This is a genomic window from Pseudomonas sp. URIL14HWK12:I5, assembly GCF_900176445.1.
GTDB classification, from domain to species: Bacteria; Pseudomonadota; Gammaproteobacteria; order Pseudomonadales; family Pseudomonadaceae; genus Aquipseudomonas; species Aquipseudomonas monteilii.
In genome coordinates, this window is record NZ_FWXQ01000004.1 from 57672 (window position 1) to 113764 (window position 56093).

The following is a 56093-nucleotide window of genomic DNA, read 5'->3' on the forward strand; positions in this document are numbered from 1 at the left end:
CCGGCTGACGTGCTGAGCGAGGGCTACCAGACCGAGTACGGCGAGGCCTTCCTGGAAGTGCATGCCGACAGCCTGTGCGAAGGGGATTCGGTCTTGATCTTCGATGACTTGATCGCCACGGGCGGTACCTTGCTGGCGGCGGCCAACCTGGTACGCCGTACCGGGGCGCAGGTGTTCGAGGCGGCGGCGATCATCGATCTGCCGGAGCTGGACGGGTCGCGCCGCCTGCAGGCGGCCGGGGTACCGACTTTCTGCCTGACCGAGTTTTCTCTTAGCGAGTACTGAGTTGGGTTTTGGGGCTGCTTTGCAGCCCCAACCATTCTCAATCAGAGCGAAATCGGCCGACGCCCCGCAAACGCATGGGCCAAGGTCCCGCCATCCACCAGCTCCAGCTCTCCGCCCAGCGGCACTCCATGGGCAATCCGCGAAGCCACCAACCCCTTCTCGCTCAGCAACTGCGCAATGTAATGCGCTGTCGCCTCCCCCTCCACCGTCGGGTTGGTCGCCAGGATCACCTCGGTAAAGGTGCCCTGCTCCTCGATACGCGCCATCAGTTGCGGAATGCCAATCGCCTCCGGCCCCAGGCCGTCCAGCGGTGACAGGTGGCCCTTGAGCACGAAGTAACGACCACGGTAGCCGGTCTGCTCCACTGCATACACATCGGTCGGCCCCTCGACCACGCACAGCTGGGTGTCATCACGGCGTGTGTCGGCGCATTGCGGGCACAGCTCCTGCTCGGTCAGGGTACGGCACTGACGGCAATGGCCTACACCTTCCATGGCCTGGGTCAACGCTTGGGCCAGGCGCAGCCCGCCACTGCGGTCGCGCTCGAGCAGTTGCAGGGCCATGCGCTGGGCGGTTTTCTGGCCGACACCGGGCAGAATACGCAGGCCGTCGATCAGTTGGCGGATGAGGGGGCTGAAGCTCATGAGAAAGGCCTGACAATTCAATAAGAGGCGGTTTATACCCAGCGAGGGCAGTGGCGTCAAATCAGTAGACCGCGCCTTGGGTGAAATCTTTGCAAAAAAAACCGCCGCTGGATTCAGCGGCGGTTTTCGGTATGGCAATGCCCTTAGAACGGCATCTTGAAGCCCGGCGGCAGTTGCATGCCAGCCGTCATGCCGCCCATCTTTTCCTGGCTGCTCTGCTCAACCTTGCGCACCGCATCGTTCAGCGCGGCGGCGATCAGGTCTTCCAGCACTTCCTTGTCGTCCTCGTCGGTCGACATCAGGCTCTGGTCGATGCTGACACGCTTGACGTCGTGACGACCGGTCATCACCACGCTCACCAGACCACCGCCGGACTGGCCGGTGACTTCAGCGTTGGCCAGCTCTTCCTGCATCTTCTGCATCTTTTCCTGCATCTGCTGGGCCTGCTTCATCAGGCCGGCCATGCCACCTTTCATCATGGGGGTATACCTCGATTGGGTCATGTGATGCGGCCCGGCGCAGGGCCGGCCGCATGGTTATCCGTTACTGGCCCTGATTGGCCAGGGCCTCTACAGGCTCAATAGTATCCTGCCGCACCTTGGCACCGAACAACTTGATCATCTGCTGGATCAACGGATCCTGCTCGATCGAGGTGACCGCGTCCTGCTGGCGCTCGGCGCGCTTGCGCGCGGCGGCCTGGGCCGGGGTTTCCTGCTCGGGCAGGATCAACTCGATGCGCAGGTTCAGCGTGCGCCCCAGGTGCTGGTTGAGCGCTTCGTTCAGGCGTCGCTGCTGGGTGGCGTTGAACAACGCACCTTGGCCAGGGTCCAGGTGCAACAGCCAGTCGTCGCCATCGGCGGCAATCAGCGTACAGTTTGCCGCGATGTTGCCTGTCATCCCGGACACAGGCAACTGCGGGAATAATTCCAGCCATTGCAGGGCAAGGCCGGTGGCCGGTTTGGCCGCAGGCAGCGGTTCGGCCAATGGCTTGGGTGTCTCTTCCTGGATGTGCTCGGCCAGCTCGTCCAGGTAGCTGAAGCCGACCGGGTCGCTTTCGCCACCGTAATAATCTTCGTCCAGCGGCGGCTCATCATCGCGGTCCATGCCTACTGAAGCGTAGGCGGACGGATCGAAAGGCGGCTCAAGGTCATGGGCCGGCGCGGCCTGTTGGGGCGCCACCGGGGTAACAGGTGCTGCAGCAGGCTCAGCCACGACCGGCGCGACGGCCGTTGCAGGCGCCTCCCACGGCAGGTCGAGCACCTCCTCTGCCTCAGCTTCGGTTTGAGGCTCAGGTTCGGGCTCGGGCTCTGCGACCGGAACAGGTTCGGCTACCACAACGGGCTCGACCACAGGCTGGGGCGCAGGCTCGACCGTCGCAGGTTCCTGGGCCTGCGGCGCCACAGCCGGCAGAACAGGGTCTGCCGCAACCGTGACAGGCGGCGCCACGGCTACCGCTGGCGCTGCCACCGGCGTTGCAGGATCAGCTGTGGCCTGGCTGATCCCCGCTGGCTTTAGCACCGGTTTCGGCGCGTCGTCGGTATCGGCCGGGCGGAACGCCAGCATGCGCAGCAGCACCATTTCAAAGCCGCCGCGCGGGTCCGGGGCCAACGGCAGGTCTCGGCGGCCAATCAGGCCCATCTGGTAATAGAACTGCACGTCTTCGGCCGGCAGCGCCGAGGCCAGCGCCAGTACCCGCTCGCGATCGCCCTGGCCGTTGTCCACGGCTTCGGGCAGCGCCTGGGCAATGGCCACGCGGTGCAGCACATTGAGCATCTCGGCCAACACGCCAGCCCAGTCCGGCCCTTGCTCGGCCAGGTTGCGCACGGCCTCCAGCAACGCCCGGGCATCGCCTTCCAGCAAGGCCTGCAGCACGCCATAAACCTGACCATGATCCAGGCTGCCAAGCATCGCCCGCACATCAGCGGCCAGCACTTTGCCTTCGCCAAAGGCGATGGCCTGGTCGGTCAGGCTCATGGCGTCACGCATCGAACCATCGGCCGCGCGGCCCAGCAGCCACAGGGCATCCGGTTCGAACGGCACGTTTTCGGCAGCCAGTACGTGGCTGAGGTGCTCCACCACCCGCTCCGGGCTCATGTTTTTCAGCGAGAACTGCAGGCAGCGCGACAGGATGGTGGCCGGCAGTTTCTGCGGGTCGGTGGTGGCGAGGATGAACTTGACGTAGGGCGGCGGCTCTTCCAGCGTCTTGAGCAAGGCGTTGAACGAGTGCGTCGAGAGCATGTGCACTTCGTCGATCAGGTAGACCTTGAAGCGCCCACGGCTCGGGGCGTACTGCACGTTGTCGAGCAGTTCGCGGGTGTCCTCGACCTTGGTACGGCTGGCGGCGTCGATTTCGATCAGGTCGACGAAACGGCCTTCGTCGATCTCCCGGCACACCGAACAGGTGCCGCACGGCGTGGAGGTGATGCCGGTTTCGCAGTTAAGGCACTTGGCGATGATACGGGCGATGGTCGTCTTGCCCACGCCGCGGGTACCGGTGAACAGGTAGGCGTGGTGCAGGCGCTGGTTGTCCAAGGCATTGATCAAGGCCTTGAGCACATGGGCCTGGCCGACCATTTCGCGGAACGAGCGCGGACGCCATTTACGTGCAAGAACCTGATAACTCATCGAAAAACCATCGTAGCCTGATAGAGCGGAAGAGCGCTAATGCTAGCGGAGCGGGGGCAAAATTGCACCCTGCGCGAGTCGTCTAAGCTTTGAGGCAGGCGCGTTGTTCAGGGAGGATACGCCTTTGCGAAGTTTGCTGGCCCTGCTACTGCTCTGGCCCATGCACAGCCTGGCTGAACAGCCCGTGCTGCGCTTCTCCGTTGCAGAGAGCTGGAGCATGCCGCTAGTACGCATAGAAGGCGACCAGCCGGTGGAAGGCCTGGTGTATGACCTGATACAAGCGCTGGCCAAGGAAGTGGGCGTACGCCCCCAGTATCACGTCATGGCCCGCCTTCGCCTGCAGGAGGCCATGAACAACGGCGATATCGATGTGCGCTGCTATGTCAGCACCCAGTGGTTCAATGACCGCCCCGGGGATTTTGTCTGGAGTATCCCGCTGATACACCAGCGTGACGTGTTGGTGGGTCGTGTCGGCGACAGCACCCCAATGCCCCCGGAGCAACTGCCACCCCAGGCTATCGGCACGGTACTGGGCTACACCTACTCGACCCTGCAACCGCTGCTGGATCAGGGCCAGTTGCGTCGTGAAGACAGCCGCAGCCAGTTGCTGGTGCTGCAGAAACTGCATGCGGGGCGGTACCGGCATGCAGTGAGCAATCAACTGTCTTTGCAGTGGTTCAACCAGGGCTTGCCGTCGGAACAGCAACTGCAGGGCTTGGCAGTGCTGGAGGAACAGGACCTGGCGTGCATGGTGCGCAATGACCCGGCGATACCGACCCAGGGAGTGCTGCGGGCGCTGGTGCGACTGAAGCAATCGGGGGAGGGCGAGCGGATAATGCAGCGTTATGGGGGAGCAGGATACCAGGCGCCCATTTCTGTAGTTCGCCCCTGACCACTGCACACCTGACATGCCATTTTGGGAAAACTGTCTTCTTGTGGAAACTAGGGTTGAGGTGGAAATGGACTACACCATCCGTTGGAAGACGGCGATTCCAACCTTGGCCCTGATTGCACCATAGTCAGGCCCCGACCAAGGCACCTTCGCCGCCACTTGAAAAGACAATCCGATGCTTCAAGATGATTGTGCACACCTCGAACTTGAGAAGTTACAAAATGAGGGCCGCAAGTTAAGGGCCGAGACACAGGAATTTGTAGCAGAAGCGCGTAAGCTCAGGCAGGAGGCGTTCTGGTACCCAATCGCAACAGGCTCAGCCGTTATCACCACCATCGTTGGCATCATGGCACTGGCCAGCAAGCTCTGAGTTTTGATTAATCCAGCCACAAGGAGCAGCCAATGCGCCGCGCCACCCAGGATCACACTGGAAACGCACTGAGTGAAGCGGAAGCGTTTGCCGAAGAAATGCGCAACCTCAGAGCGGCTTCGCCCTGGACAGGTGTACTCCTGTTTTACCTCGGCGCAATCTCTACAGGGGTACTGCTGGTAGCAGGCATGCTGATCGTGCGCTCGCTCTGACCGAGCACCTTGTCCTCATACCAACGCCAGCAAACCCGCACTCAAGAACATCCCCACGCCAAACACAAGGTGCGTGGCCAGGCTCTTAAGACAGTTTTGCGCAGGCTTCGGCGTCCTGGACGCAAAGAATCCCGCGCCCATCGCCGGCTGCATGAAGCACAACGGTGCCACGACCGTACCCACGCCAACAACTGCTGCAGGCAACAAAGTAGGCGAGAGCAACCAGCCCTCCCCTACGATCACAACCAGCAGCATTGCGAACAGCACACCGATGGCGTAATGAATCACCCATCCCCACGCCAACTCATTTCGCACGGGTTCGGCTTTGGCAATCGCCTGATGCAGTACACGACCGTTAAGCAAATGCCCCGCCCAACGCCCGACCATGGCGAAATCAAGCGTGGCAACACCCAAGCGCCGCAGCAGCAGCCCCCACACGTCCATCACCACCGTGGCACCCATGCCAATCGGCAATGCAGCTGAAAACATCGCAGTAATCGTCATAGAACAAGCCCTCGAAGATTGACGGTCATCACCATGACGCGCAGCATAGAAGTTGAAGTCAACTTCAAGTCAAGGGCCCTAAATGGACATTGCCGACGTCGCCAAACGCACAGGCGTACCCGCCTCGACACTGCGTTACTACGAGAAGAAAGGTTTGCTCAAGTCACTCGCCGGGCACGGCCAACGGCGGCAGTTTTCAGCCGATGTGGCGGACCGGCTGGCGCTGATCGCCCTGGGGCAGGCTGCGGGGTTTTCGCTGGATGAAGTGGGGGCGATGCTGGTGGACTTGCAAGTCGACCGGCAGGTGCTGATGGCCAAGGCGGACGAGCTGGATGCGCGGATCAAGCGGTTACAGGCGATGAGCAAGGGCTTGCGGCACGCAGCGCAATGTCCGGAAGAAGATCATTTGGCATGCCCGAAATTCCAAAGGCTGATGAAGCTCTCTGCGGCAGGGGCACTGGACGACAAGCAGGAAAGTAAGAAGGCGTTCGCCGCAGTTTGAGGTTTTCCGACCCCGGAAATGGAGGCGGCCCCACCAGCCACACCCCGGCACTCGATGTTCCCGCTATGGCTGCTCCCTTCCGGGCCTGACCAGGTTAACGGGTAATCAATGCGGGGGGACCGATGGGGCCACCACTACATGCCTCGCTGAACAGCGAGTGGCGCCATTGTACCGTTCTTGGGGGCAGATACAACCTCTAGCGGGAGAAAAAGTCATCATTTCTCAATGACTTGTCAGGGCTGACGTGGCAGCCCTGGCCTCTTCGCGGGTAAACCCGCCCCCACAAGAAACGTGCGCCGGCCTTTAAACCGTGACCCCCTGCCCGGCCAGGAAGGTGACAAAGGCATCTTCGTCCAGCACCTTCACCCCCAGCTCGGCAGCCTTGGCCAGCTTGGACCCCGCCCCTGGCCCGGCCACCACGCAGTGGGTCTTGCCAGACACCGAACCCGCCACCTTGGCCCCCAGGCTTTCCAGCTTGTCCTTGGCGATGTCGCGGCTCATGCGCTCCAGGGTGCCGGTGAGCACCCAGGTCTGGCCTGCCAGCGGCAAACCTTCGGCCACCTTCTTCTCACTGGTCCAGTGCATGCCGAACGCCAGCAACTGCGCTTCGATGTCCCGCGCCAGCTTCTGGTTCGCTTCATTCTTGAAGAACTCACGCACGGCATCCGCCTGCTTGGCCGCAAGGGCCTGGCGCAGGTCGATGCCGTCGGCGGCGATGATCTTTTCCAGGGTGTCGAGCTTGGCCACCAGCTTCTCGGCCCCGGTCGGGCCGACCGAGGCAATGTCGAGCTTGGCAATCATGCCGGCGAGGGTGGTGCTGGCGGCGAATTCGGCAGCCAGTTCGCCCTCGTCCTGCAGTTGCATGCCGCTATCGAGCAGTTGCTTGATGACCTTGCGGTTGTGCTCGTCTTCAAAGAAGTTGTGGATCTCGTAGGCAACCTCCAGGCCGATGTCCGGCAGGTAGGTGAGCACCTGCGGCAATGCCTGCTGCACGCGCGCCAGGCTGCCCAGCGAGCGGGCCAGCACCTTTGCAGTCTCTTCGCCTACATCCGGAATGCCCAAAGCGTAGATGAAACGCGACAAGGCCGGGCGCTTGCTGGCCTCGATGGCATCCAGCAGCTTCTTGCTGGACACTTCGGCGAAACCTTCCAGGCCAACGATCTGGTCGAACTCCAGCTTGTACAGGTCTGCCGGCGAGCCGATCAGGCCTTCGTCCACCAGTTGCTCGACGCTCTTTTCGCCCAGGCCATCGATATCCATGGCACGGCGCGACACGTAGTGAATGATCGCCTGCTTGAGCTGCGCGCCACAGGCCAGGCGGCCAACGCAGCGGTACACCGCGCCTTCGCTGGTGGTTTCCTTGCCCTTGCTGCGTTTGACCAATTGAGTACGCTCGACCTGCGAGCCACACACCGGGCACGCGCTCGGCACCTCGACCGGGCGGGCATCTTCCGGGCGACGCTCCAGCACCACCTGCATCACCTGCGGGATCACGTCACCGGCACGGCGAATGATTACCGTGTCACCGATGCGCAGGCCCAGGCGGGCGATTTCGTCCATGTTGTGCAAGGTGGCGTTGGACACGGTCACCCCCGCAACCTTGACCGGCTTCAGGCGCGCGACAGGCGTTACCGCGCCCGTGCGGCCAACCTGGAATTCGACGTCCAGCACCTCGGTCAGCTCTTCCATGGCCGGGAACTTGTGGGCAATCGCCCACCGTGGCTCACGCGCACGGAAGCCCAACTCGCGCTGGGCGGCCAGGCTGTTGACCTTGAACACGACACCATCGATTTCATACGGCAGGCTGTTACGTCGCTCGCCGATGTCGCGGTAGTAGGCCAGGCATTCTTCGATGCCTGCCGCATGCTTGAGCTCGCGACTGATCGGCATCCCCCAGGCTTTGAGCTGTTCAAGGATGCCAATATGGCTGTCGCCGATGCTTTCAGACACCTGACCAACGCCATAGCAGCAAAACTCCAGCGGGCGGCTGGCGGTGATTTTCGAATCCAGCTGGCGCAGGCTGCCGGCGGCGGCGTTGCGCGGGTTGGCGAACGTCTTGCCACCGGCTTCTGCCTGGGCTGCATTGAGCCGGTCGAAACCGGCCTTGCTCATGTACACCTCGCCGCGCACCTCCAGCACCGCCGGCCAGCCCTCACCCTGCAGCTTGAGCGGGATGTTGCGCACCGTGCGCACGTTGGCGCTGATGTCTTCGCCGGTGGTGCCATCGCCACGGGTAGCGCCCTGCACCAGCTGGCCATCGCGGTACAGCAGGCTCACGGCCAGGCCGTCGAGCTTGGGTTCGCAGCTGTAGTCGACCGCGCCAGGCTGATCAAGGCCTTCTACAACGCGGCGGCCGAACTCACGCAGGTCGGTTTCTTCGAAAGCGTTACCCAGGCTGAGCATCGGGACTTCATGGCGCACCTGGCTAAAGGCGGCCAGGGCAGCACCGCCGACACGCTGGGTGGGCGAGTCGGGTGTGACAAGGTGCGGGTGCTCGGCTTCAAGCGCCTTCAGCTCGTTGAACAGGCGGTCGTATTCGGCATCCGGCACGCTGGGCTCATCGAGCACGTAGTAGCGGTAGTTGTGCTGGTCGAGCTCGGCACGCAGTTCGTGGATACGGGTTTCGGCGGTCATTTTCAGGTTCTCTTGCATAGCAAAAGAGCAGCCCTTGGCTGCTCTTGCGCTTGAAACAGGGTGGACAGAGGTCTGCCCACTTGGGCACATCAGCGCTTCTGGGTCAGCGCGCGGCGCTCGAACTCGACGATACGCTGGCGGTAGTGCTCGATCGTCTGGGCGGTCAGCACGCTGCGCTGGTCGTCCTTGAGCTCACCGTTCAGTTCGTGGGCCAGCTTGCGTGCCGCAGCCACCATCACGTCGAAGGCTTGCTTCGGATGGCGCGGGCCCGGCAAGCCGAGGAAGAAGCTGACGGCACGGGTGCTGAAGTGGTCGATGTCGTCCAGGTCGAACACGCCAGGCTTGACCGCGTTGGCCATGGAGAACAGCACTTCGCCGTGGCCGGCCATGCTCTCGTGGCGGTGGAAGATGTCCATTTCGCCGAAGCGCAAGCCGCTTTCCAGAATGTTCTGCAGCAGTGCCGGGCCCTTGAAGCCGCCCTCGTCGCGGGAGATCACGCTGATAACCAGCACTTCCTCGGCCGGCGGCAGCTCCTTCACGCTGCTGCTGGCAGGGGCCGCACCGCTATTGCGGGTGTTGTCGGCGGCGAAGTCGTCGTCGCTTTCGGCAAACAGGTCCGGCTCACGCGGCTCGGCGCTGAGGTTCAGGTCGCCCTGCTGTACGTCGGCGGCCGCACGCTTGCCGCGCTTGCCAGCCTTGACCGGCTTGGGCTCGCGCTCACGATCACGCGCAGAAGCGCTGAGCGACGGGAGGTCGCTTTCGTCCAGCTCAGGCTCCTTGTGGGTATCCAGCACCCGCGACGGGCCGAGCACTTCGGCACTGCCGCCGTCTTCGTCCGGCAGGTTGGAATAACTGCGATCCAGACGGAATTTCAACTTGCCTTTGCCGCCGCGCATGCGGCGCCAGCCGTCGAAAAGAATCCCGGCAATGACAATGATGCCGATGACGATCAGCCACTCGCGCAGACCGATTTCCATGTAATCCCGTGCCTCTATAAAAATATGCTTGAAAACAAAGGGTTCAAAGCCCTTTAACACGTGGCGCCAACTCTATGTTCTGACAGGCGTTTTACCCACGCAAAAAACGAGTGACATTAAGCTAGCACGACCAAAGACAACTTTACACCGTCTGTCGCACATGGCGGGGGCATTTCGCTACAGAATGTGCCCCCATCGTCGCGCATCACGCATCGACCATGGCCATGGCTGCCTCCACATCAACTGCAACAAGGCGTGAACACCCGGGTTCATGCATGGTTACCCCCATCAATTGATCCGCCATCTCCATGGCAATCTTGTTATGGGTGATGTAGATGAACTGCACGCTTTCACTCATTTCCTTGACCAGACGGGCGTAGCGCCCGACGTTGGCATCGTCCAGCGGCGCGTCGACTTCGTCGAGCATGCAGAACGGTGCGGGGTTCAACTTGAAAATGGCAAACACCAGCGCCAAAGCGGTCAGTGCCTTCTCGCCGCCGGACAGCAGATGGATGGTGCTGTTCTTCTTGCCCGGTGGCCGTGCCATGATCGTCACCCCTGTATCGAGTAGATCTTCGCCCGTCAGTTCCAGATAAGCGCTGCCGCCCCCGAAAACTTTTGGGAAAAGTGCCTGTAATCCGGCATTTATCTGATCAAAGGTATCCTTGAAGCGGTTGCGGGTTTCCTTGTCGATCTTGCGGATGACGTTTTCCAGGGTCTCCAGGGCTTCGACCAGGTCGGCGTCTTGCGCGTCCAGGTAGCGCTTGCGCTCGGACTGCTGCTCGTATTCTTCGATGGCCGCCAGGTTGATCGCACCCAAGCGCTGGATGCGTGCTTCAAGCTGCTCCAGCTCCTGCTCGGTACCCTGCTCGCTGGCGTCGGCCTCAAGGGTGGCGAGCACACCTTGCAGGTCATAGCCATCGGCCAGCAGCTGCTCCTGCAAGGTTTTGCGCCGCACATCCAAACCTTGGCATTCTAGGCGCAACTGTTCCAGTTGGCCGCGCAACACCAGCGCTTGCTGCTCGGCCTGGGTGCGGCGTTTTTCGGCATCGCGCAGTTCGCGGTCGGCTTCGTCCATGTGCAGGCGGGCCTTGCGCATTTCCTCGTCGACGCTCATACGCCGCTCCAGCAGCTCTTCCAGCTTCAGGCGCAGCTCTTCCTGCGGGGCCTCACCCTCCTCCAGGTTCAGGCTCAGTTGTTCCTGGCGCTCGGTCAGGCGCGCGGCCTGCTGCTCCAGGCGTTCCAGCGCCTGACGAGTGGAATCGTGCTGGGCGCGCAGCGACCCCAGGCGCACGGCCAGCTGGTGGGCGTGGTCCTTGTGCTGACGGGCTTCCTGGCGCACCCGATCGAGGCCTTCACGCAGCGTGTCGCGGCGCGCCATCAACTGTTCACGTTGCTCGGTGTCCTGGGCCATCAGTTCCAGGGCTTCTTGCAGCAGCAGGCGTGATTCGCCCAGCTGCTCATGCTCCAGGGCACGCTGCTCTTCCAGCTCAGCCAATTCTTCCTGCAGGCGCCGGCGGCGCAATTCGACCTGCTCGGCGCGGGCACGGCTGGCCGACAGGCTGGCATTGAGTTCGCCATGCAGGCGGTTTTCTTCCTGGCTGCGGCGGCGCAGCTGTTCGCGCTGCTCTTCCAGGTCCAGCTGCTGCTCGCGCAGGGTTTGCAGTTGCTGTTCCAGTTGCTCCAGCGCCGCCTCCTGCTCCAGCTGCTCCTGACCTAACCGTTCGATTTCCTGACCGCGTGCCAAAACCCCGCCTTCGGCCTCACCACCACGACGAACCCGCAGGAAATGCCGGCCAACCCAATAACCATCACGACTGACCAGGCTTTGCCCTTCAGCAAGGGCTGCGCGCCGGGCCAGCGCCTCGGCCAGGTTTTCTACCGGTTTGACCTGGCCAAGCCACGGCGCCAGGTCGATAGGGCCTTCAACTTTTTCCAGCAGGCTGCCGGGCAAGGATGCGTTGTCGGCGCTGGCCAGAAGCAAGCGCAACTCGCCCTGCTCCAGGCCGGCAAAATCGAGCTTGCCGAAGTCGTCCACCAGTACAGCTTGCAGATCGGCGCCAAGCACCGTTTCCACAGCCAGCTCCCAACCCGGCTCCACCCGCAGGCCTTCTGCAAGGCGCGGCTGCTGCGCCAGGCTTTGGCTTTGCAGCCAGTCAGCAGCACCTGCACCGGGCTCCAGCGCGGCCTGCTGCAAAGCCTCCAGCGAAGCCAACCGGCCGCCCAGGCGCTGCAGGTCACCCTGCGCCTGTTGTTGTGCCTGGGTGGCCTGTTGCAACTGCTCGCGCCCGCCTTCCAGTCGCTCGACCACCTGCTCTTCCGACAGTTGCAGTTCTTCCAGCAGTATTTCGCTGCTGGCCAACTGCTCAGCCAGTTCAAGCATGGCGGCATCCTGCGGGTCGCTACCCAGTTGCTCACGCTCCTCGCCCAGCTTGCGCTGGCGTTCGGCCAGACGCTCCAGGCTGGCTTCCAGCTGCTGCAGGCGCGCCTGCTGCACCTCGGCCTGGCGGCGCGGCTCGGCGGAGCGGCTGTTGAAGCTGTCCCACTGCTCCTGCCAACCGTGCATGCCCAGCTCGGCCTCTTCAAGAGCGGCAGCAGCCTCTTCGGCAGAGGCAAGGGTCATTTCCTGCTCGGGCTCCAGCATGGCCAGCTCTTCGCTCAAGGTGGCCAGCAAAGTGCGGTCATGGCCCAGGTGCGACTCAGTCTCCAGGCGCGTGCGCTCGGCTTCCTTGAAGTCGTCCTGCAACTGGCGCAGGCGCTGCTGGCCGTGCTGGATACTCTGTTCAACCCGAGCGATATCACCGGCCACCGAATAGAAGCGGCCCTGCACCTGGTTGAAGCGCTCGGACAGTTCGTGATGACCGTCGCGCAGGCGCTCGATGCTGGCATCGGCGTTGCGCTGCTCGGCCACCAACGCCTCATGGGACACGTCCTGGTCGCCGATCACCGACTCACGCTGACGCACTCGCTCATCCAGGTCGCGCCAGCGCAAGGCCGACAGACGCGCCTTCATCTGGCGCTCCTGGGCCTTGTACTCACGGTACTTCTCAGCTGCCTGGGCCTGGCGGTGCAGGCGTTCCAGCTGGCGTTCCAGCTCTTCGCGCAGGTCGGTCAGCCGGGCCAGGTTTTCCTGGGTGCGGCGGATGCGGTTTTCGGTTTCGCGGCGGCGTTCCTTGTACTTGGAAATGCCGGCGGCTTCCTCGATGAAGTTGCGCAGCTCCTCGGGCTTGGCCTCGATCAGCTTGGAAATCATGCCCTGCTCGATGATCGAGTAGCTGCGCGGCCCCAGGCCAGTACCCAGGAAGATATCGGTAATGTCGCGCCGGCGGCACTTGGTGCCGTTGAGGTAATAGCTGTTCTGCCCGTCGCGGGTGACCTTGCGGCGGATCGAAATCTCGGCGTAGGCGGCGTACTCGCCGACCAGGGTGGTTTCGCTGTTGTCGAACACCAGTTCGATGCTGGCCTGGCTGACCGGTTTGCGGCCACTGGAGCCGTTGAAGATGACGTCGGTCATCGACTCGCCACGCAGGTTCTTCGCCGAACTCTCGCCCATCACCCAGCGCACTGCGTCGATGATGTTGGACTTGCCGCAGCCGTTGGGGCCGACGACAGCCGCCATGTTGCTGGGGAAGTTGACCGTGGTCGGGTCGACGAACGACTTGAACCCGGCCAGGCGAATGCACTTCAGGCGCATCGGTCAGCCTCGGGCCAGCGCCGCCAGCACCAGTTCGCAGCTGCGCTGGCCGTAGGCGGTGAGCACCTCGCGAATACGCGGCAGGTCGCGGGCGACCACGGCTTCGAGCAGGCGGGCGAACAAGTCGAGGTAGTCGATCATGTTGGCCTGGCGCTGGTCCAGCGACAGGTAGTAGGCACGGCTCATGGCTGGCTGGAGGTTTTCCACGGTTTCCTGCAGGAACGGGTTGTCGGCGAACGGATAAGCCGCACGCATGACCGCAAAGCTGTGGGCGACGAAGGCCTTGATGTCGAGCTGGTCATGGGCACGCTGCAGGCGCTGCTGGATCTCCAGAAACGGGCGCAGGTCGGCTTCAGTGCGCCATTTTTGCGCAACCGCGTTGCCCAGCAGGATGTAGAACTCGCCCATCAACGAACACAGGCTGCGCACGCTGCGCTCGTCCAGCTCGGTTACATGGGCACCTCGGCGCGGCAAAATCGCCACCAGGTGGCGGCGCTCGAGGATCAGCAACGCTTCACGCACCGAGCCACGGCTGACGTTGAGCGCCTGGGTAACCTTCTGCTCCTGGATACGCTCGCCTGGCGCCAGCTCGCCGCGGATGATGCGTTCGGCCAGGTAATCGGCAATCTGCTCGGAGAGGCTGTCCGGGGCCTTGAACGTCATGGTTTTCCTTCAAAATCATTGAACTGGGCACAAGGGGCGGATTGTAGCGTACTTGGGCGGTAATCGCGCAGAGGGGCCAGGCGGTTTATTTGACCTGCCAGACAGCCACACGCCCGGCGCGATCTATGCTTGTTCCATAGGCAATGTGTTCGGCCGGGCGTAGACATACGCAATTTCTTGACCTTTGGGTCAGAAAAATATTGACCTGCTAGACAGGTCTTGCTTAGAGTCCGCCCAACAACAATAAAACCATTGCGAGGCCATCCCCGTGATCCAGTTTCTCGTCAACCAGGAGTTGCGCAGCGAGCACGCCCTGGACCCGAACATGACGGTGCTGCAGTACCTGCGCGAGCACTTGGGCAAACCCGGCACCAAGGAGGGCTGCGCCAGTGGTGACTGCGGCGCCTGCACCGTGGTGGTCGGCGAACTGACCCAGGACGACCAGGGCAACGACAGCCTGCGTTATCGCAGCCTCAACTCGTGCCTGACGTTTGTCTCGTCGCTGCACGGCAAGCAATTGATCAGCGTTGAAGGCCTCAAGCACCAGGGCCAGCTGCACAGCGTGCAACAGGCCATGGCCGATTGCCATGGCTCGCAATGCGGCTTCTGCACCCCCGGTTTCGTGATGTCGCTGTTCGCCCTGCAAAAGAACAGCAGTGGCCCCGACCTGCATCAGGCCCAGGAAGCCCTGGCCGGCAACCTGTGCCGCTGCACCGGCTATCGGCCGATTCTAGACGCTGCCGAGCAGAGCTGCCGCCAGCCCTGCCGCGACCAGTTCGATGCCCAGCAGGCGCAAACCATCAGCCGCCTCAAGGCCATTGCACCCACCCAGACCGGCGAACTGAACAGCGGCGACAAACGCTGCCTGGTGCCGCTGACCGTGGCCGACCTGGCCGACCTTTACAGCTCGCACCCCGAAGCCCGCCTGCTGGCCGGCGGTACCGACCTTGCGCTTGAAGTGACCCAGTTCCACAAGACCTTGCCGGTGATGATCTACGTCGGCCACGTGGCCGAGCTCAAGCGCATCGAGAAAACCGCCAGCCACCTGGAAATCGGCGCCGCCACCCCCCTCACCGACTGCTACGGCGCGCTGAACGAGGAGTACCCAGACTTCGGTGCCTTGCTGCACCGGTTTGCCTCGCTGCAGATCCGCAATCAGGGCACCCTCGGAGGCAACATCGGCAACGCCTCGCCGATCGGCGACTCGCCGCCCCTGCTGATCGCCCTGGATGCGCAGGTCGTCCTGCGCCAAGGCGAGCGTCAGCGGGTAATGCCACTGGAAGACTACTTCATCGATTACCGCATTACCGCCCGCCAGGACAGCGAGTTCATCGAGAAAATCATCGTACCGCGCGCCACCCGCGACTGGGCGTTCCGCGCCTACAAGGTGTCCAAACGCCTGGACGATGACATCTCCGCCGTGTGCGGGGCGTTCAACCTGAGCATCGAAGACGGCGTGGTCAGCGGTGTGCGCATCGCCTTCGGCGGCATGGCCGCCATTCCCAAACGCGCCCGTGCCTGCGAAGCGGCGCTGCGTGGCAAACCGTGGGACCAGGCTGCCATCGAGCGCGCCTGCCAGGCCCTGGCCGAGGACTTCACCCCGCTCAGCGACTTCCGCGCCAGCAAGGAATACCGCCTGCTGACCGCGCAGAACCTGCTGCGCAAGTACTTCATCGAACAGCAAACGCCGTACATCGAAACCCGGGTGACCGCTTATGTCTAACCATCACGTAGCCAAAAGCCAGGCCGAGATGGCCGAGCTGTTCAGCCAGGACCTCACCACCGGGGTCGGCCGCAGCGTCAAGCACGACAGCGCCGACAAGCATGTGTCCGGCGAGGCGCTGTACATCGACGACCGCCTGGAATTCCCCAACCAGTTGCACGTCTATGCGCGCACCGCCGACCGTGCCCATGCGCGCATCCTGCGCATCGACACCACGCCGTGCTACGCCTTCGAAGGCGTGCGCATCGCGATCACCCACGAAGACATCCCCGGCCTGAAAGACATCGGCCCTGTGGTGGCCGGCGACCCGCTGCTGGCCATCGACAAGGTCGAGTTCTTCGGCCAGCCGGTACTCGCCGTCGCAGCCCGCGATCTGGAAACCGCGCGCCGTGCAGCCATGGCCGCCATTGTCGAATATGAAGACCTGGAGCCGGTGCTGGACGTGGTCGATGCACTGCGCAAGAAGCACTTCGTGCTCGACAGCCACACCCACCAACGCGGCGATTCCGCCGCCGCGCTGGCCAGCGCCCCACACCGCATTCAGGGCACCCTGCACATCGGTGGCCAGGAACACTTCTACCTGGAAACGCAGATTTCCTCGGTGATGCCCACCGAGGATGGCGGCATGATCGTCTACTGCTCCACGCAGAACCCCACCGAAGTGCAGAAGCTGGTGGCCGAAGTGCTCGACGTGCCGATGAACAAGGTGGTGCTGGACATGCGCCGCATGGGTGGCGGTTTTGGCGGCAAGGAAACCCAGGCTGCCAGCCCGGCGTGCCTGTGCGCGGTAGTGGCCCGCCTGACCGGCCAGCCCACCAAGATGCGCCTGCCGCGTGTCGAAGACATGACCATGACCGGCAAGCGCCACCCGTTCTATGTCGAATATGACGTGGGCTTTGACGACAACGGTCGCCTGCACGGCATCAACTTCGACCTGGCCGGCAACTGCGGTTACTCGCCCGACCTGTCCGGTTCGATCGTCGACCGCGCCATGTTCCACTCCGACAACGCCTACTACCTGGGCGATGCCACCGTGCATGGTCACCGCTGCAAGACCAACACGGCCTCCAACACCGCCTACCGTGGCTTTGGCGGCCCACAGGGCATGGTTGCCATCGAACAGGTGATGGACCACATCGCCCGCCACCTGGGCCGCGACCCGCTGGCGGTGCGCAAGGCCAACTACTACGGCAAAACCGGGCGCAACGTCACCCACTACTACCAGACCGTCGAGCACAACATGCTCGATGAGATGACTGCCGACCTGGAAGCCAGCAGCGACTACGCCGAGCGCCGTGAGTCGATCCGTCGCTTCAACGCCAACAGCCCGGTACTGAAGAAGGGCCTGGCGCTGACGCCGGTCAAGTTCGGCATCTCGTTCACTGCCACCTTCCTCAACCAGGCCGGGGCGCTGATCCACATCTATACCGACGGCAGCATTCACCTGAACCACGGTGGCACCGAGATGGGCCAGGGCCTGAACACCAAGGTCGCGCAGGTGGTCGCCGAGATCTTCCAGGTAGATTTCAGCCGCATCCAGATCACCGCCACCAACACCGACAAGGTGCCCAACACCTCGCCGACCGCAGCCTCCAGTGGCGCCGACCTGAACGGCAAGGCGGCGCAGAACGCTGCCGAAATACTGAAGAAGCGCCTGACAGAGTTCGCGGCGCGGCATTACAACGTGACCGAGGAGGACGTCGAGTTCCGCAATGGCCATGTGCGTGTACGCGACCAGATCGTCAGCTTCGAGCAACTGGTGCAGCAGGCGTACTTCGCCCAGGTATCGCTGTCCAGCACCGGTTTCTACCGCACGCCGAAGATCTTCTACGACCGCAGCCAGGCGCGCGGCCGGCCGTTCTACTACTTCGCTTTCGGCGCCGCCTGCGTGGAAGTGATCGTCGATACCCTGACCGGCGAATACAAGATGCTGCGCGCCGACATCCTGCACGACGTGGGCGACTCGCTGAACCCGGCCATCGACATCGGCCAGGTGGAAGGCGGCTTCATCCAGGGCATGGGCTGGCTGACCACCGAAGAACTGGTGTGGAACGCCAAGGGCAAGCTGATGACCAATGGCCCGGCCAGCTACAAGATCCCGGCGGTGGCCGACATGCCGCTGGACTTGCGGGTGAAGCTGGTGGAGAACCGCAAGAACCCGGAAGACACCGTGTTCCATTCCAAGGCCGTGGGCGAGCCGCCGTTCATGCTTGGCATCGCCGCCTGGTGTGCGATCAAGGATGCCGTGGCCAGTATTGCCGATTACCGGGTGCAGCCGAACATCGATGCACCGGCGACACCGGAGCGGGTGTTGTGGGGCTGTGAGCAGATGCGCAAGGCGGTGGCGGCGGCGCAGCCTGCCAAACCGGAACTGGAAACCGTCCCCCACTGACAGCGAGGAACCCTGTGGGAGCGGGCACGCCCGCTCCCACAGAGCCTGCGGCGCAACATAGAGAGGTTGCATCATGCACCAATGGATCAACGCCCTCGCCGACCACCAGTCCCGTGGCGAAGCCTGCGTACTGGTGACCATCATCGAAGAACGCGGCTCCACCCCGCGTAACGCCGGCTCGAAAATGGTCGTCAGCGCCAATGGCCTGTTCGACACCATCGGCGGTGGCCACCTGGAATACAAGGCCCTGCACATCGCCCGGCAAATGCTCGAAGAACAGCGCACCACCCCACACCTGGAGCGCTTCAGCCTCGGGGCCAGCCTGGGCCAGTGCTGCGGCGGCGCTACCGTGCTCTTGTTCGAGCCCATGGCTGCGGTGCAAGCGCACATCGCCGTGTTCGGCGCGGGCCATGTCGGCCGTGCTCTGGTACCCTTGCTCGCCGCGCTGCCCTGCCGGGTGCGCTGGATCGACTCGCGCGAACAGGAATTCCCCGAACTCATCCCCAACGGGGTGACCAAGGTCGTCAGTGAAGAACCGGTCGACGAAGTCGCAGACCTGCCGCCAGGTTGCTACTGCATCGTCATGACCCACAACCACCAGCTCGACCTGGAACTGACCGCCGCCATTCTCAAGCGTAATGACTTCACCTGGTTCGGCCTGATCGGCTCGAAGACCAAACGGGTCAAGTTTGAGCATCGCCTGCGCGAGCGCGGTTACGACGATGCCGTGCTGGCGCGCATGCGCTGCCCGATGGGCCTGCCCGAGGTAAAGGGCAAGCTGCCTATCGAGATCGCTGTGTCCATCGCCGGTGAAATCATCGCCACCTACAACGCCTGCTTCGGCCAGCACGACGCTGGCGCCAATGCCGGCCCCATTGCCCAGTTGCTGCCGCCTTCCCGGCGCAGCCAAGCCATTTGACGAGTGTGTTATGACCGTTACCCGCAAAGCCTATCGCGCCGCCATCCTGCACAGCATCGCCGACCCGGCCGAGGTGGGCCTGGAGGCTTCCCATGAGTACTTCGAGGACGGCCTGCTGGTGGTCGACGATGGCCGCATCAGCGCCCTTGGCCACGCCAGCGAGCTGCTGCCGACCCTGGATGCCGGCATCCCGGTTGAACACTACCAGGACGCACTGATTACCCCAGGCTTTATCGATACCCATATCCACTTCCCGCAAACCGGCATGATCGGCTCTTACGGCGAGCAGCTGCTGGACTGGCTGAACACCTACACCTTCCCTTGCGAAAAGCAGTTCGCCGACAAGGACCACGCCGATCAGGTGGCGAAGATTTTCCTCAAGGAACTGCTGCGAAACGGCACCACCACCGCGCTGGTGTTCGGCAGCGTGCACCCGGAATCGGTCAATGCCTTGTTCGAAGAAGCCGAGCGCCTGGACCTGCGCCTGATCGCCGGCAAGGTGATGATGGACCGCAACGCCCCTGACTACCTGACCGACACGGCAGAGTCCGGCTACACCGAAAGCAAAGCACTCATCGAGCGTTGGCACGGCAAGGGTCGCCTGCACTATGCGGTCACCCCACGCTTTGCCCCGACCAGTACGCCGGAGCAATTGACCCTGGCTGGGCAACTGCTGAAGGAGCACCCAGGCGTATACATGCACACGCACCTGTCGGAAAACCTCAAGGAAATCGATTGGGTGAAGTCGCTGTTCCCCGAGCAGAAGGGTTACCTGGACGTCTACGACCACTTCGAGCTGTTGGGCGAGCGCTCGGTGTTCGCCCACGGCGTGCACCTGTGCGATGAGGAATGCCAGCGCCTGGCCGAAACCGGCTCGGCCGTGGCCTTCTGCCCCACCTCCAACCTGTTCCTGGGCAGCGGTCTGTTCAACCTGCCCCAGGCTGAGCGCTTCAAGGTCAACGTGGGCCTGGGTACCGACGTGGGCGCTGGCACCAGCTTCTCGCTGCTCAACACCCTGAACGAAGCGTACAAGGTGATGCAGCTGCAAGGCGCGCGCCTGCACCCTTACAAGTCACTGTACCTGGCCACCCTTGGCGGCGCCCGTGCGCTGCGCCTGGACGACCGCATCGGCAGCCTGCGCCCGGGCAACGATGCCGACTTCGTGGTGCTGGACTACAAGGCAACGCCGCTGCTGGACTACCGCATTCAACAGTCCAACAGCATTGAAGAGACCTTGTTCGTGCTCACCACCCTGGGCGACGACCGCACTGTGCGCGAAACCTACGCGGCCGGGCGGTGCGTACACCAGCGTTAAGGCTCTTTTGCCAGGCCCCGGTACAGCGCGCCGCCGATTGCAGCCCCGATCAGCGGCGCTACCCAGAACAGCCACAGCTGCTGCAGGGCCCAGCCACCGACAAACAGGGCCGGCCCCGTGCTGCGCGCGGGGTTGACTGAGGTATTGGTCACCGGAATGGAGATCAGGTGGATCAGCGTCAGGGCCAGGCCGATGGCAATCGGTGCGAACCCTGCCGGTGCCCGGGAGTCGGTCGCCCCCATGATCACCACCAGGAACATCGCGGTCATCACCACTTCACTGATAAAGCCCGCCCCCAATGTGTAGCCACCAGGGGAGTGGTCGGCGTAGCCGTTCGAAGCCAACCCTGAGGCAAGCTCGAAACCCGCTTTGCCGCTGGCAATGAGATAGATCACACCTGCAGCCAGGATGGCGCCGATCACTTGTGCGATGACGTAGGGCAGCAGCTCCTTGGCCGGGAAACGCCCACCCACAACCAGCCCGAACGAGACGGCAGGGTTGAGGTGACAGCCGGAGATATGACCGATGGCGAAGGCCATGGTCAGCACAGTGAGGCCGAAGGCGAAAGCAACACCGAGAACGCCGATACCGACAGGGGAACTGGCTGCGAGTACCGCACTGCCACAGCCGCCGAGAACCAGCCAGAAGGTGCCGACCAGTTCGGCCCCCATCCGTTTACCGAGGGACATGCTCATGAATCCATTCCTCAAGAAGTTGAACGCAACGAATGCGCAAGCCCAACTGCTTGATGAAGGTTTGCTCACAAGAATTTAGCAGACCTTTGGTCAATGGCCAGAAATGACTGGGGCCGCTTCGCGCCCCTCAATCGATCAGGCAAACGATCAACCCTTGGCCGAAACCTTTGGCTTTTTCAGCAGGTGCGAGAACACTGCATGCAGATCGTCCGAGGCACTCTCCTCGTCCAGGTTCAGCTTGCTGTCGATGTGGTCCATGTGATGCATCATCAGGCTCACGGCCTGTTCGGCATCACGCGCCTCGATGGCATCGATCAGCTGCATGTGCTCGTCATACGAGCAATGCGAGCGGTTGCCGCTTTCGTACTGGGCGATGATCAGCGAAGTCTGCGACACCAGGCTGCGCTGGAAGCTTACCAGCGGTGCATTGCCCGCTGCCTCGGCCAGCTTGAGGTGGAACTCGCCGGAAAGACGAATGCCAGCGCCCCGGTCGCCACGCGAGAAGCTGTCGCGCTCTTCACGCACCATCTGCCGCAGCTCGTTGAGCTGGTCGAGGGTGGCGTGCTGCACGGCCAGTTCGGTAATGGCCCGCTCCACCATGCGCCGCGAGAAGAACACCTGGCGCGCTTCTTCCACCGTCGGGCTGGCCACCACCGCACCGCGGTTCGGCCGCAGCAGCACCACGCTTTCGTGGGCCAGGCGCGACAGGGCGCGGCGGATGATGGTGCGGCTGACGCCAAAGATTTCGCCCAGCGCTTCCTCGCTCAACTTGGTGCCCGGCGCCAGGCGCTGCTCGAGGATCGCCTCGAAAATGTGCGCGTAGACGATGTCGTCCTGGGTACCGCTGCGGCCGGCCTTGCCGACACGTGCAGGTTTTTTCAGAGGTTGCAGCTGTTCGTTCATGGGCTCTCGAGGCACGAAGAGAAAGTATGGCGCCATTGTACACAGGCTGAGGCGATTCCGCAGGTGGCGTTTTAGCTATATAGCCGTTGTACGACGCATTGCGCACACAAAACATAAAACATTATTTGCATTCTTTGTACACAAAAGCATAATCCACCGAGCAACTTCTTGACCCATGAGTCAACAAAATGGTCAGACGTCTGCCTTCCCTCGCGGAGCCTCCAAGTGCATTGCTCAGGAAAATGGCTCCATAACAACAAGAAAGACTTGAGGAGTACTCGCTGTGGAAAGCCGCAAATCCGAAGCCCCTACGCTGGATCTCGCCCCACCGCTCGAAACGAGCTGGCTGGAGCGGATTTTCAAACTCAAGCAACACGGCAGCACCGTCAAAACCGAAATGATCGCCGGGGTGACCACCTTCATCACCATGGCCTACATCATCTTCGTCAACCCCAACATCATGGCCGACGCCGGCATCGACCATGGTGCCGCCTTCGTCGCCACCTGCATCGCCGCCGCGCTGGGCTGCCTGCTGATGGGCCTGTACGCCAACTGGCCGGTGGGCCTGGCCCCGGGCATGGGGCTTAACGCCTTCTTTACCTACACCGTGGTCGGCACCATGGGCTACAACTGGGAAACGGCGCTGGGGGCGGTGTTCGTCTCGGGGGTGCTGTTCATGTTCCTGACCTTGTCGAAAGTGCGCGAATGGTTGCTGAACAGCATTCCGGTCAGCCTGCGCCATGCCATGGGGGCCGGCGTCGGATTGTTTCTCGGGCTGATCGGCCTGAAGACGGCAGGCATCATCGTCGACAGCCCCGCTACCCTGATCAAGCTGGGCTCGCTGCATGAGCCAGGGCCACTGCTGGCAGCCGTGTGCTTCCTGCTGATTGCCATCCTCAGCTACAAGCGGGTGTTTGGCGCGATCCTGATCAGCATCATTGGCGTGACCCTGGCGGGCTGGGGCCTGGGGCTGGTCAAGTTTGGCGGGGTGATGTCGATGCCGCCAAGCCTGGCACCGACCTGGATGGCGATGGATGTGGCTGGCGTGTTCAACGTCAGCATGATCAGCGTGGTGCTGGCGTTTCTGTTCGTGCACATGTTCGACACCGCCGGCACGCTGATGGGCGTGGCGCAGCGCGCCAACCTGGTGGCGCCGGACGGGCGGATCGAGAACCTTTCGAAGGCTTTGAAGGCTGACAGTGCATCAAGTGTGTTCGGTGCAGTGGTGGGTGTGCCACCGGTCACCAGTTATGTGGAAAGTGCTGCGGGTGTGGCAGCGGGCGGTCGTACTGGCCTGACTGCAGTGGTGGTAGGCCTGCTGTTCATCGCCGCGATGTTCTTCGCGCCACTGGCCGGGATGATTCCTGCCTATGCCACAGCCGGTGCGCTGATCTACGTGGCGATGCTGATGATGGGTAGCATGGCGCACATTCATTGGGATGAGGCCACCGACAGCATTCCGGCTATCGTCACGGTGATCATGATGCCGCTGACCTTCTCGGTCGCCGATGGTATTGCGCTGGGTTTCATCAGCTACGTCGCGTTGAAGGCGGGCACCGGGAAATACAAGGAAATCTCCGCCAGCCTGTGGGTGCTGTGCGCGATTTTCATTGCCAAGTTTGTGTTCCTTTAACTTCAACCGCTTCAACAAAGGGCGCCTCGGCGCCCTTAGTCATATTCAGTACCGCACATTGAACCGCGCCGCACTGTTATTTTTGCCAGGTGCGGGGTAATCGGAGGCTTGATATAAATTTACGGTCACATTTAGCGCAACCGCTGGAGAGAGTTGAATGCCAGCCTATACCCCATTTGGCCACGGCACGTCTTGTGAAAGCCTACTGGCCTTCAATGGCGATTTTCATGACACGCTCACAGGCCTTTATCCGCTGGGTAACGGCCATCGCATGTACAGCCCGGTGCTGATGAGGTTTCTTCGTTCAGACAACCTAAGCCCTTTTGACCGAGGTGGTTTGAACAGCTATGTCTACTGCGAAGCAGACCCGATCAATCGGATAGACCCGAGCGGCAGAAATGCTTTGCTGTACAAGACCGCTACCAAGTTGCTAGCAGGAGGAGGGATTGTATTCGGGGCCAGAAAACACCGTGACTTCATCGGTGAAGTTTTCACTACCAGCAAGCGTGCACTCACTCGCGGGCCGATACCGCCTGAGAATTTCCCGGAGCACCGATACAACCTCTGGAGAAACGCGAGCAAGGCTGACAAACCTTTCAACAACGCGGTGAACCGGGTCAACGAAAATCTGGGATCACACGGTGATGGCGCGCTTTCAGCAAAACAAGCCGCTTACTACGCAGAAGGAACCTGGTCAGAGAACAGCAACACCACACTGCATCTTCACAGCACCGCCGGCTGGGGGATGCAACTGGCGCAGACCGGAGATCCGGCCGCTGCGACCGGCGCCTTGTTCAATGGTGCCGCCACATTGGTTTCAGGCGCGCTGGATCACATATCCTACAAATCGGGAGCGATTTTCAAGAATCCTGTCAGCGAAGTACGCCAATAAAAAAAGCCCGCCAGTGTGAGAGCGGGCCAAAGGACCTACGAAGATTCTTCTAGCGACCAACTAGCTTCCACGATAGGTCGAATAGCTGTATGGCGAGATCAGCAGCGGCACGTGGTAGTGCTCCTGTTGCTCGTCGATGCCAAAGCGCAGCACAACAACATCCAGAAACGCCTGGGCCGGCAGTTGCACACCACGGGCGCGGTAGTAATCGCCAGCGCTGAATTGAAGTTGGTAAACGCCTGAGCGGTAATCGTCACCTTGCAGCAACGGCGCGTCGACGCGGCCATCGCTGTTGGTCAGGGCGGTGTTCACCAGCTCCAGCTGCTGGCCTTCGACACGGTACAGCTCGACCTTGATCGAGCTGCCCGGGCAGCCATGCGCGGCATCCAGTACGTGTGTGGTCAAACGTCCCATTGCGTGTCGCCTCTTGTTCAATCTGTGGGCAAGAAATACTCAGCCTATGCACCCAAACAGGGCCTGCGGTAGGCGGGAATGACGCCATTAAGACATTCCATAGCAAAATTGTACACAATTTTTTGTACCCATCCGTCGTACCCGGCGTTTCCTGCCTATAAACGACCCATCGGTCGCAAATACAGGCACTGTAACGACCCCAATGTCATTAGCTGACCGATCAGGCAGGTTTCTTGCACTGTATTTCCAGGTCGCTGCGAAGCGACAAAAGGGAAGAAATGCGGAAAAACAGGCTTACAAAAGATTTCAGAAGTTGTATACAATCAGCCCATCCGGTGGTGCGACATCCCGACGCGGCCCGCCCACCCCCCGCACAAACGCACAAGAAGGAAGACTGCAGTGAGCGCTGACTACCCTCGCGACCTGATCGGTTACGGCAACAACCCTCCTCACCCGCAATGGCCGGGCAACGCTCGCATCGCGCTGTCTTTCGTCCTCAACTACGAAGAAGGCGGCGAACGCAACATCCTGCACGGTGACAAGGAGTCCGAGGCCTTCCTGTCCGAAATGGTAGCCGCCCAGCCACTGCAGGGCGCGCGTAACATGAGCATGGAATCGCTGTACGAATACGGCAGCCGTGCCGGCGTGTGGCGCCTGCTGAAGCTGTTCAAGGACAGCGGCGTCCCGCTCACCATCTTCGCCGTGGCCATGGCCGCCCAGCGCCACCCCGACGTGATCCGCGCCATGGTCGAGGCTGGCCACGAAATCTGCAGCCACGGCTACCGCTGGATCGACTACCAGAACATGGACGAGGCCCAGGAGCGCGAGCACATGCTCGAAGCCATCCGCATCCTCACCGAACTCACCGGCGAACGCCCGCTGGGCTGGTACACCGGCCGCACCGGCCCGAACACCCGCCGCCTGGTGATGGAAGAAGGTGGCTTCCTGTATGACAGCGACACCTACGACGACGACCTGCCCTACTGGGAGCCGAACACCCCTACCGGCAAGCCGCACCTGGTGATCCCCTACACCCTGGACACCAACGACATGCGCTTCACCCAGGTACAGGGTTTCAACTGCGGCGAGCAGTTCTTCCAGTACCTGAAAGACGCCTTCGATGTGCTGTACGCCGAAGGCGCCGAAGCACCGAAGATGCTGTCCATCGGCCTGCACTGCCGCCTGGTCGGCCGCCCGGCGCGCCTGGCCGCCCTGAAGCGCTTCGTCGATTACGCCAAAAGCCATGACCAGGTCTGGTTCGCCCGTCGCGTGGACATCGCCCGCCACTGGCACACCACCCACCCGTACAAGAAAGAGAACGCCTGATGACCGCCTTCAACACCCTCAAGCCATCCGCCCTGGGCCGTGACGCCTTCGTCAGCGCCTTCGCCGACATCTACGAGCATTCGCCGTGGGTGGCCGAAAAGGCCTATGACCTGGGCCAACTGGGCGAGCTGGACGAAATCGAAGCCCTGCACCAACGCATGAGCGACATCCTGCTCAGCGCCAACCACGCCGACCAGTTGGCACTGATCAACGCTCACCCGGACCTGGCCGGCAAGGCCGCCATCCAGGGCGAACTGACCGAATCGAGCACCAACGAACAGGCCGGCGCCGGCATTCACCAGTGCACCGCTGAAGAGTTCGCCCGCTTCACAGAGCTGAACGACGCCTACAAGGCCAAGTTCCAGTTCCCGTTCATCATGGCGGTGAAGGGCAGCAACCGGCACCAGATCCTCGCCGCCTTCGAGAAGCGCATCCACAACGATGCCGATGCCGAGTTCAAGGAAGCCCTGGCGCAGATCAACCTGATCGCCCTGTTCCGCCTGCTGCAGCTGTAAGCAACAGCCGAACCTTTTTCAGTACAACGAATAGATAAGAGAGACCCGCATGCGCACCCTGATGATCGAGCCCCTGACCAAAGAAGCCTTCGCCCCCTTCGGTGACGTGATCGAAACCGACGGCAGCGACCACTTCATGATCAACAACGGCTCGACCATGCGCTTTCACAAGCTCGCCACGGTCGAAACCGCCGAGCCTGAAGACAAGGCGATCATCAGCATCTTCCGCGCCGACGCGCTGGACATGCCGCTGACCGTACGCATGCTGGAACGCCATCCGCTGGGCAGCCAGGCTTTCATCCCGCTGCTCGGCAACCCCTTTCTGATCGTGGTCGCGCCCGTTGGCGATGCACCTGTATCAGGCTTGGTCCGGGCCTTCCGCAGTAATGGCAGGCAGGGCGTTAATTACCATCGCGGCGTCTGGCACCACCCGGTGCTGACGATCGAAAAGCGGGATGATTTCCTGGTGGTTGATCGCAGCGGTTCTGGCAACAACTGCGATGAGCATTACTTCACCGAGGAACAGATGCTGATCCTCAATCCCCACCAATAAGAAAAGGTCGGTCATCGTTCACGGTGATCGGCAGAGGTACATACTGTGGAAGCACACCTTCACGAATGGCTGAACCTGAGCATTCGCTGGGTTCACATGATCACCGGTGTCGCCTGGATCGGTGCATCGTTCTACTTCGTCTGGCTGGAGAACCACCTGAACCGAAGCAACCCGCGCGATGGGTTGTCGGGTGATCTCTGGGCGATTCACGGCGGTGGTATCTACCACCTGGAGAAATACAAGCTCGCACCCCCGAAAATGCCCGAGAACCTGCACTGGTTCAAATGGGAAGCCTACTTCACCTGGATGTCCGGTATCGCCCTGCTGTGCGTGGTGTTCTACTGGAACCCGACCCTGTACCTGCTGGCCCCTGGCAGCACCCTGAGCGGTGCCGAAGGCGTGGCCATCGGGATCGGCTCACTGATCGCCGGCTGGTTCATCTACGACTTCCTGTGCGACTCGCCCCTGGGCAAGAAGCCAGCGCTGCTCGGTGCTGTACTGTTCGTGCTGATCATCGCCGCGTGCTGGGGCTTCAGCCTGGTGTTCAGCGGCCGTGGTGCGTACCTGCACACCGGCGCGATCATCGGCACCATCATGGTGGGTAACGTGTTCCGCATCATCATGCCGGCCCAGCGCCAGCTGGTGGCGGCGATCGAGAACAACCAGACGCCCGACCCGGTATTGCCGGCCAAGGGCCTGCTGCGTTCGCGTCACAACAACTACTTCACCCTGCCGGTGCTGTTCATCATGATCAGCAACCACTTCCCGAGCACCTACGGTAGCCAGTACAACTGGCTGATCCTGGCCGGCATTGCAGTAGCCGCGGTTCTGATCCGCCACTACTTCAACACCCGCCACGACAGCAACAAGTACGCCTGGACCCTGCCGGTCGGCGCCCTGGCAATGATCTGCCTGGCCTACGTCACCGGCCCTAAGCCGATGGCTGTTTCGCCTGAGCAAGCCGCAGCGAAAGTCGAGTACCAGCCATTGCCGGCTACTGCCGTAGGCGGCAAGACCGCCGCCGAACTGCGTGCCGAGGAAGCGGCCAAGCCTGCCGAAGCACCGGCTGAAGCACCTGCCCAGGCGACTGCCCAGGCTGGCGGCGACAGCTTCGACAAGATCCACAACGTCATCCAGGAACGCTGCACCGTGTGCCACTCGTCCAAGCCGACCAGCCCACTGTTCAGCGCCGCCCCTGCCGGTGTGATGTTCGACACCCCGCAGCAGATCCAGGCACAGGCCGCGCGCATCCAGGCGCAAGCGGTCGCCAGCCAGATCATGCCGCTGGGCAACATCACCCAGATGACCACCGAAGAGCGCAAGCTCGTCGGTGACTGGATCGCCAAAGGTGCCCCGGTCAACTGATCGAAGCCGCAAGCTTCAAGCCTCAAGCTGTAAGTCGTAGGTAACAAGCAAGCATCGAGCGTCAGGCTCCAACGCGGATCAACAAGCTTCTACGTGAAGCTTGCCGCCTGGAGCCTGCCGCTTGGATCCGAGAATAAAAACAAAACTCGAGGTGCTGCATGTCCGAGTCACGCAAGGCGTACATCCCCATTGCGCCGCCGCGCGAGCCCTTGCCCCTGTTCCAACTGATCCTGGTTGGCCTGCAACACGTTCTGCTGATGTACGGTGGCGCCATCGCCGTGCCGCTGATCATCGGCCAGGCCGCCGGGTTGTCCCGTGAAGAAGTCGCTTTCCTGATCAACGCCGACCTGCTGGTCGCTGGCGTCGCCACCATCATCCAGTCGTTCGGTATCGGCCCGGTGGGCATCCGCATGCCGGTGATGATGGGGGCCAGCTTCGCTGCCGTCGGCAGCATGGTGGCCATGGCCGGCATGCCCGGCGTGGGCCTGCAGGGGATCTTCGGCGCGACCATCGCTGCCGGGTTCTTCGGCATGCTGATCGCGCCGTTCATGTCCAAGGTCGTGCGCTTCTTCCCGCCGCTGGTCACCGGTACGGTGATAACCTCGATTGGCCTGTCGCTGTTCCCGGTGGCGGTCAACTGGGCCGGTGGCGGCCATGAAGCAGAAACCTTCGGCTCGCCGATCTACCTGCTGGTAGCTGGCCTGGTGCTGGCGGTCATCCTGCTGATCAACCGCTTCATGCGTGGGTTCTGGGTCAACGTGTCGGTACTGGTGGGCATGGGCCTTGGCTACATCCTGGCCGGTTCCATCGGCATGGTCGACTTGTCGGGCCTGAAAGACGCACCGTGGTTGCAGGTGGTCACCCCACTGCACTTCGGCATGCCGACCTTCAGCCTGGCGCCGATCCTGTCCATGTGCCTGGTGGTGGTGATCATCTTCGTCGAGTCCACGGGCATGTTCCTGGCCCTGGGCAAGGTGACCGATCGCGAAGTCACCCCAGGGATGCTGCGGCGCGGCCTGCTGTGCGATGCCGGTGCATCGTTCATCGCCGGCTTCTTCAACACCTTCACCCACTCATCGTTCGCCCAGAACATCGGCCTGGTGCAAATGACCGGGGTGCGCTGCCGCTTTGTCACCATCGTGGCCGGTGCACTGCTGATTGTGCTCAGCCTGCTGCCGAAGGCGGCCTTCCTGATTGCCTCGATCCCGCCTGCGGTGCTGGGCGGCGCCTCCATTGCCATGTTCGGCATGGTGACCGCCACCGGGATCAAGATTCTTCAGGAAGCGGACATCGGCGACCGCCGCAACCAGCTGCTGGTGGCGGTGAGCGTCGGCTTCGGGCTGATCCCCGTGGTGCGTCCGGAGTTCTTCGCCCAGATGCCACAGTGGATGGAACCCATCACCCACAGTGGTATCGCCATGGCCACGGTCAGTGCCCTGGTGTTGAACGTACTGTTCAACATCCTCGGTGGCGCCGAACGCGCGGTGCACAACGACGCTTGTCACCAGCATTGAGCCAGACGGGGCGGCGCATGGCCGCCCCGCATTCATATAAGCAGTAAACGCAACACCGTCGGCCCGCCGGAATGGGCCGCCCGGGGCGCCTGCGCGCCAAAAAAACCGCCAACAAAAACAATAAGTCCGGGAATCACAACATGAAGCGCATCACCACGTCCCTGCTGCTGGGCAGCAGCCTGCTGGCCACCGTCCCCTCGCATGCAGGCGAATGGCTGCAATGGCATGGCGAAAGCCTGACCTACCTGTACGGCAAGGACTTCAAGGTCAACCCTGATATCCAGCAGACCATCACCTTCGAGCACGCCAACAAATGGAAGTACGGCGACACCTTCATGTTCGTCGACAAAATCTTCTACAACGGCAAAGCCGACGCCAGTAAAGGCGTGACCACCTACTACGGCGAGTTCAGCCCACGCCTGTCATTCGGCAAGATCTTTGACAAGAAGCTGGCTTTCGGCCCGATCAAGGACGTTCTGCTGGCCATGACCTACGAGCGCGGCGAAGGCGACAACGAGGCCTACCTGATCGGCCCTGGTTTCGACCTGAACATCCCCGGCTTCAACTATTTCACCCTGAATTTCTACGTGCGCAACACCGAGGGCAGCCGCCCGGGTGACAACGTCTGGCAGATCACCCCCGGCTGGTCGTACACCCTCCCCGTGGGCAGGTCCGACATTCTGATCGACGGCTACATGGACTGGGTCACCGACAACGACAAGACCCGCCGTGGCACCTACCACGCCAACCTGCACTTCAACCCGCAGGTGAAGTACGACCTGGGCAAAGCGCTGAACCTGGGCGCCAAGCAGCTGTACGTGGGCTTTGAGTACAGCTACTGGAAGGACAAGTACGGCATCGACAGCCGCGGCAACCTGGACAGCAACCAGAGTGTCGCCAGTGCGCTGATCAAAGTGCACTTCTAGAAAACTGACCAAACGCACAAGTTTGTACCACCCCGCTCCAGGACGGAGCACTTGAGACGCGGCGCGCAAGCCAGTAATCTGCGCGCCCCCTCGATCAGGGCAGAACGGATTCTGCCTGCGTTTACTGACCGCTCAGTCAATGAATACGGGCGGTTGGCCAACGTGTTGCCAGCCTGAAAGACCCTTTTCATCCGTTCAGAACGAAGTCGAGCAGGAAGGTTTTGCCAACCCAGGAAAGTTGGCCCAACCCTTGCCAAACAGCTGTGGCCTATCGAAAAAAGCTGACTCAAAAGACAAAAAGCGCCAATAACGAGCGCTGACAACAGATCAATCAAGGGAGCGACACTTTCAATGCGTACCATCAACAGCCTGATCCTCGCCGGCGGCCTGCTGGCCTGTGGCACCACCTTCGGCGGCGACCTGCTGCAATGGCAGAACAACAGCCTGACCTACCTGTGGGGCAAGAACTTCAAGGTCAACCCGGCGATCCAGCAAACCGTCACCTTCGAGCATGCCGATGGTTGGAAGTACGGCGACAACTTCATCTTCGTTGACAAGATTTTCTACCAGGGCCAGAAGGACGCCGGCAACGGCCCGAATACCTATTACGGTGAGATCAGCCCACGCCTGTCGTTCAACAAGATTTTTGACCAGAAGCTGGAGTTCGGCCCGGTCAAGGACGTGCTGCTGGCCATGACCTACGAGTTTGGCGAGGGTGACACCGAGTCGTACCTGATCGGCCCGGGCTTCGACCTGGCCATCCCGGGCTTCGACTACTTCCAGCTGAACTTCTACAACCGCACCACCGACGGCAGCCGCGCCGGCGACAATGTGTGGCAGATCACCCCGGTGTGGTCGTACACCATCCCGGTCGGCGATTCCGACGTGCTGATCGACGGCTTCATGGACTGGGTGGTGGACAACGACGAGAACCGTCGCGGCACCTACCAGGCCAACCTGCACTTCAACCCGCAGATCAAGTACGACCTGGGCAAGGCATTGCACCTGGGTGAGAAGCAGTTGTACGTGGGTGTGGAGTACGACTACTGGAAGAACAAGTACGGCATCAAGGACAGCGATGCGTTCACCACTGACCAGAACACCATGAGTTTCCTGGTCAAGGTTCACTTCTGATTTGAGTCAGGGGCCGCTCTGCGGCCCAATGCAATGTTATGTGGCAGGCCGAACCGCCCGCCACAATTTGCCGACAACCGCTACCACCGCCAGCACCACGGCACCGGCCACCACCCCGGCCACACCGTTGAGCAGCGCCCCGGTCAGCGACCCACCGCGCCCCTCGCTGAACGCCTCGATGGCGTGATGCAGGGGCGCGATGCCATGCACCAGAATGCCACCGCCCACCAGAAACATCGCCGCCGTGCCAATCACCGACAGGCTCTTCATCATGTACGGCGCCGCCCGCAGAATGCCGTTACCCACCACCTGCACAAGCCGCGAGGTCTTCCGGGTCATCCACAGCCCCAGGTCATCCAGCTTGACGATACCGCCTACCAGCCCGTAAACGCCGATGGTCATGACAATGGCAATGCCCGACAGCACGATGATCTGCTGGGTCAGCGGCGCATCGGCCACGGTGCCCAGGGTGATGGCGATGATCTCCGCCGAGAGAATGAAGTCGGTGCGCACCGCGCCCTTGATCTTGGTTTTCTCGAACGCCACCAGGTCGACATTGGCATCGGCCACCGCCTCCTTACGGGCTTCGTGCTCAGCCTCATCCTCCTCTTTGCTGTGCAAGAACTTGTGTGCCAGCTTCTCGAAACCCTCGAAGCACAGGTAAGCACCACCCACCATCAGCAGCGGCGTCACCGCCCAAGGGATGAACGCGCTGATCAACAGCGCCGCCGGCACCAGGATGGCCTTGTTCACCATCGACCCTTTGGCCACCGCCCACACCACCGGGATTTCGCGTTCGGCGCGCACACCGGTGACCTGCTGGGCATTCAGCGCCAGGTCGTCGCCCAGCACGCCTGCGGTTTTTTTCGCTGCCACTTTGGTCATCACCGAGACGTCATCGAGCACCGTGGCAATATCGTCGATCAGTACCAGTAGACTGCTTCCTGCCATGTTTGCGTGTATCCAGATGTGTATGTGCCATCGATTCTAGCCCAAAGCCGCTGCCTTGAGCCCCCGTCGAGCCCGGTGCTACCATGCCCGATCCCTCTTAGAGGTGGCCAGACACGAGGAAGATCCCTGACCATGAGCACCATTCGCGAGCGCAACAAGGAACTGATCCTGCGCGCGGCCAGCGAGGAATTCGCCGACAAGGGCTTCGCCGCCACCAAGACCAGCGATATCGCGGCCAAGGCCGGCCTGCCCAAGCCGAACGTGTATTACTACTTCAAATCCAAGGACAACCTCTACCGCGAGGTCCTGGAAAGCATCATCGCGCCAATCATGCAGGCGTCGACGCCGTTCAATGCCGACGGCGACCCGAAGGAAGTGCTGAGTTCATACATTCGATCGAAGATCCGCATTTCGCGTGACCTGCCGCACGCCTCCAAGGTGTTCGCCAGCGAGATCATGCACGGCGCCCCGCACCTGTCGCCGAACCAGGTGGAGCAATTGAACGAGCAGGCCCGGCACAACATCGAGTGCATCCAGCGCTGGATCGACCGCGGGCAGATCGCCCATGTGGATGCGCACCACCTGATGTTCAGCATCTGGGCGGCGACACAGACCTATGCGGATTTCGACTGGCAGATTTCTGCGGTGACCGGCAAGGCCAAGCTGGCCGACAGCGACTATGACGCGGCGGCCGAGACCATCATTCGCATGGTGTTGAAAGGCTGTGAGCCTGAGGCAGCCTGACAGGGCCAGTGGGTGCTTTGCAGCCCAATCGCCGGCAAGGCAGCTCCCACAGGTACACCACAGTTCTTGAACACTGTGCCGTACCTGTGGGAGCTGCCTTGCCGGCGATCAGGCCAGAACAGGCGATAGAGATTTAGGCTGCTACCCCTGCATCCGCCTTCAACCCCACCTCCTCGATCGCACTGATCGCGCACTGCTCGTCGATATCCGACGTATCCCCGCTGATCCCGACAGCACCCAGCACCTTGCCAGCCTGATCACGAATCAGCACACCACCCGGTGCCGGTACCACCGGCCGCTCCCCCATCCCGTTCAACGCGGCAAAAAACGCCGGGCGCTGCTGCGCATCCAGCGCCAGCAAACGCGACCCCTTGCCCAGCGCAATCGCACCCCAGGCCTTGCCCGTGGCCACCTCAGGCCGGATCAGGCTGGCGCCATCCTCGCGCTGCAGCGCCAGCAAGTGCCCGCCGGCATCCAGTACCGCCACGGTCAGTGGCGCGGCGTTGATCTTGCGGCCCGCCGCCAGTGCGGCATTCACCAGGCTGACAGCAACGTTCAGGTTCAAAGCGTTCATGGAGAGGTCCTCTTCTTGTTGTGAGAAGCCCTGAGGGCAGTTGAAAACCGATAGAACAAATAGAACACAACGAGATGTATTTTTGTATACAATATTTTGAAACGATCGTATGCGATGACGCAAATCGCCGTTTTCACGGGCGCTCTGGCGAAAGCCAGCTTAGCCGATGAAAACCCATTGACCTGAGGCGCCAGCCGTGAATACACTCTGTCGCAACGCAAGTTGTATACAATTACAAAATCGATGAGGCACAAACCATGAGCAAAATGAGAGCAATCGATGCAGCCGTTCTGGTCATGCGCCGTGAAGGTGTAGATACCGCGTTCGGCATCCCGGGGGCTGCCATCAACCCGTTGTACTCGGCCCTGAAGAAAGTCGGTGGCATCGATCACGTCCTCGCTCGTCACGTCGAAGGTGCCTCGCACATGGCCGAGGGCTACACCCGTGCCAACCCGGGCAACATCGGCGTGTGCATCGGCACTTCCGGCCCGGCCGGCACCGACATGGTCACCGGCCTGTACAGTGCCTCGGCCGACTCCATCCCGATTCTCTGCATCACCGGCCAGGCCCCGCGTGCCCGCCTGCACAAGGAAGACTTCCAGGCGGTAGACATCACCAACATCGTCAAGCCGGTGACCAAGTGGGCGACCACCGTTCTGGAACCAGGCCAGGTGCCTTATGCCTTCCAGAAGGCCTTCTATGAAATGCGCACCGGCCGCCCAGGCCCGGTACTGATCGACCTGCCGTTCGACGTGCAGATGGCCGAAATCGAATTCGACATCGACGCCTACGAGCCGCTGGCCATCAACAAGCCGTCCGCCACCCGCGTGCAGGCCGAAAAAGCCCTGGCCCTGCTCAATGACGCCGAGCGCCCACTGCTGGTGGCCGGTGGCGGCATCATCAACGCCGACGCCAGCGACAAGCTGGTCGAATTCGCCGAGCTGACCGGCGTGCCGGTCATCCCGACCCTGATGGGCTGGGGCACCATCCCGGACGACCACGCACAAATGGTCGGCATGGTCGGCCTGCAGACTTCGCACCGCTACGGCAACGCCACCCTGCTCAAATCCGACCTGGTGTTCGGTATCGGTAACCGCTGGGCCAACCGCCACACCGGTTCGGTCGACGTTTACACCGAAGGCCGCAAGTTCGTGCACGTCGACATCGAACCCACCCAGATCGGCCGCGTGTTCACCCCGGACCTGGGTATCGTTTCCGACGCTGGCAAAGCGCTGGACGTGTTCCTGGAAGTGGCCCGCGAGTGGAAAGCCGCCGGCAAGCTGAAGTGCCGCAAGGCCTGGCTGGAAGACTGCCAGCAGCGCAAAGCCAGCCTGCAGCGCAAGACTCACTTCGACAACGTGCCGGTCAAGCCGCAGCGCGTATATGAAGAAATGAACCAGGTGTTCGGCAAGGACACCTGCTACGTCAGCACCATCGGCCTGTCGCAGATTGCCGGCGCGCAGTTCCTGCATGTGTACAAGCCACGCCACTGGATCAACTGCGGCCAGGCCGGTCCGCTGGGCTGGACCATCCCTGCCGCGCTGGGCGTGGTCAAAGCCGACCCCAAGCGCAAGGTTGTCGCGCTGTCGGGTGACTACGACTTCCAGTTCATGATCGAAGAGCTGGCAGTGGGAGCGCAGTTCAACCTGCCGTACGTGCACGTGCTGGTGAACAACGCCTACCTGGGCCTGATCCGTCAGGCGCAGCGTGGCTTCGACATGGATTACTGTGTACAACTGGCGTTCGAGAACATCAACTCCACCGACGCTGCCACCTACGGTGTCGACCACGTCGCCGTGGTCGAAGGCCTGGGCTGCAAGGCCATTCGTGTGTTCGAGCCGGCAGAAATCGCCCCGGCCCTGATCAAGGCACAGAAAATGGCCGAAGAGTTCCGCGTGCCGGTAGTGGTCGAAGTGATTCTCGAGCGTGTAACCAACATTTCCATGGGCACCGAGATCAACGCGGTCAACGAGTTCGAAGACCTGGCCCTCGTCGGCAACGACGCGCCAACCGCCATCTCGCTGCTGGACTGATCGCCTGACGCCCCCAGGCTTACCTGGGGGCCTTCAACGCAAGGAGACAACCCATGCCTCGCTTCGCTGCCAACCTGTCCATGCTGTTCACCGAACAGGACTTCCTGGCCCGCTTCAAGGCTGCCGCCGACGCTGGTTTCAGCGGTGTCGAATACCTGTTCCCGTACGACTTCAGTGCTGCCGAAATCAAGCAGCAGCTGGAGGCCAACGGCCTGACCCAGGTGCTGTTCAACCTGCCTGCTGGTGACTGGGCCAAAGGTGAGCGTGGCATCACCTGCCACCCTGATCGCATTGAAGAATTCCGTGCCGGTGTCGACAAGGCCATCGAGTACGCCAAGGTGCTGGGCAATACCCAGGTCAACGCCCTGGCCGGCATCCGCCCGCAAGGCCCGGACTGCGCCACCGTGCGCAAGACCTTCGTGGAAAACCTGCGCTACGCCGCCGACAAGCTCAAAGCCGCCGGCATTCGCCTGGTCATGGAAATGATCAACACCCGCGATATCCCGGGTTTCTACCTGAACACCACTCAACAGGCGCTGGAAATCCAGGCCGAGGTGGGCAGCGATAACCTGTTTCTGCAGTACGACATCTATCACATGCAGATCATGGAAGGTGACCTGGCGCGCACCCTGGAAGCCAACCTGCCACTGATCAACCACGTCCAGTTGGCCGACAACCCCGGCCGTCACGAGCCAGGTACCGGCGAGATCAACTATCGCTTCCTGTTCGAGCACCTGGACCGCATTGGCTACCAGGGCTGGGTGGGCGCGGAATACAAGCCCAAGACCACCACCGAAGCAGGCCTGGGCTGGCTGAAAACGCACAACGCAATCTGAACGAGCCGGGCGCGCAGCGCCTGATGTGAACAAATACAAAGAGGCACATTGTCATGGCTAAAATCGGTTTCATCGGCACCGGCATCATGGGCAAGCCCATGGCCCAGAACCTGCAGAAAGCAGGTCACAGCCTGTTCGTTTCCACCCATCACGACGCCGCGCCAGCCGAGCTGATCGCCGCCGGTGCAGTGGCCCTGGCCAATCCGAAGGAAGTGGCACAGGAAGCCGAATTCATCATCGTCATGGTCCCGGACACCCCGCAGGTCGAAAGCGTCCTGTTCGGTGAAAACGGCGTGGCCGAAGGTGTGGGCCCGAACAAGGTGGTGATCGACATGAGCTCGATCTCCCCTACCGCCACCAAAGCCTTCGCCGAAAAAATCAAGGCTACCGGCGCCGCCTACCTGGACGCTCCGGTATCCGGCGGTGAAGTCGGTGCCAAAGCCGCGACCCTGAGCATCATGGTCGGTGGCTGCCCGAAAGCCTTCGAGCGTGCTCTGCCGCTGTTCGAAGCCATGGGCAAGAACATCACCCGCGTAGGTGGCAACGGCGACGGCCAGACTGCCAAGGTGGCCAACCAGATCATCGTTGCCCTGAACATCCAGGCTGTTGCCGAAGCCCTGCTGTTCGCTGCCAAGAACGGCGCCGACCCGGCCAAGGTGCGTGAAGCCCTGATGGGCGGCTTCGCTTCATCGAAAATTCTTGAAGTGCATGCCGAGCGCATGATCAAAGGCACCTTCGACCCGGGCTTCCGCATCAACCTGCACCAGAAAGACCTGAACCTGGCCCTGCAAGGTGCCAAGGAGCTGGGCATCAACCTGCCCAACACCTCCAATGCCCAGCAAGTGTTCAACACCTGCCAGGCGCTGGGCGGCGGCAACTGGGACCACTCGGCGCTGATCAAAGGCCTGGAGCACATGGCCAACTTCTCGATCCGCGACGACCAATAAAACCTACCGGCCTCATCGCGAGCTGCGCTCGCTCCTACAGGATCAGCGTAAGGCCCGTAGGAGCGAGCAAAGCGCGCGATTGAAGCACACGCTGACTGACCTGCGACCACGGGTCAGCCAGTGACACCGAGCAACACCCGCCCCTGGTTCGGCCTGCACGGAGGCAGTTCCAGGGGCGTTTTTGATTCTGCAGAACAACAATAATCTGGGAGCCTGCCATGTCGGTCGATCCGCAAAAAATTCTCCGCGAGCTGTTCGACACAGCCATCGCTGCCGCCCACCCCCGTCAAGTCCTCGAACCCTACCTGCCCGCCGACCGTAGCGGCCGGGTGATTGTCATCGGCGCCGGCAAGGCCGCAGCCGCCATGGCCGAAGTGGTCGAGAAAAGCTGGCAGGGCGAAGTCTCTGGCCTGGTCGTTACCCGCTACGGCCACGGCGCCAATTGCCAAAAAATCGAAGTGGTCGAAGCCGCACACCCGGTCCCCGACGCCGCCGGCCTGGCCGTGGCCAAGCGCGTGCTGGACCTGGTCAGCAACCTCAACGAAGACGACCGCGTCATCTTCCTGCTGTCTGGCGGGGGCTCCGCCCTGCTGGCGCTGCCGGCCGAGGGCCTGACCCTGGCCGACAAGCAGCAGATCAACAAGGCACTGCTCAAATCCGGCGCCACCATCGGCGAGATGAATTGCGTGCGCAAGCACCTCTCGGCGATCAAAGGCGGCCGCCTGGCCAAGGCCTGCTGGCCTGCCACCGTTTACACCTATGCGATTTCCGATGTACCGGGCGACCTGGCAACCGTCATCGCCTCCGGCCCCACCGTGGCCGACCCGAGCACCTCGGCCGATGCCCTGGCCATCCTCAAGCGCTACAACATCGAAGCGCCGCAAGCGGTCATCGACTGGCTGAACAACCCAGCCTCGGAAACCGTCAAAGCCGACGACCCGGCCTTGGCCCGCAGCCACTTCCAGTTGATCGCCAAGCCCCAGCAGTCGCTTGAAGCCGCCGCGGTCAAAGCCCGCCAGGCCGGGTTCAGCCCGCTGATTCTCGGCGACCTGGAAGGCGAGTCGCGCGAAGTGGCCAAGGTCCATGCCGGCATCGCCCGGCAAATCGTCCTGCACGGCCAGCCGCTCAAGGCGCCCTGCGTGATCCTGTCCGGCGGTGAAACCACCGTGACCGTGCGCGGCAATGGCCGTGGCGGGCGCAACGCCGAGTTCCTGCTCAGCCTTACCGAAAGCCTGAAAGGCCTGCCGGGTGTGTACGCCCTGGCCGGTGATACCGACGGCATCGATGGCTCGGAAGAAAACGCCGGTGCCTTCATGACCCCAGGCAGTTACGCCCGCGCCGAGGCCCTGGGCCTGTCGGCCAGCGATGAACTGGACAACAACAACGGCTACGGCTATTTCGCCGCCCTGGATGCGCTGATCGTCACCGAACCAACCCGTACCAACGTCAACGATTTCCGCGCCATCCTGATCCTTGAGACTGCCCAATCATGACGCCTGATAAAAAAGTAAAGATCCTCGCCACCCTCGGCCCTGCGATCAAAGGCAAAGACGACATCCGCCAGCTGGTCGAGGCCGGTGTGAACATCTTCCGCCTCAACTTCAGCCACGGCGAACACGCTGATCACGCCTTGCGCTACCAGTGGATCCGCGAAGTCGAGCAGCAGCTCAACTACCCGCTGGGCATCCTCATGGACCTGCAAGGGCCCAAGCTGCGTGTTGGCCGCCTGGCCGAAGGCAAGGTGCAACTGCAGCGTGGTCAGTCATTGCGCCTGGACCTGGACACGACGCCAGGCAACAGCGAGCGGGTCAACCTGCCCCATCCGGAAATCATCGCCGCGCTGGAGCCGGGCATGGACCTGCTGGTGGACGACGGCCGCCTGCGCCTGCGGGTGACCGCCAAGCACGCCGACGCCATCGACACGACCGTGCTGAACGGCGGTGAGCTGTCCGACCGCAAGGGCGTGAACGTGCCGCAAGCGGTACTCGACCTCTCCCCGCTCACCGAAAAAGACCGCCGCGACCTGGCCTTTGGCCTGGAACTGGGCGTGGACTGGGTGGCCCTGTCGTTCGTGCAGCGCCCGGAAGACATCGTCGAAGCCCGCCAGCTGATTGGCGACCGCGCCTACCTGATGGCCAAGATCGAAAAACCATCGGCCGTCGAACAGCTGCAAGCCATCGCCGAACTGGCAGACGCCATCATGGTGGCCCGTGGTGACCTGGGTGTGGAAGTGCCCGCCGAAAGCGTGCCGCAGATCCAGAAACGCATCATCGGCACCTGCCGCCAGCTGGGCAAACCAGTGGTGGTGGCCACGCAGATGCTCGAATCCATGCGCTTCTCGCCGGCCCCGACCCGCGCCGAAGTCACCGACGTGGCCAATGCCGTGGCCGAAGGTGCCGATGCGGTGATGCTGTCGGCCGAGACCGCCTCGGGTGACTACCCGCTGGAAGCCGTGCAGATGATGAGCAAGATCATCCGCCAAGTGGAAAACGGCCCGGACTACCAGGCCCAGCTCGACGTTGGCCGGCCAAAAGCCGAAGCCACCGTATCGGACGCCATCAGCTGCGCCATCCGCCGTATCAGCGGCATCCTGCCGGTTGCAGTGCTGGTCAACTACAGCGAGTCGGGCGCCTCCACCCTGCGTGCTGCACGCGAGCGGCCACGGGCACCGATCCTCAACCTGACACCGAACCTGAACACCGCTCGCCGCCTGAGCGTGGCGTGGGGCGTGCATTCGGTGGTCAACGACCGCCTGCGCCAGGTGGACGAGGTTGTGTCGACTGCGCTGGAGATTGCCCAGGCGCAAGGCATGGCCAGCCGTGGCGACACGTTGTTGATCACGGCCGGTGTGCCTTTTGGCAAGCCGGGCTCGACTAACACGCTGCGGATCGAGACCTTGATCTAAGCCACTGCACATCTCCTGTGGGAGCGGGCGTGCCCGCGAAGAGGCCAGCAGGGGCAACAATGTTGCCTGTACTGACGCATTCGCGGGCACGCCCGCTCCAACAGGGTCGGTGGTGCTTTACAGAACAGCGGAAAACCCGAGGCCCAAAGAGGCCCACCGCTTCCCTTCAACCTCACTGACTGCCCCATGTACACCAAAAATTTCGTCAACCCGTGCCCCGACTGGGCCACGGCGTTACTCAACGGTTTCAGCCAGGTGCTGCTGCTGCGCAACCCCCTGTGCGGCCTGTGCTGCCTGCTGGCCATCCTGCTGACCGCTCCCGACCTGGTCGGTGGTGCCCTGCTCGGCGCCCTGGCTGGCCTGCTCACCGCCCAAGCCCGTGGTTACGACCGCGCCGACCGCCAGGCGGGGCTGTACTGCTACAACGGTGTGCTCATCGGCCTGCTGATCAGCGCCGTGCTGCCGTGGTCGGTCATGCTGCCACCGCTGATCATTGCGGCAGGCGGCCTGTCCAGCATCATCACCCACCAGTGGCGCAAACGCGGCGGCAAGCTGCTGATCGCCTACACGGCTCCGTTCGTGTTGCTGGGCTGGGGCACGCTGCTGTTCGCCAGCCCTTCGCCCAGCGGCTTCGTCGAGGCCGATCCGCTGTATGCCCTGGCGCGAGGTGTGGGCCAGATTTTCCTGCTCGACCAACCTTTGGCCGGATTGCTGATCATGGTCGGCATGTTCATCGCCAACCCTTATGCCGCGATGTGGGCCGTGATCGGCTCGGCCATCGGCGGCGGGGTGGCACTGCTGGCGGACCACGCGCAGGCTGCGTGGCTGGGCCTGTATGGCTTCAACGCCGCGTTGGCGGCATTGGCCTTTAGCAGACAGGGTGAAAAGCCGTGGGTGACATTGCTGGCAATTGCCTTGGCCCTGCTGCTGCAACCGGTGTTCACGCTGCTGCCTGTGGCAGGTCTGACCGCGCCCTTTGTCGCCGCCTGCTGGCTGATGCATGCGGGCAACCATCTGGCCCAGCCCAGACAGCGCAATGCCAGCCGCTTGCACAGCTGAAACGCAACCCCTAGGCTCAGCTCATCGCTTTTGTGGACCGAGCCAATGAACAACCCTGCGAGCCTGCGTGAACGGCTCTTCGTTATCGTCTTCCAGACCGACACCGTAGCCGGCCGCCGCTTCGACAAGATCCTCCTGCTGATCATCCTCGCCAGCCTGGTCACGGTGATCCTCGACAGCATCGACGAAATACACCAAGGCTACGCCGGCCTGCTCGCTGCCATCGAATGGGGCTTTACCGCGATCTTCCTGGCCGAGTACCTCACCCGCCTGTACTGCTCACCCAAGCCCCTGCGCTATGCCTTCAGTTTCTATGGTCTTGTCGACTTGCTGGCAATCGTGCCGGGGATCATCGCGCTGTACTACAGCGACGCCCAGTACCTGCTGATCATCCGGGTGATCCGGATGCTGCGGATCTTCCGCGTGCTCAAGCTCAGCCCGTACCTCAAGCAGGCCCATTACCTGATGGAGGCACTGCGCGGCAGCAAGCAGAAGATCATCGTGTTTCTGGTCACGGTCTCGACCTTGGTAACCGTGTTCGGCACCTTGATGTATGTGATCGAAGGGCCGGAGCATGGCTTTACCAGCATCCCCAAGGGTATCTACTGGGCCATCGTCACGCTCACTACCGTGGGGTTTGGCGATATCGTGCCGAAGACGCCCCTGGGCCAGGTGCTGTCGTCGCTGGTGATGATTACTGGTTACTCGATTATTGCCGTGCCGACCGGGATCTTTACCGCCGAGCTGGCCAATGCCATGCGCGGGGAGCAGTTGCAGCATGATTGCCCGACTTGCCGCAAGAAGACCCATGAGCATGGCGCGGCATTCTGTTCCCGGTGTGGGAATGTGCTGTTCCCGAAAACCGAATAAGCAAAGAGCCATTTCGTCTTTAAAGCCCCAGGAACCAAACGCTATAGTCGCGGGCTTACTGCCAAACATCTGAACCATAACAAGGAAGCAACGTGAAAAAACTCTTCACCGCCTCGCTGCTCGCCGCAGGCCTGGCCCTGGGCAACCTCGCCCAGGCCGCCCCTACCCTGCTGAACGTTTCCTACGACGTGATGCGCGACTTCTACAAGGACTACAACCCGGCCTTCCAGAAACACTGGGAAGCCGAGCACAAAGAGAAGGTCAACGTGCAGATGTCCTTCGGTGGCTCCAGCAAGCAGGCGCGTGCAGTGATCGATGGCCTGCCGGCCGACGTCATCACCATGAACATGGCCACCGACATCAACGCCCTGGCCGACAACGGCAAGCTGGTACCGGACAACTGGGTAACCCGCCTGCCGAACAACAGCGCGCCGTTCACCTCGGCCACCGTGTTCATCGTGCGCAAGGGCAACCCGAAAGCCCTGAAAGACTGGCCCGACCTGCTCAAGGACGGTGTGCAGGTGATCGTGCCCAACCCGAAAACCTCGGGTAACGGCCGCTACACCTACCTGTCCGCCTGGGGCTATGTGCTCAAGCAAGGCGGTGACGAGGCCAAGGCCCGTGACTTCGTTGGCAAGCTGTTCAAGCAAGCGCCGGTGCTGGATACCGGTGGCCGTGCTGCCACCACCACGTTCATGACCAACCAGATCGGCGACGTGCTGGTCACCTTTGAGAACGAAGCCGAAATGATCGCGCGCGAGTTCGGTCGCGACCAGTTCGAAGTGGTTTACCCAAGCGTGTCGGCCGAGGCCGAGCCCCCTGTGAGCGTGGTGGATAAGGTGGTGGCCAAGAAGGGTACCCAGGCCGTGGCCGAGGAATACCTGAAGTACCTGTGGTCGCCAGCAGCCCAGGAGATCGCCGCCAATAACTACCTGCGCCCACGTGATGCGACGGTACTGGCCAAGTACACCGACCGCTTCCCGAAAGTGGACTTCCTGTCGGTGGAGAAAACCTTTGGTGACTGGCGCACCGTGCAGAAGACCCACTTCAATGACGGTGGCGTGTTCGACCAGATCTATAGCGGTCAATAACCCGGGTAAGCCTTACCGGCCTCATCGCGATCCCTGTGGGAGCAGCTTTAGCCGCGAAGAGGCCGGCAAGAGCAACATCAAACCTGGCGGAACACCAAAGCCTTCAAGCCCCCCGCCGGGTCCACATCGGGAAACTCCGGCGGGTTCTCCAACCGCTCGACAAACGCCAACGTCGGCGCCTGCTCCGCCATCCCCTCGATCAGAAACTCCGGCCCGATCCCCGGGTCGTTCACACACGCCAGCACTGTGCCCCCCGCATTCAGCAACTCCGGCAACCGCCGCAGGATCTTCGCGTAATCCTGGGTCAGCACAAAGCTGCCGCGCTGGAAGGTGGGCGGGTCGATGATGATCAGGTCATAAGGCCCGTACTTGCGCACCTTGCCCCACGATTTGAACAGCTCATGCCCCAGGTAGGCCACCCGCGATGGATCGTGGCCATTCAGGCGGTGGTTATCACGGCCACGGGACAACGCCGACTTGGCCATGTCCAGGTTCACCACCTGCTCGGCGCCACCGGCAATCGCCGCTACCGAAAAACCGCAGGTGTAGGCGAACAGGTTCAACACTCGCTTGCCCGCTGCCTGCTCGCGTACCCAGCGCCGGCCGTAGCGCATGTCGAGGAACAGGCCATTGTTCTGCCGCACGCCCAGGTCCAGCAGGTAGCTCAGGCCATCCTCGACCACTTCACGCTGCTGGCACGGCTCGCCCAGCAGCCACTGGCCCGGGCTGTCGGGCAGGTAGCGGTGCTGAATGAGGATCGCCTGGCCAGACCACTGCGGGCGTTCGGCAAAGGCACGCAACATGGCCTCCAGTTCAGCCAGCTGGCCTTCGGGTGGCTCGCGGAACAAGGCCACCGACAGCACACCCTGCAACCAGTCGACCGTCACTTGCTCCAGGCCCACCCAGCAGCGGCCACGGCCGTGAAACAATCGGCGGGTTTCCTGCGGGGCAGGGTCGAACGCGGCGAGCAGGTGTTGCTCAAGGGTGTGGATCGGCGAAGTCATGGTGGGTCGCAAACAAATGAAAAGGCCGCCATTCTACCCCTTGACCGCCACTTGTGCAGAACGGAACCACCAGCCCTGCTGCATCCCCGCCGCCGCCACCAGGATCAAACCCACGCCCAGCCACTGCAGCGGCGCCAGCCGATGCCCGAACGCCACCCAGTCCACCAGAATCGCCGCAATCGGGTAGATGAACGACAGCGCCCCGGTCAACGCCGTGGGCAGACGCTGGATGGCACTGTAAAGCAGCACATACATCAGGCCGGTGTGCACCATGCCCAGTGCCAGCAGGCTGGCCAACGCCGGCACTTCTCCGGGCAACCCGCCAGGCCTGACCCAGGGTGCCAGCATCAGCACACCGGTGGTTACCTGGATCAATGCAATCAGGTGAGGCGGCGTGCCACTCAGGCGCTTGATGATCAGTGCAGCGATTGCGTACAAGAACGCCGCCCCCAGCGCCAGGGCAATCCCCAGCAGATAATCCTCACCGCCACCCTGCCCCGCGCCATGGGCACTGACGATGGCCAACATGCCGAGGAAGGCGACGCTCAGCCAGGTCACCTTGGCCAAGGTAATCTTCTCGCCCAGGAACAGCGCCGCCAGCCCCACCAGCAGAAACGGCTGCACGTTGTACACCGCCGTGCCAATGGCAATCGACGCCCGTGAGTACGAGGCAAACAACAGTAACCAGTTACCGACAATCGCCACACCGCTGGCCATCGCCAACAAGAACGCCGTACGGCTGATCACTCCCGGCCGCAGAAAGCCAAAAACGGCGCAGATCACCAGCAAGGTCACGGCGCCGAACACGCAGCGCCAGAACACCACCTCCAGCACGGGCTGGCCGGACACCAGCACGAACCAGCCGATGGTCCCGGAAATCAGCATGGCAGCGACCATTTCCAGCGAGCCACGGCGCAATGAACTGTCCATCTCACACCTCCCGTTGACGATGGCAACAGTATGCAAAGGATACCGGTGTGCCATCCAGCGGATAACGAAGGCAGATTGGCATACATGCCTTTACTATCAAGGCAAATAACGCGAATTCCCTATTGAGGTGAGCATGACTGACGCTATCGACCAACTCTTGATCAATGCACTGATGGAGGATTCGCGCCGCTCGCTGAAGGCCCTGGCGCAGGTGAGCGGGCTGTCCGCACCCAGCGTCAGTGAGCGCCTGCGCCGGCTGGAAGAACGTGGCGTGCTGCGCGGCTACACCGTGGAGGTCGACCCACGCGCGTTTGGCTACCAGTTGCAGGCCATCGTGCGCATTCGCCCGCTGCCGGGGCAGTTGCAGGAGGTGGAGCGGCAGATCATTGCCATCCCCGAGTTCACCGAGTGCGACAAGGTCACCGGCGAGGACTGCTTTATTGCCCGCCTGCATGTACGCTCCATGGAACAGTTGGACACCTTGCTCGACCGCATCAATGTGCTGGCTGACACCAACACCGCGATCATCAAGAAAAGCCCGGTGAAGCGGCGGTTGCCGCCGATGGATTGAGAATCGCCACAGGAAAACCTGACTATTTTTTGTACACAAGAATGTCACCTTAAGTGCCATTTTTGTGTGCACTTTCCCCGGTAACGCCCCAATACGTTACACACCACCTTGCAACTAATTTTGACCATTTGATCAACTAATTATCAGGCCAAAAATTTAAACCTGTTTATGTGGTCAACTTATAATGCCTGAATTTCATGAAGTTATCTTTCGAAGCCCTAGATTAGAAATGATAGCCCTTTAGCGCTTGCTCTTTCCTTGGCATGGAACTGGCTTTTGTGTCCTCGTGTTTTGTATACAAACCAAACAAAACATAAATACACAAGAACCCGCGACGCCGGACCAAAACCGGCCGCCGCGCCCAGAACCCTGTGATGCCAAGCTGCACTGACGAGATGGCGAGCCCGTGCGCATGCCCGCTCATCGCAGTCCATGTGCATCAGGAGCCCGCCGGAATGAGTACCAGCCTCGACCTTGCCCCTGAACTATCCGTCGCCAGCACCCACCCTGCTTCCACACTTGACGGCAGCCAGTCCGCGCTGGCCCTGAGCCCGCGTCTGCATAACCGCGACCTTGCGCCTACCCGTATCGAAGGCCGCCGCTGGGGTGGATACAGCATCTTCGCGTTGTGGACAAACGATGTGCACAATATCGCCAACTACTCGTTTGCCATGGGCTTGTTCGCCCTCGGTCTGGGCGGCTGGCAGATTCTGCTGTCGCTGGCCATTGGCGCAGCGCTGGTGTACGTCTTCATGAACCTGTCCGGCTACATGGGGCAGAAAACCGGCGTTCCCTTCCCCGTCATCAGCCGCATTGCCTTCGGCATCCACGGTGCGCAGATCCCGGCGCTGATTCGCGCAGTCATCGCCATCGCCTGGTTCGGCATCCAGACCTACCTCGCCTCCGTGGTGCTGCGCGTGCTACTGACAGCGGTGTGGCCGCACATGGCAGCTTACGACCATGACAGCATCCTCGGCCTTTCAAGCCTGGGCTGGGTGTGCTTCGTGTCGATCTGGCTGGTGCAGCTGGTGATCCTGGCCTACGGCATGGAGATGGTGCGCCGCTACGAGGGTTTCGCCGGCCCGGTGATCCTGCTGACCGTCTCGGCCCTGGCGGTGTTCATGTACTTCCAGGCCGACACGCGCATCGCCTGGTCGGTGGCTACACCGCTGACTGGCTACGAGATGTGGCGCAACATCTTTGCCGGCGGTGCGCTGTGGTTGGCGATTTACGGCACCCTGGTGCTGAACTTCTGTGACTTCGCCCGCTCCTCGCCGTGCCGCAAGACCATTCGCGTGGGCAACTTCTGGGGCCTGCCGGTGAACATCCTGGTATTCGCCATCATCACCGTGGTGCTGAGCGGCGCGCAGTTCCAGATCAACGGCCAGATCATCGACAGCCCGACGCAGATCGTCGCTGCCATCCCGAGCACGCCCTTCCTGGTACTCGGCTGCCTGGCCTTCCTGATCGTCACGGTGGCGGTGAACATCATGGCCAACTTCGTCGCCCCGGCCTTCGTGCTCAGCAACCTCGCGCCGCGTCACCTCAACTTCCGCCGCGCCGGGTTGATCAGTGCCACCGTGGCGGTGCTGATCCTGCCGTGGAACCTGTACAACAGCCCATTGGTGATCGTGTACTTCCTGTCGGGCCTGGGCGCCCTGCTCGGCCCGCTGTACGGGGTGATCATGTCCGACTACTGGTTGCTGCGCAAAGGCTGCATCAACGTGCCGCAGCTCTACAGCGAAGACCCGGCCGGTGCCTACCACTACACCAAGGGCATCAACCTGCGCGCCGTGGCAGCCTTCGTGCCGGCCGCACTGCTGGCCATCGTCCTGGCGCTGGTCCCCCACTTCCAGCATGTGGCGCCGTTCTCCTGGCTGATCGGTGCCGGCATCGCCGCCGCCCTGTACCTGCTGATCGCACCTCGCAACCGTCACTACCACGACGTCAGCGGCGAGTGTATCGCCGTCGACCACAGCAGCCATTGATCAAGGAAGACAGCCCATGCGTATTCTGATTGCCAACGTCAACACCACCGAAGCCATCACCGAGGCCATTGCCGAACAAGCGCGCAGTGTCGCCAGCCCCGGCACCGAGATCATTGGCCTCACCCCCTGGTTTGGCGCCGAGTCGGTGGAAGGCAATTTCGAGAGTTACCTGGCTGCCATCGCAGTGATGGACCGGGTGCTGGCCTATGAAGGCCCCTACGACGCCGTGATCCAGGCCGGCTATGGTGAACACGGCCGTGAAGGCTTGCAGGAGCTGCTGAACGTACCGGTAGTGGACATTACCGATGCAGCCGCCAGCACGGCGATGTACCTGGGCCATGCTTACTCGGTGGTGACCACCCTGGACCGCACCGTGCCGCTGATCGAGGACCGTTTGAAGCTCTCCGGGCTGTACGACCGCTGTGCCTCGGTAAGGGCCAGCGGCCTGGCCGTGCTGGAACTGGAAGAAGACCCGCAGCGTGCGGTGGAAGCCATCGTGGAGCAGGCCGAGCGAGCCGTGCGTGATGACAAGGCCGAGGTGATCTGCCTGGGTTGCGGCGGCATGGCCGGGCTCGACGAGCAGATTCGCCAACGCACCGGCGTGCCGGTGGTGGATGGGGTTAGCGCGGCGGTGACCATTGCCGAGTCGCTGGTGCGCATGGGCTTGAGCACCTCCAAGGTACGCACCTATGCCACCCCACGGGCGAAGAAGGTGGTGGGTTGGCCGATGCGTTTCGGGCGCTGAATCTTTAGCTGCCTGTACCGGCCTGTTCGCGGGTAAACCCGCGAACAGGCCGGTACAGGCCAACTCATCATTCGGGCCAACGCTGCACTACAACCTCATGTCGGGCAGCTCTGCGCACCGTCATTCAAACCCTGGCGCACATTGCGGCTAAGCAGGCTGGCCTTGCCGTCGTGCCAGGTCAGGGTCAGTACATAGAGGGTATCGAAGTCATCGCCGTTCCAGTCATCGGTAATCACCCGCTCTTCCCCCAGCGCCTTGCCGGCCACGGTATTGATCAACTCCGGGAGGTAACCATGCGACCAGGCGGTGTAGATGGTTGCATTGCGGTACTTGTCGCTCAGCAGCTCGTCAGCCAGTTCGGCGGTGTCGTTGGCGCCATAGTCGATGTTCACCGGCAGGCCCAGACGGATGGCGCTGGGGGTGATGGTCATCAACGGGCGGATGTAGCTGTAGCTTTCGTCCTTGCTGCCTTCTTCGACATGCCGCGAAGGGTTGGCAGCAAACACGTAATCGGCCTTGCCAAAGCGCTCGGGCAACACCGTGGCCAGGTCCAGCGCACGGTTCAGGCCTTGGCAGTTCAACTGGCCCAGCCCCTCGCCCGGCTTCTCGGCATGGCGCAGGAACACCAGGGTCTGGGTGCCATCCACCGGTTGCGCACGGCTTTCGACAGCCTCCAGCGCCAGCGGTACGGCAACAGCCGTAAGCACCAGGCTCAGCAGCAAGTGACGGCGACGGCGGAAGAATGTTGGCAACTTCATCAAGGCAGGCTCGTGTGGCAAAGAAAATCGCGTCAACCCGCCACATCGCCCCATCAGCTGCAGGGCGCCCTTGTAGTGAATGCCATCCTTGGCAACGAGTGAGGGTCAGAGTGCCCTGAACCCGTTTGGTTCCTCCCTGGAGGTAGATGCCGTTCCCTAGGCAAGGCCTAGGTTAGGGGATGGGTGTTGCGCAATTGTGTAAGCTGCAAGAACCTGGGGTTGCAATGCAGCAGCTCAATCATCCCGCGTCAGCACTTCCAGCAATTCGATCTCGAAGGTCAAATCCGAATTCGGCGGAATCGCCCCCACGCTGCGCTCGCCATAGCCCAGGTGTGCTGGAACCTGCAGCTTGCGCTTGCCACCCACACGCATGCCCATCAGGCCTTGATCCCAGCCTTTGATCACCCGGCCGGTGCCGATCACGCACTGGAACGGCTTGCCGCGTGACCAGGACGAATCGAACTCGCTGCCGTCGGCCAGCCAGCCGGTGTACTGGGTGGTGATCAGGGCGCCTTTGACGGCGGCTTTGCCATCACCCTCCACTAGGTCGATGATCTGCAATTCTTGGCTCACGGGCACGCTCCAACGCGGGAAAACAAAGCCGCCCTTTTCTCAGGAATGCACCGGTTTTGCAAGTTTGCACGGTGTTTCATGCCGCCGATTCGAACCGGGACGCGATGAGCAATCAGCTGTTCTGCTCGAACACCTCTTGGCCAGTCAATTCCTTGGTCTGGTTGGCGAAGCAGTACCAGGCGGGTTTTTCTTCCACGAAAATCTGCAGGTTGAAATCCCACGCCTGGTCACAGTCGAGCAGGCCGACCGGCACGGCATGGAAGTCGTTGGCCTTGAGCCGGTAATACAGGTGCGTGCCGCACTGGCCGCAAAACGCGCGCTGAGCCCAGTCAGACGACTCATACACCGAGGGCACACGCCCTTCGATCACCGGGGGCCGGCTGCATTCCACAACCAGCAGCGGGCCGCCAGTCCATTTGCGGCACATGCTGCAATGGCAGGCACTGACATGGGTGTTGTCTACAGTAACCTTGAGCGTGGTGGCGCCACACAGGCAAGTGCCTTGTTTTTCCAGGGCCATGGCTGGCTCCTTGAACAGGGAAAGAGCCAGCCAGTATAGATGCCTGAACGGGCATCAGAAGTAGACGGTACCGCGCAGGTACAACGCTGCCCGCCCGCTGATGATTACCCGGCCATTGCCCGGCACTTCGCACTGCAGCTGCCCTTTGCGCGCCCCGCCCTGCTCGCAGCTGAGTACCCGCTTGCCCAGGCGCTCCGCCCACACCGGTGCCAGCGAGGTGTGGGCCGAACCGGTTACCGGGTCTTCATTCACGCCAACCCGCGGGCCGAACCAGCGGGTGACAAAATCAAAACCACGCCCTGCCGCCGTCACGGCAATACCACGCACGTCGAACGTGTTCAACGCAACGAAGTCCGGCTTCAGGGTGTCGAGGATCAACGCATCATCGATCACCACCACATAGTCGTCGCTTTGGTACAACGCCTGAGCCTGGTTCAAACCCAACGCTTGCAGCAACCCTGCCGGGATATCCACTGCAACCGGCCGCTTGGCCGGGAAATCCATCGCCAGCAGCCCGTCAGCGCCACGGCTGACGCGCAACTCGCCGCTGCGGGTGTTGAAACGCAGCACCTGGGCCTGCTCGCCCAGTTGCTCGAACAGCACATAGGCCGAGGCAAGCGTGGCATGGCCGCACAGATCAACTTCTACAGTCGGGGTGAACCAGCGCAGGTCGTAGGTTTCACCATTGCGCACGAAATAGGCGGTTTCCGACAAGTTGTTCTCTTCGGCGATGCGCTGCAGCACATCGTCCGGCAGCCAGCTTTGCAGCGGAATCACGGCGGCCGGGTTGCCACCGAACGGTTTGGCGGAAAAGGCATCGACCTGGAAGATGTCGAGTTGCATGCACACACTCCTTGTTGCCCGGGTGTTGCCAGGCAGATGGCTGATATAGGTTTACGGGCGAACCGGGGTCAAGACGGGCTCACCTGCAAAGAACGCCTGCAGGTTACGCAGTACCAGGGTTACCGTGTCGCGTGCGGCCTCCGGCGACTGGCCGGCCACGTGGGGCGTGAGCACGGTGTTGCCAAGCGTCTTGAGGGCGTCGGGCACGGCCGGTTCGTCATCGAACACGTCCAGCGCGGCACCTGCCAGTTGGCCTTGCTGCAATGCAGTTACCAGTGCATCGGTGTCAACTACACTGGCGCGGGCAATGTTCACCAAATAGCCCTCGACCCCTAGCGCTTCCAACACGTTGGCATCGACCAGATGCCGGGTGTTGGCGCCACCGGGGGTGGCCACGACCAGAATGTCGACGGCAGCGGCCAGGTGCAGCGGGCTGTCGTGCCAGGTGTAAGGCACTTCTTCACGCGGCGTGCGGCTGTGGTAGCTGACGGGCATGTCGAAGCCCAGGTTGGCACGCTTGGCAATCGCCTGCCCGACTGCGCCGAGGCCAAGAATGCCCAGGCGCTTGCCACTCACCGAGGGGCTGATGACGCGGTTCCATTCGCCGCGACGGGTGCTGGCATCGGCGCGAGGAATGTCGCGCAGCAGTGCCAGCACCAGAGCCAGAGTGTGGTCGGCGACTGCGTTGGCATTGGCACCGGCACCATTGGTGACGGTGATCCCTCTGGCAGCCGCGGCGGCCAGGTCGACTTGCTCGTAGCCGGCGCCGATCACACAGATGATCTGCAGGTTGGGCAAGGCATCGATTTCGGCGGCAGTCAGGCCCAGCGGACCGCGAGTGAGTACGGCATCGATTTCACTGGCGTGTTGCTGAATGGCATGGGAGCGCAGTTGCGGCGAGGGGGCGCGAATCAGGCAGTAACCGGCCTGCTCTAGTAAGGGCAGGTAATTGTCGACGGTTTCCACCAGTACCAGGACTGTTTTGCGCATGCCACCTCCGGTCAATTCGATAGGTCATTATGCGGAGTTAGCAACCAGTACAGTCAATAGAAATATCAAGTCAAAACTGCACTGTACCGCCCACACCGTTCCCGCTCTTGATCTTGATCTTGATCTTGATCTTCGCGACTTCAGGAGGCCGAACGCAGGCCTTGCGGAGGGAGGTGACGGGCATGGATGCCCGTCAAGCGCTGGGCCCCAGGATGGGGCCTGCAGCGCGGTCCTCCCGGGAGCAACACCCAAAAGAGGGAACCCCGGAGCGAAGCGTAGGGGCCGGATGATGGGAGCGCAGCGTTTTTTGGTTACTTTTTGTCGCGTTTGACAAAAAGTGACTCGCCGTAAGGGCGAAAAGGTGAATCAGCGTCGCCATCGCAAATGGACTGTTCACTGATTCAAAACAGACGAATCTTGCTTCTTGCTTCTTGCTTCTTGCTTCTTGCTTCTTGGATGTGGGCATTCACATCGAGTAGACATTCATTCCCGAGGGTGGCGCACACTCACCTTTCCGCCCTTACGGCGGGTCACTTTTTGTCAAACGCGACAAAAAGTAACCAAAAAACGCTGGCTCCTATCATACGGCCCCTACGCTGCGCTCCGGGGTTCCCTCGCTACGGGCTTGCTCCCGGGAGCACGCGCTGCAGGCCCCATCCATGGGGCCTCAGCGCTTGACGGGCATCCATGCCCGTCATCTCCCTCCGCAATCCCTACGCTCGGCCTCCTGAAGTCGCAATCGGCGGCGCCTGATCTATCGCGCGCTTAGAAGCAAAAGCCACGGCAACGGCAACGGCAACGGCAACGGCAACTTCGAGGTTGGTGTTACTGGGCGAATGCGCGACCTAACCCGCCTGGAACACCACTGCTATCCGTTTCTTGCCAAGGACCATTCGGGCTCAGCGACCAGCTCCAGCCGTTGTTGAACCGGTAATAAGTACGCTGCCGGTAGAAGGTATTGGGCTGTTTCTCCAATACATAAACACCCAGCTTCGGGTCCCAATGGCTGGCCCCGCCAGGCGGTGGCGCAAAGCTGGCCGAGGTACGCGGCATCGGTTTGGGAATCGCCGCCGGCTTGCTCGGTTGGGTCGATGGCTGCCCGCCCGGCAACGGCTTGACCACCGGTCCCTGTGGCGGCACGCGTTCAATCGGGGGTTCAGGCTGCTCATACGGCTGATGCACCGTACACGCAGACAAACCCAGGGCCAGGGTAATCAGGGTCAGGCGGACGGTGCTGTGCATGGCATTGCTCTCTTACTGGTCGGGGCTGTCGATGGTCAGGCGCTGGGTAGCCTGGGTGGCGCTGGGCAGTGGCGTACCCTGGCCAATCCATTCGCCGTGGGTAGGCTGGCCAGCGCGCGATACACGTGCAACCAGTTGGACTTCGGCAAATTGCGACAGTTTCATCTGCGGCATCATCGCGTCAGCATCAGACAACTCCACCTCGATCGGCAACTGCGCCACCGTCACCCGCTTGGCCGCCAGCGGCATGGGCGGGCCATTGCTGGCGCGGGCAAAGATGAACACGGTGTCGTCCGGCTTGACCTTGTCCTTCAGCGCCGCCGCCAGCTCCACCCGCACTTTCAGGCGAGCCGCCGCAGGTGCGGGTGAAGCTTCTGCCACAGCCCCCCCCAGGCGCTCGACAGCGCGGTCGATACCGCCCTGCAGGGCGTCACGCGATGCGTCACCTTCCGGCAGCTGCGCCAGCAGGCGCTTCCAGTAGTCGATGGCTTCCTGGTAACGCTCACCTTCGAAGGCAGCAATGCCGCGCAGGCCCAGGCTGGTCACTTCGTTGGGGTCGGCTTTCAAGGCTTCGTCAGTCAGCGCCTGCAACTGCGGGCTCCACTGTTTGTCAGCAGCAAAATACAGGGCCTGAGCCCATTGTCCCAGCAGCTCGGGCTGGCGGCCGGCCAGGGCCACGGCCCGCTCGAAGGTGCGCGCCGCATCAGCCGGGCGTTGCTCGGCCATGTAGGCGCGGCCCAGGAAGTACATGGCCTCGGCCGAATCCGGCTGGGCCTGCACCACGCGCTCCAGACGCGTGGTCATTTCTTCCATCGACTTGGGCGCCTCGGCGAATTCCTGGGTCAGGGCCACCTTGTCGGCCGCACCAAAATGCAGGTACAGCCCAAGCGCCATCAGCGGTACCAGCACAGCCGCCAGCAGCGGCAGGGCCTTGCCCAAGTGGCCCTGGCGCGGTGCCTCGGCGCCTTCGGTATCGGCCAGCAATTCGCGCGCAGCCTCGTCACGGCCCTTGGTCATCTGCACCTCATCAAGCACGCCAGCCGCCTGCTGGGCGGCCAGTTCGGCAACACGCTCCTGGTACAGGGCCACGTTCAGGGCGGTGCGGTCTTCTTCCTGCTGACGACGACGGCCACGCAGGATAGGGATCAGCAAAAAGCTGAGGGCAGCGAGCAGCAGCAGGCCCGCGCTAAGCCAGAATTCAATCATGGGTCTGTTCTTTTTCCAGCAGTTTGGCGAGACGCTCGCGTTCTTCGGCAGACAATTCATTGCCGCTCTGCACAGCCGTACTGCGGCGCCGGCGCACGATCACCGCCAACACCACGAAACCGCCGGCCAGCAAAATCCCCGGGCCGAACCACAGCAGCCAGGTGCGCCCGCTGAGCGCCGGCTTATAGCGCACGAAGTCGCCATAGCGGTCGACCATGAAGTCGACGATCTGCTGGTTGCTCTTACCCTCGCCGAGCATGCGGAAGATTTCCCGGCGCAGGTCGGCGGCAATCGGCGCATTGGAATCGGCGATGTCCTGGTTCTGGCACTTGGGGCAGCGCAGCTCCTTGGTCAGTTGCTGGTAGCGCTCGCGCTCGGCCTCGTCGCGGAACTGGTAGGTGTCGATGGCCGCCTTGGCCACGCCGGCCAGGCTCATGCCCAGCACGACAGCCGCCAGCCAACGCCTCATGGTTTGGCCTCATCGACCAGGCC

54 protein-coding genes and 1 other RNA gene (2 of these 55 cut by a window edge) are annotated in these 56093 nt (G+C 62.1%); 30 read left to right on the forward strand and 25 right to left on the reverse strand.

All coding sequences use genetic code 11. The features are described 5' to 3' along the window. A protein-coding gene (locus B9A31_RS10680; RefSeq protein ID WP_016711710.1) for an adenine phosphoribosyltransferase crosses the window boundary here: on the forward strand, window positions 1–285 show its 3' portion. It extends 264 nt beyond the left edge of the window; the window shows 285 of its 549 coding nt (coding positions 265–549); the start codon falls outside the window, past its left edge; the stop codon is at window positions 283–285. A 41-nt stretch (window positions 286–326) separates the two neighbouring features. Here the strand turns inward: B9A31_RS10680 and recR are convergent, their stop codons facing one another. From recR to dnaX, 3 genes are all read right to left on the reverse strand, one after another. Next, entirely contained in the window at window positions 327–929 is a 603-nt protein-coding gene (recR, locus tag B9A31_RS10685; RefSeq protein ID WP_025754785.1) for a recombination mediator RecR, read from the reverse strand. A 143-nt stretch (window positions 930–1072) separates the two neighbouring features. Further along, on the reverse strand, window positions 1073–1408 hold the full coding sequence (locus B9A31_RS10690) for a YbaB/EbfC family nucleoid-associated protein (protein WP_003254305.1): 336 nt from the start codon (window positions 1406–1408) through the stop codon (window positions 1073–1075). Window positions 1409–1472: 64 nt separating this feature from the next. Further along, a complete protein-coding gene (gene dnaX, locus B9A31_RS10695) occupies window positions 1473–3554 on the reverse strand; it encodes a DNA polymerase III subunit gamma/tau (RefSeq protein WP_019099555.1) in 2082 nt (693 codons plus the stop codon). A 124-nt stretch (window positions 3555–3678) separates the two neighbouring features. On the opposite strand from dnaX, the gene B9A31_RS10700 reads away from it, so the two are divergent. From B9A31_RS10700 to B9A31_RS10710, 3 genes are all read left to right on the forward strand, one after another. Beyond that, entirely contained in the window at window positions 3679–4446 is a 768-nt protein-coding gene (locus tag B9A31_RS10700; protein WP_084296990.1) for a substrate-binding periplasmic protein, read from the forward strand. Between the two features lie 175 nt (window positions 4447–4621). Beyond that, the gene (locus B9A31_RS10705; RefSeq protein WP_019099553.1) at window positions 4622–4816 is read left to right on the forward strand and encodes a hypothetical protein; all 195 of its coding nucleotides are present in this window, start codon (window positions 4622–4624) and stop codon (window positions 4814–4816) included. Between the two features lie 32 nt (window positions 4817–4848). Next, window positions 4849–5028 (forward strand): hypothetical protein, encoded by a 180-nt coding sequence (locus B9A31_RS10710; RefSeq protein WP_084296991.1) that lies wholly within the window; start codon window positions 4849–4851, stop codon window positions 5026–5028. A 15-nt stretch (window positions 5029–5043) separates the two neighbouring features. On the opposite strand, the gene B9A31_RS10715 is transcribed toward B9A31_RS10710, so the two are convergent. After that, complete coding sequence (locus tag B9A31_RS10715) at window positions 5044–5532, reverse strand: DUF2938 domain-containing protein (RefSeq protein ID WP_019099551.1); 489 nt, start codon at window positions 5530–5532, stop codon at window positions 5044–5046. Between the two features lie 82 nt (window positions 5533–5614). Between B9A31_RS10715 and B9A31_RS10720 the strand changes: the two genes are divergently transcribed. Beyond that, on the forward strand, window positions 5615–6034 hold the full coding sequence (locus B9A31_RS10720) for a helix-turn-helix domain-containing protein (RefSeq protein ID WP_019099550.1): 420 nt from the start codon (window positions 5615–5617) through the stop codon (window positions 6032–6034). A 28-nt stretch (window positions 6035–6062) separates the two neighbouring features. Here B9A31_RS10720 and ffs read toward each other — a convergent pair. The 5 genes from ffs to B9A31_RS10745 all read right to left on the reverse strand — a co-directional run bounded on the left by ffs (window position 6063) and on the right by B9A31_RS10745 (window position 14002). Beyond that, an RNA gene (ffs, locus tag B9A31_RS10725) (signal recognition particle sRNA small type) lies at window positions 6063–6159 on the reverse strand. 178 nt (window positions 6160–6337) lie between these two features. Further along, entirely contained in the window at window positions 6338–8668 is a 2331-nt protein-coding gene (gene ligA / locus B9A31_RS10730; protein ID WP_084297038.1) for an NAD-dependent DNA ligase LigA, read from the reverse strand. Between the two features lie 89 nt (window positions 8669–8757). Continuing rightward, entirely contained in the window at window positions 8758–9645 is an 888-nt protein-coding gene (gene zipA / locus B9A31_RS10735; RefSeq protein ID WP_019099548.1) for a cell division protein ZipA, read from the reverse strand. Window positions 9646–9850: 205 nt separating this feature from the next. Continuing rightward, complete coding sequence (smc, locus tag B9A31_RS10740) at window positions 9851–13339, reverse strand: chromosome segregation protein SMC (RefSeq protein WP_019099547.1); 3489 nt, start codon at window positions 13337–13339, stop codon at window positions 9851–9853. 3 nt (window positions 13340–13342) lie between these two features. Then, complete coding sequence (locus tag B9A31_RS10745; protein WP_019099546.1) at window positions 13343–14002, reverse strand: GntR family transcriptional regulator; 660 nt, start codon at window positions 14000–14002, stop codon at window positions 13343–13345. Window positions 14003–14270: 268 nt separating this feature from the next. On the opposite strand from B9A31_RS10745, the gene xdhA reads away from it, so the two are divergent. The 4 genes from xdhA (at window position 14271) to guaD (ending at window position 20351) form a co-directional block, all read left to right on the forward strand. Beyond that, a complete protein-coding gene (gene xdhA, locus B9A31_RS10750) occupies window positions 14271–15725 on the forward strand; it encodes a xanthine dehydrogenase small subunit (RefSeq protein ID WP_019099545.1) in 1455 nt (484 codons plus the stop codon). Continuing rightward, the gene (xdhB, locus tag B9A31_RS10755; protein WP_025754774.1) at window positions 15718–18117 is read left to right on the forward strand and encodes a xanthine dehydrogenase molybdopterin binding subunit; all 2400 of its coding nucleotides are present in this window, start codon (window positions 15718–15720) and stop codon (window positions 18115–18117) included. The genes xdhA and xdhB overlap by 8 nt, the downstream gene beginning before the upstream one ends. 73 nt (window positions 18118–18190) lie before the next feature. Further along, window positions 18191–19036 carry a xanthine dehydrogenase accessory protein XdhC gene (xdhC, locus tag B9A31_RS10760; protein ID WP_019099543.1) on the forward strand — a complete coding sequence of 282 codons (846 nt, stop codon included), beginning with the start codon at window positions 18191–18193 and terminating at the stop codon, window positions 19034–19036. A 10-nt stretch (window positions 19037–19046) separates the two neighbouring features. After that, complete coding sequence (guaD, locus tag B9A31_RS10765) at window positions 19047–20351, forward strand: guanine deaminase (protein ID WP_025754773.1); 1305 nt, start codon at window positions 19047–19049, stop codon at window positions 20349–20351. Here the strand turns inward: guaD and aqpZ are convergent. Beyond that, the gene (aqpZ, locus tag B9A31_RS10770) at window positions 20348–21046 is read right to left on the reverse strand and encodes an aquaporin Z (RefSeq protein ID WP_019099541.1); all 699 of its coding nucleotides are present in this window, start codon (window positions 21044–21046) and stop codon (window positions 20348–20350) included. The genes guaD and aqpZ overlap by 4 nt on opposite strands. A gap of 147 nt (window positions 21047–21193) precedes the next feature. Continuing rightward, entirely contained in the window at window positions 21194–21949 is a 756-nt protein-coding gene (locus tag B9A31_RS10775) for a GntR family transcriptional regulator (protein ID WP_012273431.1), read from the reverse strand. 283 nt (window positions 21950–22232) lie between these two features. Between B9A31_RS10775 and B9A31_RS10780 the strand changes: the two genes are divergently transcribed. After that, on the forward strand, window positions 22233–23582 hold the full coding sequence (locus B9A31_RS10780) for an NCS2 family permease (protein ID WP_003254327.1): 1350 nt from the start codon (window positions 22233–22235) through the stop codon (window positions 23580–23582). Between the two features lie 157 nt (window positions 23583–23739). After that, complete coding sequence (locus B9A31_RS10785) at window positions 23740–24474, forward strand: RHS repeat-associated core domain-containing protein (RefSeq protein ID WP_019099540.1); 735 nt, start codon at window positions 23740–23742, stop codon at window positions 24472–24474. Between the two features lie 60 nt (window positions 24475–24534). On the opposite strand, the gene uraH is transcribed toward B9A31_RS10785, so the two are convergent. Beyond that, window positions 24535–24888 (reverse strand): hydroxyisourate hydrolase, encoded by a 354-nt coding sequence (gene uraH / locus B9A31_RS10790; protein ID WP_016711727.1) that lies wholly within the window; start codon window positions 24886–24888, stop codon window positions 24535–24537. A 399-nt stretch (window positions 24889–25287) separates the two neighbouring features. On the opposite strand from uraH, the gene puuE reads away from it, so the two are divergent. From puuE to B9A31_RS10825, 7 genes are all read left to right on the forward strand, one after another. After that, window positions 25288–26214, forward strand: coding sequence for an allantoinase PuuE (gene puuE / locus B9A31_RS10795; RefSeq protein WP_016711728.1), 927 nt, complete (start codon window positions 25288–25290; stop codon window positions 26212–26214). After that, on the forward strand, window positions 26214–26729 hold the full coding sequence (gene uraD / locus B9A31_RS10800) for a 2-oxo-4-hydroxy-4-carboxy-5-ureidoimidazoline decarboxylase (RefSeq protein ID WP_019099539.1): 516 nt from the start codon (window positions 26214–26216) through the stop codon (window positions 26727–26729). Before puuE ends, uraD begins: the two co-directional genes overlap by 1 nt. Window positions 26730–26778: 49 nt before the next feature. Continuing rightward, a complete protein-coding gene (locus B9A31_RS10805) occupies window positions 26779–27282 on the forward strand; it encodes an ureidoglycolate lyase (protein WP_012315446.1) in 504 nt (167 codons plus the stop codon). A 45-nt stretch (window positions 27283–27327) separates the two neighbouring features. Continuing rightward, window positions 27328–28647 carry a urate hydroxylase PuuD gene (locus B9A31_RS10810; RefSeq protein WP_019099538.1) on the forward strand — a complete coding sequence of 440 codons (1320 nt, stop codon included), beginning with the start codon at window positions 27328–27330 and terminating at the stop codon, window positions 28645–28647. Between the two features lie 158 nt (window positions 28648–28805). Next, on the forward strand, window positions 28806–30161 hold the full coding sequence (locus B9A31_RS10815) for a nucleobase:cation symporter-2 family protein (RefSeq protein ID WP_016711731.1): 1356 nt from the start codon (window positions 28806–28808) through the stop codon (window positions 30159–30161). A 140-nt stretch (window positions 30162–30301) separates the two neighbouring features. Further along, on the forward strand, window positions 30302–31087 hold the full coding sequence (locus tag B9A31_RS10820; protein WP_084297039.1) for an outer membrane protein OmpK: 786 nt from the start codon (window positions 30302–30304) through the stop codon (window positions 31085–31087). Between the two features lie 351 nt (window positions 31088–31438). Beyond that, window positions 31439–32221: an outer membrane protein OmpK gene (locus B9A31_RS10825; RefSeq protein WP_016711733.1), complete on the forward strand. Its 783-nt coding sequence runs from the start codon at window positions 31439–31441 to the stop codon at window positions 32219–32221. Window positions 32222–32257: 36 nt separating this feature from the next. On the opposite strand, the gene B9A31_RS10830 is transcribed toward B9A31_RS10825, so the two are convergent. Continuing rightward, window positions 32258–33172 (reverse strand): DUF808 domain-containing protein, encoded by a 915-nt coding sequence (locus B9A31_RS10830; RefSeq protein ID WP_019099537.1) that lies wholly within the window; start codon window positions 33170–33172, stop codon window positions 32258–32260. 132 nt (window positions 33173–33304) lie between these two features. Here B9A31_RS10830 and B9A31_RS10835 point away from each other — a divergent pair, with 132 nt between their 5' ends. Beyond that, on the forward strand, window positions 33305–33916 hold the full coding sequence (locus B9A31_RS10835; protein ID WP_019099536.1) for a TetR/AcrR family transcriptional regulator: 612 nt from the start codon (window positions 33305–33307) through the stop codon (window positions 33914–33916). A 133-nt stretch (window positions 33917–34049) separates the two neighbouring features. Here the strand turns inward: B9A31_RS10835 and B9A31_RS10840 are convergent, their stop codons facing one another. Further along, the gene (locus B9A31_RS10840; protein WP_025754770.1) at window positions 34050–34490 is read right to left on the reverse strand and encodes a GlcG/HbpS family heme-binding protein; all 441 of its coding nucleotides are present in this window, start codon (window positions 34488–34490) and stop codon (window positions 34050–34052) included. A 257-nt stretch (window positions 34491–34747) separates the two neighbouring features. Between B9A31_RS10840 and gcl the strand changes: the two genes are divergently transcribed. The 8 genes from gcl (at window position 34748) to B9A31_RS10880 (ending at window position 44231) form a co-directional block, all read left to right on the forward strand. After that, window positions 34748–36523 (forward strand): glyoxylate carboligase, encoded by a 1776-nt coding sequence (gene gcl / locus B9A31_RS10845; RefSeq protein WP_016711737.1) that lies wholly within the window; start codon window positions 34748–34750, stop codon window positions 36521–36523. A 53-nt stretch (window positions 36524–36576) separates the two neighbouring features. Beyond that, on the forward strand, window positions 36577–37359 hold the full coding sequence (hyi, locus tag B9A31_RS10850) for a hydroxypyruvate isomerase (protein WP_016711738.1): 783 nt from the start codon (window positions 36577–36579) through the stop codon (window positions 37357–37359). Between the two features lie 53 nt (window positions 37360–37412). Next, entirely contained in the window at window positions 37413–38306 is an 894-nt protein-coding gene (locus B9A31_RS10855) for a 2-hydroxy-3-oxopropionate reductase (RefSeq protein ID WP_016711739.1), read from the forward strand. A gap of 218 nt (window positions 38307–38524) precedes the next feature. Continuing rightward, on the forward strand, window positions 38525–39799 hold the full coding sequence (locus B9A31_RS10860; protein WP_025754769.1) for a glycerate kinase type-2 family protein: 1275 nt from the start codon (window positions 38525–38527) through the stop codon (window positions 39797–39799). Further along, window positions 39796–41211 (forward strand): pyruvate kinase, encoded by a 1416-nt coding sequence (pyk, locus tag B9A31_RS10865; protein ID WP_016711741.1) that lies wholly within the window; start codon window positions 39796–39798, stop codon window positions 41209–41211. The genes B9A31_RS10860 and pyk overlap by 4 nt, the downstream gene beginning before the upstream one ends. A 186-nt stretch (window positions 41212–41397) precedes the next feature. Next, the gene (locus B9A31_RS10870) at window positions 41398–42270 is read left to right on the forward strand and encodes an urea transporter (RefSeq protein WP_084296992.1); all 873 of its coding nucleotides are present in this window, start codon (window positions 41398–41400) and stop codon (window positions 42268–42270) included. Between the two features lie 45 nt (window positions 42271–42315). Continuing rightward, entirely contained in the window at window positions 42316–43140 is an 825-nt protein-coding gene (locus B9A31_RS10875; protein WP_016711743.1) for an ion transporter, read from the forward strand. Between the two features lie 92 nt (window positions 43141–43232). Further along, on the forward strand, window positions 43233–44231 hold the full coding sequence (locus tag B9A31_RS10880; RefSeq protein ID WP_016711744.1) for a sulfate ABC transporter substrate-binding protein: 999 nt from the start codon (window positions 43233–43235) through the stop codon (window positions 44229–44231). 77 nt (window positions 44232–44308) lie between these two features. On the opposite strand, the gene B9A31_RS10885 is transcribed toward B9A31_RS10880, so the two are convergent. Both B9A31_RS10885 and B9A31_RS10890 read right to left on the reverse strand, forming a co-directional pair. Then, window positions 44309–45235 carry a class I SAM-dependent methyltransferase gene (locus tag B9A31_RS10885; protein WP_027609447.1) on the reverse strand — a complete coding sequence of 309 codons (927 nt, stop codon included), beginning with the start codon at window positions 45233–45235 and terminating at the stop codon, window positions 44309–44311. 33 nt (window positions 45236–45268) lie between these two features. Beyond that, window positions 45269–46165 (reverse strand): DMT family transporter, encoded by an 897-nt coding sequence (locus B9A31_RS10890; RefSeq protein ID WP_019099532.1) that lies wholly within the window; start codon window positions 46163–46165, stop codon window positions 45269–45271. A 133-nt stretch (window positions 46166–46298) separates the two neighbouring features. On the opposite strand from B9A31_RS10890, the gene B9A31_RS10895 reads away from it, so the two are divergent. From B9A31_RS10895 to B9A31_RS10905, 3 genes are all read left to right on the forward strand, one after another. Then, window positions 46299–46736 carry an Lrp/AsnC family transcriptional regulator gene (locus B9A31_RS10895; RefSeq protein WP_016711747.1) on the forward strand — a complete coding sequence of 146 codons (438 nt, stop codon included), beginning with the start codon at window positions 46299–46301 and terminating at the stop codon, window positions 46734–46736. Window positions 46737–47191: 455 nt separating this feature from the next. Then, a complete protein-coding gene (locus tag B9A31_RS10900; RefSeq protein WP_019099531.1) occupies window positions 47192–48724 on the forward strand; it encodes an NCS1 family nucleobase:cation symporter-1 in 1533 nt (510 codons plus the stop codon). A gap of 16 nt (window positions 48725–48740) precedes the next feature. Beyond that, window positions 48741–49469 (forward strand): aspartate/glutamate racemase family protein, encoded by a 729-nt coding sequence (locus tag B9A31_RS10905; RefSeq protein WP_019099530.1) that lies wholly within the window; start codon window positions 48741–48743, stop codon window positions 49467–49469. 95 nt (window positions 49470–49564) lie between these two features. Here the strand turns inward: B9A31_RS10905 and B9A31_RS10910 are convergent, their stop codons facing one another. The 9 genes from B9A31_RS10910 to B9A31_RS10950 form a co-directional block, all read right to left on the reverse strand. Further along, window positions 49565–50227: a hypothetical protein gene (locus B9A31_RS10910; RefSeq protein ID WP_019099529.1), complete on the reverse strand. Its 663-nt coding sequence runs from the start codon at window positions 50225–50227 to the stop codon at window positions 49565–49567. Window positions 50228–50461: 234 nt separating this feature from the next. After that, a complete protein-coding gene (locus tag B9A31_RS10915) occupies window positions 50462–50800 on the reverse strand; it encodes an FKBP-type peptidyl-prolyl cis-trans isomerase (RefSeq protein WP_019099528.1) in 339 nt (112 codons plus the stop codon). A 112-nt stretch (window positions 50801–50912) separates the two neighbouring features. Beyond that, on the reverse strand, window positions 50913–51320 hold the full coding sequence (locus tag B9A31_RS10920) for a GFA family protein (protein WP_084296993.1): 408 nt from the start codon (window positions 51318–51320) through the stop codon (window positions 50913–50915). 54 nt (window positions 51321–51374) lie between these two features. Further along, window positions 51375–52163: a PhzF family phenazine biosynthesis protein gene (locus B9A31_RS10925; RefSeq protein WP_025754767.1), complete on the reverse strand. Its 789-nt coding sequence runs from the start codon at window positions 52161–52163 to the stop codon at window positions 51375–51377. 51 nt (window positions 52164–52214) lie between these two features. Continuing rightward, window positions 52215–53153 (reverse strand): 2-hydroxyacid dehydrogenase, encoded by a 939-nt coding sequence (locus tag B9A31_RS10930; protein ID WP_019099525.1) that lies wholly within the window; start codon window positions 53151–53153, stop codon window positions 52215–52217. 825 nt (window positions 53154–53978) lie between these two features. Continuing rightward, on the reverse strand, window positions 53979–54395 hold the full coding sequence (locus tag B9A31_RS10935; protein WP_019096395.1) for a hypothetical protein: 417 nt from the start codon (window positions 54393–54395) through the stop codon (window positions 53979–53981). Window positions 54396–54407: 12 nt separating this feature from the next. Further along, window positions 54408–55601: a c-type cytochrome biogenesis protein CcmI gene (ccmI, locus tag B9A31_RS10940; RefSeq protein WP_025753821.1), complete on the reverse strand. Its 1194-nt coding sequence runs from the start codon at window positions 55599–55601 to the stop codon at window positions 54408–54410. Next, window positions 55594–56070, reverse strand: a complete 477-nt coding sequence (locus B9A31_RS10945; protein WP_025753822.1) for a cytochrome c-type biogenesis protein — start codon at window positions 56068–56070, stop codon at window positions 55594–55596. Before B9A31_RS10945 ends, ccmI begins: the two co-directional genes overlap by 8 nt. Further along, a protein-coding gene (locus tag B9A31_RS10950) for a DsbE family thiol:disulfide interchange protein (protein WP_025753823.1) crosses the window boundary here: on the reverse strand, window positions 56067–56093 show its 3' end. 510 nt of this gene lie beyond the right edge of the window; only the last 27 of its 537 coding nucleotides appear in the window; the start codon falls outside the window, past its right edge — the gene reads right to left on this strand; its stop codon occupies window positions 56067–56069. Before B9A31_RS10950 ends, B9A31_RS10945 begins: the two co-directional genes overlap by 4 nt.

What these genes read in the sequence shown, in the direction of transcription:
- recR (WP_025754785.1), bottom strand. Translation starts at nt 929, where the DNA reads ATGAGCTTCAGCCCCCTCATCCGCCAACTGATCGACGGCCTGCGTATT.
- B9A31_RS10690 (WP_003254305.1), bottom strand. Translation starts at nt 1,408, where the DNA reads ATGATGAAAGGTGGCATGGCCGGCCTGATGAAGCAGGCCCAGCAGATG.
- dnaX (WP_019099555.1), bottom strand. Translation starts at nt 3,554, where the DNA reads ATGAGTTATCAGGTTCTTGCACGTAAATGGCGTCCGCGCTCGTTCCGC.
- B9A31_RS10705 (WP_019099553.1), top strand. Translation starts at nt 4,622, where the DNA reads ATGCTTCAAGATGATTGTGCACACCTCGAACTTGAGAAGTTACAAAAT.
- B9A31_RS10710 (WP_084296991.1), top strand. Translation starts at nt 4,849, where the DNA reads ATGCGCCGCGCCACCCAGGATCACACTGGAAACGCACTGAGTGAAGCG.
- B9A31_RS10715 (WP_019099551.1), bottom strand. Translation starts at nt 5,532, where the DNA reads ATGACGATTACTGCGATGTTTTCAGCTGCATTGCCGATTGGCATGGGT.
- B9A31_RS10720 (WP_019099550.1), top strand. Translation starts at nt 5,615, where the DNA reads ATGGACATTGCCGACGTCGCCAAACGCACAGGCGTACCCGCCTCGACA.
- ligA (WP_084297038.1), bottom strand. Translation starts at nt 8,668, where the DNA reads ATGACCGCCGAAACCCGTATCCACGAACTGCGTGCCGAGCTCGACCAG.
- zipA (WP_019099548.1), bottom strand. Translation starts at nt 9,645, where the DNA reads ATGGAAATCGGTCTGCGCGAGTGGCTGATCGTCATCGGCATCATTGTC.
- smc (WP_019099547.1), bottom strand. Translation starts at nt 13,339, where the DNA reads ATGCGCCTGAAGTGCATTCGCCTGGCCGGGTTCAAGTCGTTCGTCGAC.
- B9A31_RS10745 (WP_019099546.1), bottom strand. Translation starts at nt 14,002, where the DNA reads ATGACGTTCAAGGCCCCGGACAGCCTCTCCGAGCAGATTGCCGATTAC.
- xdhB (WP_025754774.1), top strand. Translation starts at nt 15,718, where the DNA reads ATGTCTAACCATCACGTAGCCAAAAGCCAGGCCGAGATGGCCGAGCTG.
- xdhC (WP_019099543.1), top strand. Translation starts at nt 18,191, where the DNA reads ATGCACCAATGGATCAACGCCCTCGCCGACCACCAGTCCCGTGGCGAA.
- guaD (WP_025754773.1), top strand. Translation starts at nt 19,047, where the DNA reads ATGACCGTTACCCGCAAAGCCTATCGCGCCGCCATCCTGCACAGCATC.
- aqpZ (WP_019099541.1), bottom strand. Translation starts at nt 21,046, where the DNA reads ATGAGCATGTCCCTCGGTAAACGGATGGGGGCCGAACTGGTCGGCACC.
- B9A31_RS10775 (WP_012273431.1), bottom strand. Translation starts at nt 21,949, where the DNA reads ATGAACGAACAGCTGCAACCTCTGAAAAAACCTGCACGTGTCGGCAAG.
- B9A31_RS10785 (WP_019099540.1), top strand. Translation starts at nt 23,740, where the DNA reads ATGCCAGCCTATACCCCATTTGGCCACGGCACGTCTTGTGAAAGCCTA.
- uraH (WP_016711727.1), bottom strand. Translation starts at nt 24,888, where the DNA reads ATGGGACGTTTGACCACACACGTACTGGATGCCGCGCATGGCTGCCCG.
- uraD (WP_019099539.1), top strand. Translation starts at nt 26,214, where the DNA reads ATGACCGCCTTCAACACCCTCAAGCCATCCGCCCTGGGCCGTGACGCC.
- B9A31_RS10805 (WP_012315446.1), top strand. Translation starts at nt 26,779, where the DNA reads ATGCGCACCCTGATGATCGAGCCCCTGACCAAAGAAGCCTTCGCCCCC.
- B9A31_RS10815 (WP_016711731.1), top strand. Translation starts at nt 28,806, where the DNA reads ATGTCCGAGTCACGCAAGGCGTACATCCCCATTGCGCCGCCGCGCGAG.
- B9A31_RS10820 (WP_084297039.1), top strand. Translation starts at nt 30,302, where the DNA reads ATGAAGCGCATCACCACGTCCCTGCTGCTGGGCAGCAGCCTGCTGGCC.
- B9A31_RS10825 (WP_016711733.1), top strand. Translation starts at nt 31,439, where the DNA reads ATGCGTACCATCAACAGCCTGATCCTCGCCGGCGGCCTGCTGGCCTGT.
- B9A31_RS10830 (WP_019099537.1), bottom strand. Translation starts at nt 33,172, where the DNA reads ATGGCAGGAAGCAGTCTACTGGTACTGATCGACGATATTGCCACGGTG.
- B9A31_RS10835 (WP_019099536.1), top strand. Translation starts at nt 33,305, where the DNA reads ATGAGCACCATTCGCGAGCGCAACAAGGAACTGATCCTGCGCGCGGCC.
- B9A31_RS10840 (WP_025754770.1), bottom strand. Translation starts at nt 34,490, where the DNA reads ATGAACGCTTTGAACCTGAACGTTGCTGTCAGCCTGGTGAATGCCGCA.
- gcl (WP_016711737.1), top strand. Translation starts at nt 34,748, where the DNA reads ATGAGCAAAATGAGAGCAATCGATGCAGCCGTTCTGGTCATGCGCCGT.
- hyi (WP_016711738.1), top strand. Translation starts at nt 36,577, where the DNA reads ATGCCTCGCTTCGCTGCCAACCTGTCCATGCTGTTCACCGAACAGGAC.
- B9A31_RS10855 (WP_016711739.1), top strand. Translation starts at nt 37,413, where the DNA reads ATGGCTAAAATCGGTTTCATCGGCACCGGCATCATGGGCAAGCCCATG.
- B9A31_RS10860 (WP_025754769.1), top strand. Translation starts at nt 38,525, where the DNA reads ATGTCGGTCGATCCGCAAAAAATTCTCCGCGAGCTGTTCGACACAGCC.
- pyk (WP_016711741.1), top strand. Translation starts at nt 39,796, where the DNA reads ATGACGCCTGATAAAAAAGTAAAGATCCTCGCCACCCTCGGCCCTGCG.
- B9A31_RS10870 (WP_084296992.1), top strand. Translation starts at nt 41,398, where the DNA reads ATGTACACCAAAAATTTCGTCAACCCGTGCCCCGACTGGGCCACGGCG.
- B9A31_RS10875 (WP_016711743.1), top strand. Translation starts at nt 42,316, where the DNA reads ATGAACAACCCTGCGAGCCTGCGTGAACGGCTCTTCGTTATCGTCTTC.
- B9A31_RS10885 (WP_027609447.1), bottom strand. Translation starts at nt 45,235, where the DNA reads ATGACTTCGCCGATCCACACCCTTGAGCAACACCTGCTCGCCGCGTTC.
- B9A31_RS10890 (WP_019099532.1), bottom strand. Translation starts at nt 46,165, where the DNA reads ATGGACAGTTCATTGCGCCGTGGCTCGCTGGAAATGGTCGCTGCCATG.
- B9A31_RS10895 (WP_016711747.1), top strand. Translation starts at nt 46,299, where the DNA reads ATGACTGACGCTATCGACCAACTCTTGATCAATGCACTGATGGAGGAT.
- B9A31_RS10900 (WP_019099531.1), top strand. Translation starts at nt 47,192, where the DNA reads ATGAGTACCAGCCTCGACCTTGCCCCTGAACTATCCGTCGCCAGCACC.
- B9A31_RS10905 (WP_019099530.1), top strand. Translation starts at nt 48,741, where the DNA reads ATGCGTATTCTGATTGCCAACGTCAACACCACCGAAGCCATCACCGAG.
- B9A31_RS10910 (WP_019099529.1), bottom strand. Translation starts at nt 50,227, where the DNA reads ATGAAGTTGCCAACATTCTTCCGCCGTCGCCGTCACTTGCTGCTGAGC.
- B9A31_RS10920 (WP_084296993.1), bottom strand. Translation starts at nt 51,320, where the DNA reads ATGGCCCTGGAAAAACAAGGCACTTGCCTGTGTGGCGCCACCACGCTC.
- B9A31_RS10925 (WP_025754767.1), bottom strand. Translation starts at nt 52,163, where the DNA reads ATGCAACTCGACATCTTCCAGGTCGATGCCTTTTCCGCCAAACCGTTC.
- B9A31_RS10930 (WP_019099525.1), bottom strand. Translation starts at nt 53,153, where the DNA reads ATGCGCAAAACAGTCCTGGTACTGGTGGAAACCGTCGACAATTACCTG.
- B9A31_RS10935 (WP_019096395.1), bottom strand. Translation starts at nt 54,395, where the DNA reads ATGCACAGCACCGTCCGCCTGACCCTGATTACCCTGGCCCTGGGTTTG.
- ccmI (WP_025753821.1), bottom strand. Translation starts at nt 55,601, where the DNA reads ATGATTGAATTCTGGCTTAGCGCGGGCCTGCTGCTGCTCGCTGCCCTC.
- B9A31_RS10945 (WP_025753822.1), bottom strand. Translation starts at nt 56,070, where the DNA reads ATGAGGCGTTGGCTGGCGGCTGTCGTGCTGGGCATGAGCCTGGCCGGC.